Origin of the sequence: Capnocytophaga sp. oral taxon 338 str. F0234 (assembly GCF_000192225.1) — a bacterium.
Lineage (GTDB): Bacteria > Bacteroidota > Bacteroidia > Flavobacteriales > Flavobacteriaceae > Capnocytophaga.
Map to the genome: position 1 here is coordinate 57,672 of NZ_GL872418.1, position 57,477 is coordinate 115,148.

The 57,477-nt window shown below is 35.8% G+C and carries 61 protein-coding genes and 4 tRNA genes (1 of these 65 cut by a window edge); 12 read left to right on the forward strand and 53 right to left on the reverse strand.

Translation table 11 applies throughout. The features are described from left to right. The 15 genes from HMPREF9071_RS11135 to HMPREF9071_RS12180 all read right to left on the reverse strand — a co-directional run. A protein-coding gene (locus HMPREF9071_RS11135; protein WP_040358723.1) for a hypothetical protein crosses the window boundary here: on the reverse strand, positions 1 to 708 show its 5' portion. 570 nt of this gene lie to the left of the window's left edge; 708 of the gene's 1,278 nt are visible here — the first part of the coding sequence; it begins with the start codon at positions 706 to 708; its stop codon lies beyond the left edge, outside the window. Positions 709 to 958: 250 nt separating this feature from the next. Then, on the reverse strand, positions 959 to 1,363 hold the full coding sequence (locus HMPREF9071_RS11140; RefSeq protein ID WP_253908290.1) for a hypothetical protein: 405 nt from the start codon (positions 1,361 to 1,363) through the stop codon (positions 959 to 961). Then, on the reverse strand, positions 1,344 to 1,832 hold the full coding sequence (gene imm9, locus HMPREF9071_RS11145; protein WP_009401346.1) for an Imm9 family immunity protein: 489 nt from the start codon (positions 1,830 to 1,832) through the stop codon (positions 1,344 to 1,346). The genes HMPREF9071_RS11140 and imm9 overlap by 20 nt, the downstream gene beginning before the upstream one ends. A gap of 196 nt (positions 1,833 to 2,028) precedes the next feature. After that, entirely contained in the window at positions 2,029 to 2,274 is a 246-nt protein-coding gene (locus HMPREF9071_RS11150) for a hypothetical protein (protein WP_009401347.1), read from the reverse strand. 21 nt (positions 2,275 to 2,295) lie between these two features. Next, on the reverse strand, positions 2,296 to 2,436 hold the full coding sequence (locus HMPREF9071_RS12175; RefSeq protein ID WP_253908291.1) for a zeta toxin family protein: 141 nt from the start codon (positions 2,434 to 2,436) through the stop codon (positions 2,296 to 2,298). A gap of 43 nt (positions 2,437 to 2,479) precedes the next feature. Next, positions 2,480 to 2,674 (reverse strand): hypothetical protein, encoded by a 195-nt coding sequence (locus HMPREF9071_RS11155; protein ID WP_009401349.1) that lies wholly within the window; start codon positions 2,672 to 2,674, stop codon positions 2,480 to 2,482. 213 nt (positions 2,675 to 2,887) lie between these two features. Next, the gene (locus HMPREF9071_RS11160) at positions 2,888 to 3,367 is read right to left on the reverse strand and encodes a DUF6756 family protein (RefSeq protein ID WP_009401350.1); all 480 of its coding nucleotides are present in this window, start codon (positions 3,365 to 3,367) and stop codon (positions 2,888 to 2,890) included. Between the two features lie 75 nt (positions 3,368 to 3,442). Continuing rightward, positions 3,443 to 6,049, reverse strand: a complete 2,607-nt coding sequence (locus HMPREF9071_RS11165) for a DNA gyrase/topoisomerase IV subunit A (protein ID WP_009401351.1) — start codon at positions 6,047 to 6,049, stop codon at positions 3,443 to 3,445. A gap of 65 nt (positions 6,050 to 6,114) precedes the next feature. Beyond that, positions 6,115 to 8,709 (reverse strand): outer membrane protein assembly factor, encoded by a 2,595-nt coding sequence (locus HMPREF9071_RS11170; protein WP_009401352.1) that lies wholly within the window; start codon positions 8,707 to 8,709, stop codon positions 6,115 to 6,117. A 1-nt stretch (position 8,710) separates the two neighbouring features. Next, a complete protein-coding gene (locus HMPREF9071_RS11175; RefSeq protein WP_009401353.1) occupies positions 8,711 to 9,439 on the reverse strand; it encodes an isoprenyl transferase in 729 nt (242 codons plus the stop codon). 224 nt (positions 9,440 to 9,663) lie between these two features. Further along, positions 9,664 to 10,377, reverse strand: coding sequence for a DUF6089 family protein (locus HMPREF9071_RS11180; RefSeq protein ID WP_009401354.1), 714 nt, complete (start codon positions 10,375 to 10,377; stop codon positions 9,664 to 9,666). A 13-nt stretch (positions 10,378 to 10,390) separates the two neighbouring features. After that, the gene (locus tag HMPREF9071_RS11185) at positions 10,391 to 10,726 is read right to left on the reverse strand and encodes a phage holin family protein (RefSeq protein WP_009401355.1); all 336 of its coding nucleotides are present in this window, start codon (positions 10,724 to 10,726) and stop codon (positions 10,391 to 10,393) included. 9 nt (positions 10,727 to 10,735) lie between these two features. Beyond that, a complete protein-coding gene (locus HMPREF9071_RS11190) occupies positions 10,736 to 11,506 on the reverse strand; it encodes an alpha/beta fold hydrolase (RefSeq protein ID WP_009401356.1) in 771 nt (256 codons plus the stop codon). A 7-nt stretch (positions 11,507 to 11,513) separates the two neighbouring features. After that, positions 11,514 to 12,227 carry a pyridoxine 5'-phosphate synthase gene (locus HMPREF9071_RS11195; protein ID WP_009401357.1) on the reverse strand — a complete coding sequence of 238 codons (714 nt, stop codon included), beginning with the start codon at positions 12,225 to 12,227 and terminating at the stop codon, positions 11,514 to 11,516. Positions 12,228 to 12,297: 70 nt separating this feature from the next. Beyond that, entirely contained in the window at positions 12,298 to 12,420 is a 123-nt protein-coding gene (locus HMPREF9071_RS12180) for a hypothetical protein (protein ID WP_009401358.1), read from the reverse strand. Between the two features lie 257 nt (positions 12,421 to 12,677). Here HMPREF9071_RS12180 and epsC point away from each other — a divergent pair, with 257 nt between their 5' ends. The 3 genes from epsC to dtd all read left to right on the forward strand — a co-directional run bounded on the left by epsC (position 12,678) and on the right by dtd (position 15,000). Further along, positions 12,678 to 13,505: a serine O-acetyltransferase EpsC gene (gene epsC, locus HMPREF9071_RS11200; RefSeq protein ID WP_009401359.1), complete on the forward strand. Its 828-nt coding sequence runs from the start codon at positions 12,678 to 12,680 to the stop codon at positions 13,503 to 13,505. Positions 13,506 to 13,539: 34 nt separating this feature from the next. Then, positions 13,540 to 14,472 carry a cysteine synthase A gene (gene cysK, locus HMPREF9071_RS11205; RefSeq protein WP_009401360.1) on the forward strand — a complete coding sequence of 311 codons (933 nt, stop codon included), beginning with the start codon at positions 13,540 to 13,542 and terminating at the stop codon, positions 14,470 to 14,472. 72 nt (positions 14,473 to 14,544) lie between these two features. Then, positions 14,545 to 15,000 (forward strand): D-aminoacyl-tRNA deacylase, encoded by a 456-nt coding sequence (gene dtd / locus HMPREF9071_RS11210; protein ID WP_009401361.1) that lies wholly within the window; start codon positions 14,545 to 14,547, stop codon positions 14,998 to 15,000. 49 nt (positions 15,001 to 15,049) lie between these two features. Here the strand turns inward: dtd and accD are convergent, their stop codons facing one another. After that, positions 15,050 to 15,904 carry an acetyl-CoA carboxylase, carboxyltransferase subunit beta gene (gene accD, locus HMPREF9071_RS11215; RefSeq protein WP_009401362.1) on the reverse strand — a complete coding sequence of 285 codons (855 nt, stop codon included), beginning with the start codon at positions 15,902 to 15,904 and terminating at the stop codon, positions 15,050 to 15,052. A gap of 301 nt (positions 15,905 to 16,205) precedes the next feature. Between accD and HMPREF9071_RS11220 the strand changes: the two genes are divergently transcribed. The 4 genes from HMPREF9071_RS11220 to HMPREF9071_RS11235 all read left to right on the forward strand — a co-directional run bounded on the left by HMPREF9071_RS11220 (position 16,206) and on the right by HMPREF9071_RS11235 (position 17,323). Next, positions 16,206 to 16,532 carry a YtxH domain-containing protein gene (locus HMPREF9071_RS11220; RefSeq protein WP_040358728.1) on the forward strand — a complete coding sequence of 109 codons (327 nt, stop codon included), beginning with the start codon at positions 16,206 to 16,208 and terminating at the stop codon, positions 16,530 to 16,532. Between the two features lie 19 nt (positions 16,533 to 16,551). Further along, complete coding sequence (locus HMPREF9071_RS11225) at positions 16,552 to 16,902, forward strand: hypothetical protein (RefSeq protein WP_009401364.1); 351 nt, start codon at positions 16,552 to 16,554, stop codon at positions 16,900 to 16,902. A gap of 5 nt (positions 16,903 to 16,907) precedes the next feature. After that, positions 16,908 to 17,147: a DUF6327 family protein gene (locus tag HMPREF9071_RS11230; RefSeq protein WP_009401365.1), complete on the forward strand. Its 240-nt coding sequence runs from the start codon at positions 16,908 to 16,910 to the stop codon at positions 17,145 to 17,147. Positions 17,148 to 17,249: 102 nt separating this feature from the next. After that, positions 17,250 to 17,323, forward strand: a tRNA-Ile gene (locus tag HMPREF9071_RS11235). 106 nt (positions 17,324 to 17,429) lie between these two features. Here the strand turns inward: HMPREF9071_RS11235 and clpB are convergent. From clpB to HMPREF9071_RS11260, 5 genes are all read right to left on the reverse strand, one after another. Further along, on the reverse strand, positions 17,430 to 20,012 hold the full coding sequence (gene clpB / locus HMPREF9071_RS11240) for an ATP-dependent chaperone ClpB (RefSeq protein ID WP_009401366.1): 2,583 nt from the start codon (positions 20,010 to 20,012) through the stop codon (positions 17,430 to 17,432). Positions 20,013 to 20,528: 516 nt separating this feature from the next. Next, a complete protein-coding gene (locus tag HMPREF9071_RS11245) occupies positions 20,529 to 21,305 on the reverse strand; it encodes an ADP-ribosylglycohydrolase family protein (RefSeq protein WP_009401367.1) in 777 nt (258 codons plus the stop codon). Positions 21,306 to 21,382: 77 nt separating this feature from the next. Next, positions 21,383 to 21,456 (reverse strand) — tRNA-Ala (locus HMPREF9071_RS11250). A gap of 160 nt (positions 21,457 to 21,616) precedes the next feature. Further along, positions 21,617 to 22,294: an MIP/aquaporin family protein gene (locus HMPREF9071_RS11255; RefSeq protein WP_009401368.1), complete on the reverse strand. Its 678-nt coding sequence runs from the start codon at positions 22,292 to 22,294 to the stop codon at positions 21,617 to 21,619. Positions 22,295 to 22,350: 56 nt separating this feature from the next. After that, on the reverse strand, positions 22,351 to 23,070 hold the full coding sequence (locus HMPREF9071_RS11260) for a YebC/PmpR family DNA-binding transcriptional regulator (protein WP_009401369.1): 720 nt from the start codon (positions 23,068 to 23,070) through the stop codon (positions 22,351 to 22,353). Between the two features lie 220 nt (positions 23,071 to 23,290). On the opposite strand from HMPREF9071_RS11260, the gene HMPREF9071_RS11265 reads away from it, so the two are divergent. From HMPREF9071_RS11265 to HMPREF9071_RS11275, 3 genes are all read left to right on the forward strand, one after another. After that, a complete protein-coding gene (locus tag HMPREF9071_RS11265) occupies positions 23,291 to 23,542 on the forward strand; it encodes a carboxypeptidase regulatory-like domain-containing protein (protein ID WP_009401370.1) in 252 nt (83 codons plus the stop codon). A 100-nt stretch (positions 23,543 to 23,642) separates the two neighbouring features. After that, positions 23,643 to 25,001, forward strand: coding sequence for a regulatory iron-sulfur-containing complex subunit RicT (locus HMPREF9071_RS11270; RefSeq protein WP_009401371.1), 1,359 nt, complete (start codon positions 23,643 to 23,645; stop codon positions 24,999 to 25,001). Beyond that, positions 24,994 to 25,473, forward strand: coding sequence for a gliding motility lipoprotein GldH (locus tag HMPREF9071_RS11275; protein ID WP_009401372.1), 480 nt, complete (start codon positions 24,994 to 24,996; stop codon positions 25,471 to 25,473). The genes HMPREF9071_RS11270 and HMPREF9071_RS11275 overlap by 8 nt, the downstream gene beginning before the upstream one ends. Before the next feature lie 153 nt (positions 25,474 to 25,626). Here HMPREF9071_RS11275 and HMPREF9071_RS11280 read toward each other — a convergent pair whose 3' ends face one another. From HMPREF9071_RS11280 to HMPREF9071_RS11345, 13 genes are all read right to left on the reverse strand, one after another. After that, positions 25,627 to 26,658 (reverse strand): hypothetical protein, encoded by a 1,032-nt coding sequence (locus tag HMPREF9071_RS11280; protein ID WP_216698070.1) that lies wholly within the window; start codon positions 26,656 to 26,658, stop codon positions 25,627 to 25,629. A 15-nt stretch (positions 26,659 to 26,673) separates the two neighbouring features. Next, positions 26,674 to 27,606 carry a hypothetical protein gene (locus HMPREF9071_RS11285; RefSeq protein ID WP_009401374.1) on the reverse strand — a complete coding sequence of 311 codons (933 nt, stop codon included), beginning with the start codon at positions 27,604 to 27,606 and terminating at the stop codon, positions 26,674 to 26,676. Between the two features lie 251 nt (positions 27,607 to 27,857). Beyond that, a complete protein-coding gene (locus HMPREF9071_RS11290; RefSeq protein ID WP_009401376.1) occupies positions 27,858 to 28,859 on the reverse strand; it encodes a hypothetical protein in 1,002 nt (333 codons plus the stop codon). Between the two features lie 214 nt (positions 28,860 to 29,073). Beyond that, positions 29,074 to 29,643 carry a hypothetical protein gene (locus HMPREF9071_RS12575; protein WP_009401377.1) on the reverse strand — a complete coding sequence of 190 codons (570 nt, stop codon included), beginning with the start codon at positions 29,641 to 29,643 and terminating at the stop codon, positions 29,074 to 29,076. Between the two features lie 151 nt (positions 29,644 to 29,794). Continuing rightward, complete coding sequence (locus tag HMPREF9071_RS11305) at positions 29,795 to 29,959, reverse strand: hypothetical protein (protein ID WP_009401378.1); 165 nt, start codon at positions 29,957 to 29,959, stop codon at positions 29,795 to 29,797. Continuing rightward, positions 29,946 to 30,440 carry a hypothetical protein gene (locus HMPREF9071_RS11310; RefSeq protein WP_009401379.1) on the reverse strand — a complete coding sequence of 165 codons (495 nt, stop codon included), beginning with the start codon at positions 30,438 to 30,440 and terminating at the stop codon, positions 29,946 to 29,948. Before HMPREF9071_RS11310 ends, HMPREF9071_RS11305 begins: the two co-directional genes overlap by 14 nt. A gap of 19 nt (positions 30,441 to 30,459) precedes the next feature. Beyond that, positions 30,460 to 31,062, reverse strand: a complete 603-nt coding sequence (locus HMPREF9071_RS11315) for a hypothetical protein (RefSeq protein ID WP_009401380.1) — start codon at positions 31,060 to 31,062, stop codon at positions 30,460 to 30,462. Positions 31,063 to 31,149: 87 nt separating this feature from the next. Further along, positions 31,150 to 31,974, reverse strand: coding sequence for an alpha/beta hydrolase (locus tag HMPREF9071_RS11320; protein WP_009401381.1), 825 nt, complete (start codon positions 31,972 to 31,974; stop codon positions 31,150 to 31,152). A 65-nt stretch (positions 31,975 to 32,039) separates the two neighbouring features. Further along, on the reverse strand, positions 32,040 to 32,762 hold the full coding sequence (locus tag HMPREF9071_RS11325; RefSeq protein ID WP_040358768.1) for a nitroreductase family protein: 723 nt from the start codon (positions 32,760 to 32,762) through the stop codon (positions 32,040 to 32,042). A 31-nt stretch (positions 32,763 to 32,793) separates the two neighbouring features. Then, positions 32,794 to 33,153, reverse strand: coding sequence for a DUF1304 domain-containing protein (locus HMPREF9071_RS11330; RefSeq protein ID WP_040358771.1), 360 nt, complete (start codon positions 33,151 to 33,153; stop codon positions 32,794 to 32,796). Positions 33,154 to 33,167: 14 nt separating this feature from the next. Next, the gene (locus tag HMPREF9071_RS11335) at positions 33,168 to 34,145 is read right to left on the reverse strand and encodes a bile acid:sodium symporter family protein (protein ID WP_009401385.1); all 978 of its coding nucleotides are present in this window, start codon (positions 34,143 to 34,145) and stop codon (positions 33,168 to 33,170) included. Continuing rightward, on the reverse strand, positions 34,129 to 34,512 hold the full coding sequence (locus tag HMPREF9071_RS11340) for a hypothetical protein (protein WP_009401387.1): 384 nt from the start codon (positions 34,510 to 34,512) through the stop codon (positions 34,129 to 34,131). The genes HMPREF9071_RS11335 and HMPREF9071_RS11340 overlap by 17 nt, the downstream gene beginning before the upstream one ends. A 105-nt stretch (positions 34,513 to 34,617) precedes the next feature. Next, positions 34,618 to 35,697, reverse strand: a complete 1,080-nt coding sequence (locus tag HMPREF9071_RS11345; RefSeq protein ID WP_009401389.1) for an efflux RND transporter periplasmic adaptor subunit — start codon at positions 35,695 to 35,697, stop codon at positions 34,618 to 34,620. A 188-nt stretch (positions 35,698 to 35,885) separates the two neighbouring features. Between HMPREF9071_RS11345 and HMPREF9071_RS11350 the strand changes: the two genes are divergently transcribed. Beyond that, complete coding sequence (locus HMPREF9071_RS11350) at positions 35,886 to 36,308, forward strand: hypothetical protein (protein WP_009401391.1); 423 nt, start codon at positions 35,886 to 35,888, stop codon at positions 36,306 to 36,308. Between the two features lie 11 nt (positions 36,309 to 36,319). Here the strand turns inward: HMPREF9071_RS11350 and HMPREF9071_RS11355 are convergent, their stop codons facing one another. The 13 genes from HMPREF9071_RS11355 to HMPREF9071_RS11420 form a co-directional block, all read right to left on the reverse strand. Continuing rightward, positions 36,320 to 36,775, reverse strand: a complete 456-nt coding sequence (locus HMPREF9071_RS11355; RefSeq protein WP_009401393.1) for an energy transducer TonB — start codon at positions 36,773 to 36,775, stop codon at positions 36,320 to 36,322. A gap of 35 nt (positions 36,776 to 36,810) precedes the next feature. After that, a complete protein-coding gene (locus tag HMPREF9071_RS11360) occupies positions 36,811 to 37,263 on the reverse strand; it encodes a hypothetical protein (RefSeq protein ID WP_009401395.1) in 453 nt (150 codons plus the stop codon). Beyond that, positions 37,264 to 38,007 (reverse strand): class I SAM-dependent methyltransferase, encoded by a 744-nt coding sequence (locus HMPREF9071_RS11365; RefSeq protein WP_009401397.1) that lies wholly within the window; start codon positions 38,005 to 38,007, stop codon positions 37,264 to 37,266. It lies immediately after the preceding gene. Positions 38,008 to 38,430: 423 nt separating this feature from the next. Further along, positions 38,431 to 38,769: a hypothetical protein gene (locus tag HMPREF9071_RS11375; RefSeq protein WP_009401403.1), complete on the reverse strand. Its 339-nt coding sequence runs from the start codon at positions 38,767 to 38,769 to the stop codon at positions 38,431 to 38,433. Beyond that, complete coding sequence (locus tag HMPREF9071_RS11380) at positions 38,769 to 39,683, reverse strand: NTF2 fold immunity protein (protein WP_009401409.1); 915 nt, start codon at positions 39,681 to 39,683, stop codon at positions 38,769 to 38,771. Before HMPREF9071_RS11380 ends, HMPREF9071_RS11375 begins: the two co-directional genes overlap by 1 nt. A 101-nt stretch (positions 39,684 to 39,784) precedes the next feature. After that, the gene (locus HMPREF9071_RS11385) at positions 39,785 to 40,006 is read right to left on the reverse strand and encodes a hypothetical protein (RefSeq protein ID WP_216698072.1); all 222 of its coding nucleotides are present in this window, start codon (positions 40,004 to 40,006) and stop codon (positions 39,785 to 39,787) included. A gap of 281 nt (positions 40,007 to 40,287) precedes the next feature. Continuing rightward, positions 40,288 to 40,977, reverse strand: coding sequence for a DUF6348 family protein (locus tag HMPREF9071_RS11390; RefSeq protein WP_009401415.1), 690 nt, complete (start codon positions 40,975 to 40,977; stop codon positions 40,288 to 40,290). Between the two features lie 8 nt (positions 40,978 to 40,985). After that, positions 40,986 to 41,591, reverse strand: a complete 606-nt coding sequence (locus tag HMPREF9071_RS11395; protein ID WP_009401418.1) for a DUF4304 domain-containing protein — start codon at positions 41,589 to 41,591, stop codon at positions 40,986 to 40,988. 623 nt (positions 41,592 to 42,214) lie between these two features. Beyond that, positions 42,215 to 42,649, reverse strand: a complete 435-nt coding sequence (locus HMPREF9071_RS11405) for a hypothetical protein (protein WP_009401422.1) — start codon at positions 42,647 to 42,649, stop codon at positions 42,215 to 42,217. A 447-nt stretch (positions 42,650 to 43,096) separates the two neighbouring features. After that, positions 43,097 to 43,546, reverse strand: a complete 450-nt coding sequence (locus tag HMPREF9071_RS11410) for a DUF4240 domain-containing protein (RefSeq protein WP_009401423.1) — start codon at positions 43,544 to 43,546, stop codon at positions 43,097 to 43,099. Between the two features lie 131 nt (positions 43,547 to 43,677). Next, positions 43,678 to 44,043 (reverse strand): hypothetical protein, encoded by a 366-nt coding sequence (locus HMPREF9071_RS11415; RefSeq protein WP_009401425.1) that lies wholly within the window; start codon positions 44,041 to 44,043, stop codon positions 43,678 to 43,680. Between the two features lie 63 nt (positions 44,044 to 44,106). Beyond that, entirely contained in the window at positions 44,107 to 44,238 is a 132-nt protein-coding gene (locus HMPREF9071_RS12620; protein WP_009401427.1) for a hypothetical protein, read from the reverse strand. An 81-nt stretch (positions 44,239 to 44,319) separates the two neighbouring features. Further along, entirely contained in the window at positions 44,320 to 47,496 is a 3,177-nt protein-coding gene (locus HMPREF9071_RS11420; protein WP_009401430.1) for an efflux RND transporter permease subunit, read from the reverse strand. A 325-nt stretch (positions 47,497 to 47,821) separates the two neighbouring features. Here HMPREF9071_RS11420 and HMPREF9071_RS11425 point away from each other — a divergent pair, with 325 nt between their 5' ends. After that, positions 47,822 to 49,270, forward strand: coding sequence for a C69 family dipeptidase (locus HMPREF9071_RS11425; RefSeq protein WP_009401432.1), 1,449 nt, complete (start codon positions 47,822 to 47,824; stop codon positions 49,268 to 49,270). Positions 49,271 to 49,591: 321 nt separating this feature from the next. Here the strand turns inward: HMPREF9071_RS11425 and HMPREF9071_RS11430 are convergent, their stop codons facing one another. The 6 genes from HMPREF9071_RS11430 to HMPREF9071_RS11455 form a co-directional block, all read right to left on the reverse strand. Beyond that, entirely contained in the window at positions 49,592 to 50,899 is a 1,308-nt protein-coding gene (locus tag HMPREF9071_RS11430) for a DUF4302 domain-containing protein (protein WP_009401433.1), read from the reverse strand. Positions 50,900 to 50,905: 6 nt separating this feature from the next. Continuing rightward, positions 50,906 to 52,042, reverse strand: a complete 1,137-nt coding sequence (locus HMPREF9071_RS11435; protein ID WP_009401435.1) for a substrate import-associated zinc metallohydrolase lipoprotein — start codon at positions 52,040 to 52,042, stop codon at positions 50,906 to 50,908. A 15-nt stretch (positions 52,043 to 52,057) separates the two neighbouring features. Then, positions 52,058 to 53,680, reverse strand: coding sequence for a RagB/SusD family nutrient uptake outer membrane protein (locus tag HMPREF9071_RS11440; RefSeq protein ID WP_009401438.1), 1,623 nt, complete (start codon positions 53,678 to 53,680; stop codon positions 52,058 to 52,060). 11 nt (positions 53,681 to 53,691) lie between these two features. Then, the gene (locus tag HMPREF9071_RS11445; RefSeq protein ID WP_009401440.1) at positions 53,692 to 56,853 is read right to left on the reverse strand and encodes a SusC/RagA family TonB-linked outer membrane protein; all 3,162 of its coding nucleotides are present in this window, start codon (positions 56,851 to 56,853) and stop codon (positions 53,692 to 53,694) included. Positions 56,854 to 57,169: 316 nt separating this feature from the next. Further along, positions 57,170 to 57,244: transfer RNA gene (locus tag HMPREF9071_RS11450), tRNA-Val, on the reverse strand. Between the two features lie 40 nt (positions 57,245 to 57,284). After that, positions 57,285 to 57,362: transfer RNA gene (locus tag HMPREF9071_RS11455), tRNA-Val, on the reverse strand. Positions 57,363 to 57,477 lie beyond the last annotated feature (115 nt).

Below are 57,477 nucleotides of genomic sequence, written 5' to 3' on the forward strand. Positions count from 1 at the left end.
ATCATCATAGGTATAATAGGTAGTTGTATTCTCTTCTTTATTGGTCAGATTTTTGTATTCCTCTTTAGTCAGATTTCCTTTGGCATCATAAGTGAAAGCCATTTTAGCCTGTAGTTTGTTTCCAGCATACACTAAAATACTTTCTTTTTGTTCTTTGTGATTGAACTTAGTAATATCCTTGAATACATTCTTTTTTTTCTTATCAAAACTCGTATTTATCACGGTTTCCCTTGAGGCCACTTCTTTTCCTTTGTATGTATAAGTTTCCAAGGAATGTGCTACTTCTTTTTTGTCTTGATATTGGAAACTTTCTATATGTGAAGGGAGCCAAAGGTTGTTATAAGTAAAAATCTGCTTGTACTTTACATTGCCTAAGGTATCAAATGTTTGGAATTTGGTGATATTACCCTCTCTGTCAAAGCTATATTTGCAATGTTCGTTCGTGCTATTGGACTCTTCATCATTAGGGAACCTTTTCTTATCTACCCCTTCGGATACTTCTTCGCCTATATAATAGATTCTCTCCACGGATTTTACACGTCCCTGAAGTGTGCCTCCAAAAGCCTCTAATTGTTCCTCTGTATATTTGCCTTCATCCTTCTCTTGTGCAGAAAGAGAAAAGCAAGCACAAAAAAGTAATGTTATAAAATAGGGTTTCATGGTTAAAATAGGGTTTAAAGCGGTATCTAAACTAATGGATTCTTTCATCATTCAGGTTTTTAACAAATATGGTTTATTCTTCTTTGGCATCAAAAAGCTACACGCTATTTTTTATAATAGGTACAAGCAAAACGCTCACACCAGCGAGGGCTTTTATTTTTCTGCAAATATACAAAATTAATACCTAAATAGGCAGATTACTTCATCTACTCCTTGATCAGAGCATTTTGATATTTTGGGGTTATGTATTAAAGCCCTACCACAACGTTGATTCCTTACCAACTTGTAATAGGTCTTTTTATGTGAATCGTACTTTTGAATATTCTTTTATTGCAATAGTGAGCTCCTCTATGGTACTACAAATTTGTTTTTCACTAAATAGTTCCTCTACTTTTAGCAAATTTGCTGCTACCTCCTCTTGGTAAGAAAGTTCTTTTATTTCTTCAAATCTTTTCTCTGGATATAGAACTTTTAAAATATAGAAAAAGTCAAAGAAAATCTTTTTCTCTAATAGTTCTTTTGTTGTAACTGCTATTGATAAAACACCTTTCTCTATTGTAAAATTAAAGATAAGCCCTACTTCTGGATGAATACAGGTCAAAGATGAAAACAACAAACCTCCATCTTCGACAAGTTCATTTTTATACCCTTTATCATATAATAGGCTATATTCTTTACGTATTTTATCTCTTATATGTAACATCATTCAAAAATATAATCTTTTTTCCATTACACCTAATACCTTTTGTAAAAGCCAAATGAATGGCAAGCTTACTACTCTCCAATATATATTCGTACAGATTGCTATAATTCTCAAAATTAGTCTCTAATACATAAAAGTTCTTATCATTCAGTGGTACATAAAAAGCCTCTTCTACTTTTTCAGAAACTCCATACGAAGCCTCCTTTTCATTAGGTATGGCAACAGAAATAGAAAACTCAAATTCTTTATCCGAAGGGTAACGCATTGCCCCTTTAAAGACGCCTATTCCATTAGTGGAGCGTAAAGTTACCCTTATCATAAGCCTCCAATCCTCTAAATCTGCAACATTAATGCCCCAAATAATAGATTTCACATAGTCATTTAAGCCTTGTCGCACAGAGTCTATATCCACATCCTCACTCAAACGAGGAATTTCAACCTGTAAACAAACTTTAACTTCTTCATCCATAACTACTTTTATAACAGAGATTTATTAGGAATTATTGATTATTGTATATCTTTGTGCTGATATAAGCATTTCGCTCGTGCTTATCATTAAAGACATAAGAAATACATCACTGAAGGATTCTTCTATGGCATGTTGAAAGATCTTTATCCTCTGTTGTACCTGATATAGTATATTGGAATATCTTTTTCATCCTTTATCAAATACAATCATACGCTATAGCATCTAATAAATCTGCAATTTTATCAGCCTTATCACGCGATTCATCGTTATTATTCTCCCCTTCTTCATAATACTTGACAAATAAATTTAGTAATGTAGCCTTGATTTCTTCATTAGAAATATTATTTTTTCTTGTTAAAACAACTAAATCTATCATTAATAGAGATGATTTCGGCTCTTCTTTCAAGCTTAAGGCTTTTTCTATTTCCTCTTCTAACAACATAATCAGTCTTTAAAAAGTTCTCTATGGTATAGTGCTTGCTAAACCACTTTTCCCCGAAGCAGGTTGTCCTCCTAAGATAAAAGCAATAGGGCTTTCTTGTGAAAGTTTTTCTCTAAGTAATTTATCTCTTTTAAGAAGATAAATAGCTTCAATTTCCTCCATCTTCATTCATTTTCTTCATTAGGGGACTATAATAATGTACCATTTAATCCATTACAGAAAGACGTGCCATATCATTAACCCCATATAGCATTTTTTCTTTCTGTGAATACATATCTATTTTTTGACTAAGTAACTCTTTTTCATAAGGATCATCTACTTGATCTATTTCCTTAATAGCCCTTACTTTTAAGGAGCCTACAATCTGTAAGGCAGTATCTAAACTAATGGGATCTTTCATAATTCAGGTTTTTGACAAATATGGTTTATTCTTCTTTGTCATTAAAAAGCTACACGCTATTTTTTATAATAGGTACAAGCAAAACACTCGCACCAGCGAGGGGTTACAAAGGATATTACAAAGTGTCTCATTAATTATTATCTATTAGTGTTTTACAATTCATCACCAGCGTGGTGATGAATTGAGGTTTCTAATTGGGGATGGTTTATTTCTCTATGAGATAATACTTTTCAAGGCCTCTGTTTTACTGCCTGTAGCAATAAGGGCATCATGATGATTGATAGCTATAAGCCATTCGTATTTCTTAGAAACAAAATAAAACTCATCATAATGACGAAGTTCTCCTATAAGTGGGAGTACTGGGATTATCCTCCCTTCATAAAACCAAAACTTATCATTCTGAGATTCCGCAAAGATAAAGAATATCTCTTCCTGTGCATCAATAAGTTCAGTAAGATAATTTTCAGGATTATGAGGCGGAACAAAAGCAACCGCTTCTTGAGAGAAATCCTCCCAAAGCCAATAGTACCTACCTCTTTGATGCTTACAGAATGTCTTATAAATCTGAGTCTCTACAGCTTTCCATTCTTCTATTCCTAATGGGCGGAAATCCTCTGAAGAAATCTGCAATTGAACAACTAATTGTGCTATTTCTGTTCTAAGACTTGTCCAGGTTCGTTTTTTCTTTGCCATTAGTTATTTCTTTTGTTTGTCTCTGAATAAGTTGAATTATATAATAGCCACTGACTTCTGACTACTGACTACTGACTACTGATCTAATCCGCTAAAAAGGTCTGGTTGTGTCGCCTCTGGTGCTGCGGTTTCCTCTTCTTTGTTGGCTTCTTCTTCAGCTTGAGGTTCTTCGTAAGGAAGTGGCTCCAAAGGAATAATCTCCTTGATACGCTCGGTGGTGAGTTGGTTACCGATGGCTTTGATACCCTTGATAGCGATAAACTCTTCTATATTGACCGTTTGGTTCTCAGCACGTTCCCTACCGGTCTTGGTAAATACGACCTCAGCCATAGGACGCCACTGAGTGGAGACAAAGAGCAGCTGAGATTTAGGGTGGTCGGAGATGACGAGTTCCTCTCGATTAGGGTTTTCCACTAAGAAGCGTTTGACAAAGTAGCGTTCTTTCTCTCCCTCATAGTGAATCACCGAAATAGGCTTTTCAGGGTTCCACTTCTCTATGATAAGCAGGTTAGGGTCAAAGTGTAGAGAGAGATCAGGAATTACTGTCTTCACTACAGCATCCTTGCCAATAAGCAGCAACCTATCTTCCCCCTTGAAGGAGCCGAGTAGCTCGCCACGGCCCTCGGTATTGAGGCGGTGTACGATAGGGTCGTACCATATCTTGCGTGGCTTGAGGGTGGAAATACCTTTTTCCTTGAGTTCTATACGCTTAATGGCGTACTTTGTCACGATATTTCCGCGAGAGGCTCTTCCTTTGATAAGAATATCAGCAAAATTGATATCCCATTTGAGTTTCTTTACGCTACCTGCCTGACGGAGTATGATGGTTATCACCTCCGCCTCTCCGTTGGGATTGGCTGAAAAGTATAGGATTTGAGAATCCTTATGTGGTTCTATCACATCATATTCCTTATCACGAATAATTCCCGTCACGGTAAAGCGTTTGATATAGGAGATTTTGTCATTCCCGTTGCGATACACTAGGTTGTACACCGTACGGGTGTCATTCTTCTTAAACACTCCTACATGAACAATATTCTTGCCTACATAGCTCTTTTCGGTTACCTTGGTGATAATCATTTTCCCATCGGCGGTAAAGACAATAATATCATCTATATCGCTACAATCGGCCACATATTCGTCTTTCTTGAGAGAAGTACCCACAAATCCCTCTTCGCGATTGACATAAAGTTTAAGGTTACGTACCACTACCTTGGTAGCCTCAATGGTATCGAAAGGACGTATCTGCGTTTTGCGCTCCTTGCCTTTGCCATATTTCTTTTGCAGATTCCTGAAATAGTCAATGGTGAAAGAAATCAAATTGGCCAAGTGATTTTTAACCACTTCTATATCTGCTTCTATCTTTAGGAGATTTTCCTCGGCCTTGTAGGTATCATAGCGAGTGATACGAATCATGGGGATTTGGGTAAGGCGGTCTATATCCTCATCGGTGATAGGGCGTAAGAGTTGTTCCTTGAAGGGTTCAAAGCGCTCGTATAGGTAGGCAAAAAGGCTTTCCTTATCATTATATTTCTTAAAGTCAATATACATCTCCTCACGGATAAATATTTTCTCCAAGGAGGCGTTGTGCCATTTTTGTTCTAGATCATCGAGCTTTACCTCCAATTCCTTTTTGAGAATCTCCACGGTGCGGTCGGTGCTCTTGCGCAGTATATCGCTCACCCCTATAAAGTGGGGCTTGTTATCCTCAATCACACAACAGAGCGGGGAAATAGAGAGTTCACAATCGGTAAAGGCATAGAGGGCATCTATGGTCTTATCGGGGGAAATTCCTTTGGGTAGGTGTACCAATATCTCCACATCCTTGGCTGTATTGTCATCTACCTTTAGGATTTTTATCTTTCCTTTTTCATTGGCTTTAAGGATAGAATCAATCAGCGAAGAAGTGGTTGTCCCAAAGGGTATCTCGGTGATGACCAAGGTAGCTTTGTCCCTTTGGGCGATACGGGCACGCACCCTGATACGGCCTCCTCGCATACCATCGTTATAGGTGGCGGCATCCATGATACCTGCTGTAGGAAAATCGGGGTATAGCTCAAAGGGCTTGCCTTCTAAGTACAGCACAGAGGCATCAATGAGTTCGTTAAAATTATGGGGCAATATTTTGGTAGAAAGCCCCACAGCAATTCCTTCCGCTCCTTGGGCTAGAAGTAGGGGAAACTTTACCGGCAGGTGTACAGGCTCATCGTTACGGCCGTCGTAGCTCTTTTGCCACTCGGTTACCTTGGGACTAAAGAGCACATCAAGGGCAAACTTAGAGAGACGTGCCTCTATATATCGGGGAGCCGCAGCATCATCGCCTGTGAGGATATTCCCCCAGCTTCCTTGGGTGTCAATGAGCAGCTGTTTTTGTCCCAACTGGATGATAGCATCGCCAATAGAAGCATCTCCATGGGGGTGATATTTCATGGTATTACCCACGATATTGGCAACCTTATTATAGCGGCCGTCCTCTAGCTCGTCCATGGAGTGCATGATACGGCGCTGCACAGGCTTAAAACCGTCCTCCAAAGCGGGAACAGCTCGTTCTAAGATAACATAAGAGGCGTAGTCCAAGAACCAAGTCTCATACATTCCACTGATACGAGTAATAGTCTCTTGGGAATCTCCTTGTGGAGTTTCAGAAGATAGATTTTGTTCTATAGGAGTATTTTCTTCCATAAAAGTAAAAAGCAAAAGATAAAAAGTAAAAGGAAAACCTATTACCTTTTACTTTTTACCTGATATTAAAACTGTTGTCCAAAAATAAAGTGTGTTTCCCATCCGTGAGGAGTAGTTCGCCCATTGATTCCATCATATCCATATCCAAAATCAAAACCTAACAATCCGAGCATAGGCATGAAGATACGTACTCCAAATCCTGCAGATCGCTTGATATCAAAAGGATTATACTGAGAAAAACTCTGGAAAGAATTAGCTCCTTCAGCAAACACCAATCCATAGATAGAAGCAGTGGGTTTCAGAGTAATAGGATAGCGCATTTCTAAGGAGAATTTGTTATAAATCACATCTCCATCCCGTGAAGAAAGGGATTGATTAGGATAACCTCGCATTTGTATGTATTCACGTCCTTCCAAAGTATTATAAGCCATACCATCTCCTCCCACTAAGAAACGCTCAAATGGTACAGTTCCTCGGTGTCGGTTATAATAGCCTAAATAACCAAAATCCACGCTTGGCTTCAATACTAACTTATCCACAAGATTTAAGTACCATATCCCTTGTAAGCGAAGTTTATAATATTCAAGCCATTTGAAACGCTCTTGATCAATTTCTGAAATACGATTGGTATTCTTTTGAGATGCTGCCTGGGCACGTTGCTCCATAAGGGACTTATAATCCACATTACTGAATAATGAATAAGGTGGAGTAAGCTTAGCTGTGATGGTAAAATCACTTCCCCCCAATGGAAAAATAGGATTAGGTCCACTAGAACGTCTGCTCAAAGATATAGTATAGGCAAGGGCATTAGAATGTCCATTTCCAAAGGTAAAAAGCGTAGTATTATAATTTCTTAAATCATAATAATTATAGCTAATATACTGGGCCAATTGGAAATAATCATCAGGTACTCTTAAGCGCTTAGCCAAACCTAAAGTAACCCCTGTAATATAGAATCGTTTACTTTTATCTACATCATAAGTATAGTAGTTATAGTTATAGCTTACAGAATAATTAAATGATACGGAGAACTGTACAGGACGTTCTCCACCCATCCATGGTTCCATAAAAGAAAAACTTGCGACTCGATAAGAACGACTAGCACTCACATTCAAGGAAAGCCTTTGAGCATCTCCCATTGGAAGTGGGCGATAAGATTTCTTATCAAATATATTCTGTATAGAGAAGTTATTAAAATTAAGCCCTAAGGTACCTATAAAACCTCCTCCTCCATAACCTCCTTGTAGTTGAATTTGGCTAGAAGAGCTAGTATCATCCAATCCGTATTCCAAATCTACAGTTCCTGAATTAGGGTCAGGATTCTTTATTTGAGGGTTAATTTTTTGAGCATCAAACATACCTAATTGAGAAAGTTCACGTACGGTACGGATTACATCCTCTTTGGAATACAAATATCCTGGTCGGGTACGGAGTTCCCTATAAATAACCCTATCATTGGTAATAGTATTTCCTGCAATAGAAATATTATTAAAATGGGCAGGTTTTCCTTCATGAATACGAATTTCAAAATTAATAGTATCATTTACCACTGAGGTTTCTACTGGATTAATTTGTGAAAAAAGATACCCTGTATTCTGATAAAGGTTAGAGATACTATTAGCATCTGGATCTTTGGGATCATTGATACGATTACGAAGCTGTACTCCATTATATACTTCTCCCTTCTTGAGCCCTAGTATATGACTGAGCGCTTGATTGCTATAAACGGTATTCCCTAAGAATTTAATATCTCCAAAATAGTATTTTTTACCCTCTTCTAAGGAAATCTTAATATCAATATTTTCTTTTCCATCATAAATAGTATCATGAGTTACACGTGCATCACGATATCCATTTTCTTTGTAGAAGTCAATCAGGGAAGAGATATCTTCCTTGTATTTATCTTGTACATATTTAGAACGTTTCCAAAACCGTCCAAAGAAGCGCTGCTTAGTCTTTTTCAATTGGCGACGAAGTTTAACATCGGTAAATTTTTCATTTCCTTCAAAAGTAATATGATTAATCTTTACCTTATTACCTCTATCTATATGAATAAGCATTTTCTCCTTTGTTCCCAAAGAATCAGCCTCTTGGGTAGAGATATTCACCTTTGTATTAAGATAACCCTCCTTCTTATATTTATTAGTGATATAGGATTTTGTTTTAGCAATAAGGCTCTCATTAAGTTTCTTGCCCTTATCAAGCTGTTCCTTAGTAAGCTCTAACTTCTTTATAAGTTCTTCTCCCTTTCTCTTACGGAGACCTACAACCTGCACCTCTACAAGTTCAGGCATTTCTTGAATAGCGAACTCCAAGAATACTTTATCACCTTCTGTTTTAGTAATATAGATATCAATATCGTTAAATACTTGATAATCCCATAATTTATGAATAATACGGGTAAATTTTTCACTAGGAATTGTAATTTTGTCCCCAACTTTAAGTCCAGAGGCGACAATAATCGTTTGTGCATTGTAGTGCTTTGCACCTTTTACCTCTATTCCTCCTATGATAAACTCCCTTCCCTTTTCAAGGGAAGTAAGCTCTGTCTCTTGAGTGATAAGAGTATCTTTCACGGCAAAGTCCTTGCTGGTTTCATCCTGTTGTGCATAAGCCATATTGAGAAAAAGTATCCCAAAAATGTATACAAATGTTCTCATACTAAGTAAGTTGTTCACTGGTTTTTCCAAATCTGCGTTCTCTATTTTGATAATCTAAAAGGGCTTTATGTAGTTCTTCAGGAGTAAAATCAGGCCAAAGAACATTAGTAAAATATAATTCTGCATAAGCTATCTGCCAAAGAAGAAAATTACTGATACGATACTCTCCACTGGTACGAATAAGCAAATCCACTGGAGGAATTCCCTTAGTATAAAGTGATTCCTCCACAATATTAGGAGTAATATCACAAGGAGAGAGTTCTCCTTTTTCCACCTTCTGAGCTACTCGCTGAACCATCTGCAAGATTTCTTGTTGTCCTCCATATCCTAAAGCAAGACTCACAGTTGTTTTTGTATTATTTTGAGTAAGCTCCATAGCCTTTTGAAGTTCTCTCTGAATACTTTTAGGTAGGCTCTGCAGATCTCCTATGGCATTAAGTCGGACATTATTCTTCTGCATAACAGCCATCTCTTTTTTTAAATATCTTGACAGCAAATGCATCAGTGCATCTACCTCTAACTTAGGTCGCTTCCAATTTTCAGAGGAAAAAGTATATAGTGTAAGATAAGGAATTCCAATCTGAGAGACTTCCTCTATAATTTTACGTACAGTCCTCGCTCCTTTTTCATGCCCGAAAATACGTTTCTTGCCTTGTTGTTTTGCCCAACGTCCATTTCCGTCCATTATGATTGCTAAATGTTTGGGTAACCTTTCCTTATCTATATTCATCTATATCTATTTGCCAATTGCTATCAAGTGGCAAAGATATGATTTTTTCTTTAATTTAAGGAGATATTTTTTAACAAATAACATCTTATTTTTATTTTTTTAGCAATCATAAAAAAGAAGATTACTTTTTTAAGTTTTTTTATAAAAATATCCCTTATTACAATATAGTAATAGGGATATCCTATATAACAATCTATAATTATTTCAAAAAAAACAAAAGTGTTCTATTTAGCAAATTCAAAACAGTTGCATTTTTTTGCCCCAAAAGTATAAGTAAGATAAAAACCTGAGACCATATACCAATCAGGGGTATTAAGGTTTCCAAACTTCACTCCTTTGGAGGAATAGCTACCATCTAGATTATTAGTAAAAGTATAACGTAAACTCACTTCTGCTCCTACCAGAAAGCGTGATCCCCACAAGCGTGTTTTAACCCCTAAAGTAAAAGGAATCGCCCATGATTCATCTCTTTCAGGATATTTTTGATGCTTAGCTTCCTGTCCTGTAAGAGCAAGATTATCAAAATATAGCCTATCCATCTTAAAATAATAAAATCCTGTATGTATATAAGGAGTGAAAAGTAGCTTAAAGGGCTCATGAGTATCAAAATGTAAGAAATCATATTCTACTCCCACTCCCATTTCCACCATTCTATTTTTAAAAGAAAAGTCTCTATTTTTGCGTGCTTCTGTTGTTGCTCTAGCATCACTATCCCAAAGGTCAAACCATTTAATATCAGCCCGTGCAGAAAGTTGTTTATATAAGTTACGCTTATATAAAAATCCCACAGCTGGCTTGGTAGGAAACACATAATAAGTAGCTCCTATATCGGAGATAGGATTCACTCCTCCAAAGAATACACCTATCTCATTATATTGTGCACTCACTTTAGAGAAGAAAGATATTCCTATAAAAAAAAGAAAAATATATTTTCGCATTGTATCTTTTTAATTAATTAGACCTGCCTTGCAACAGTGACTGAACAGCTGAAAGGCAAAGACTAAAGAGAACAGCATACCAAAAACCTACTATTTCTATCCCTTCAATAAGCTTATCAGCTAAGATAATGATAATTGTATTGATAATGATTAGAAATAATCCGAAGGTAACAACTGTAATAGGAAAAGAAAGCACTACCAAAATAGGCTTTAGAAATACATTTAAAATACTTACCACTAAGGCAAAAAGTAAAGCATCTGAGAAATCTCTCACATAAATATGAGGCAATACCCTACTTAGACCCAAAATAAGTATACTGGTAATAATAATATTAAGTATATACTTCATTTTAATAAATTATTTTTGTAAAAATTGATAGGTTGTCTCAAAAAATTCCTTAGGTTTTTCTACCTGTATCCAGTGCCCTGCATCCTGTATAACTACTCGTTCAGCCTTTGGAAAATGTTGTTTGATAAGAGTCATATCCTCTGGCAATACATAAGAGGATTTTCCTCCCACCACAAAAAGTGTTTCCCCATTATAAACAGTTCCTACAGGAAGTGCTGTACCAATCTCAGCGACACGTTCTCTAAGAACCGGCAAATTAATACGCAAACCTAATTCTTCAGAAGTCTTTCTATACACATTCTTAAGCAAGAACTGACGCACAGAAGGTTCTATGATGAATTTTCCTAATTGTTTATCGGCTTCTTCACGAGTTTTAATTTGAGAAAAATCTAAAGTTGAAAGTGCATCCAATATTACCTTATGATGTACAGGATAATATTTAGGAGCCATATCCACCACCACAATGCGTTCAGCACGCTTAGGATAGGTTACTGCCAGAAGCATAGTTGTTTTTCCTCCCATAGAATGCCCTATAATAGGAGCCGAATCAATATGATAGAAATCCATATAACGAATAAGATCCTCTACCATCAAAGCATACGAGAATTCAGAAGAATGAAAACTATGTCCATGGTTACGGGCATCTATCACGTGTACTTGATAGCCCACCTCTGCAAAACGAAGTGATAGGGTTCGCCAATTGTCTGCCATACCTAAAAAGCCATGTAATATAACTAAAGGTTTTCCCTCTCCTACTATTTGTGAATTAACAAGTTCCATAATATTATTATTTAAGACGATATAAATACATACTTACTACATTTTGTAAACCTAAATACAGAGCTTCACTTATAAGAGCATGTCCTATAGAAACTTCTAAAAGAGAAGGAATATTTTCTTTGAAATAGTGTAAGTTATCTAAATTAAGGTCATGTCCCGCATTAAGCCCTAATCCTATACTATCGGCTACCTTCCCCGCAAGTATATAAGGTGTTATGGCTTCTTTATTACCAAAGGCATACCCTTTAGCATAAGCCTCTGTATAGAGTTCCACTCTATCAGTACCTGTTTTAGCAGCGGCTTCTATCATTTTAGGAATGGGATCCACAAATAGAGAAGTACGAATGCCATTACGCTTGAATTCAGCTACTATCTCAGTAAGATAAGCCTGATGAATAAGAGTGTCCCAACCTGCATTGGAAGTAATAGCATCCTCAGCATCTGGAACAAGGGTAACTTGCGTAGGTTTTATCTGTAGAACCAAATCCATAAACTTTGGAATAGGATTTCCTTCTATGTTATATTCAGTATGTACTATTTGCTTCAAATCCAAAGCATCTTGATAACGGATATGACGTTCATCTGGGCGTGGGTGAATCGTAATTCCTTCTACTCCAAATTCTTGAAGATCAGTAGCTACTTGCAATAAATTAGGTACATTACCTCCTCGTGAGTTACGCAATGTAGCTATTTTATTAATATTTACACTAAGCTTTGTCATTTATTTATTTCTTTAAGTGGGTGCAAAGGTACAAATTATTTTCTTTACTACATTCCTAATATTATGAAACTTATCCTCCACATTTACAATCAGGACCTCCTCCACATCTTTTCTTTTTAGTAAAAAAGAATTTTTTCACTAAGAAAACAACAGCAAATGCCACCAAAGTATATGTAATTATATCTTGTATCATCTGTATTCTATTTTTTCTGACAAAGATATTGCTTTTTCTCAATAAATAAATTTATTTTAACTAAATCAAAACATGAATATATATCCATGAAAATCAGTATATTGTACAATATACTGATTAGACTTTATTTGTTTTAAAATATTTTTCTAAAAAACACGTTTTTTAAATTTTTTGTTTCCAAAATAATATGTATTTTTGCAAAAAATATTTACAATATCTCCATTGTAAAAAATTCTAAAATAGAATATATAATAATCATGGATAACTCACTTATCAATCTCATAATAGAACAGCGAAGGGATATCAAAAATATACTTCCTAAGAGGAAAGCAGAGGATTTTATAGATAGCCTATACCACTTACTTTTTAACCTGGATATGGTCCCCTGTGAATGTCATTATGAGATAGAGCAACAGTTGAAGATAAAGCAATTAGAGTTTTCTCAAATCATCTATGATTATTGTAAATCTGATCAAACAGTTCAAAGAGAAACTCTATTCCTTTTTAACAATATGGAGGAGATATATCTTACACTATTATCCGATGCACAAACCATCTTAGAGAATGATCCTGCTGCACAGAACTTAGAGGAAGTATATATCGCTTATCCTGGTTTCTATGCTATTGTTATTCATAGGTTTGCCCATCAATTATGGTTACGAGATTTGAAGCTATTGGCACGTATTTGGTCGGAATTCGCTCACAGTAGAACAGGGATAGATATCCATCCTGCTGCACAAATTGGTAAGAACTTCTGTATAGATCATGGCACAGGCATAGTCATTGGAGAAACTTGCGTGATTGGAAACCATGTAAAGATATATCAGGGAGTTACTTTAGGAGCTCTTTCTGTTTCCAAAGATAAAATGAATACCATACGACACCCAAAAATAGGTGATAATGTTATTATTTACTCAGGGGCTACTATTCTGGGAGGAAACACAAATATTGGTCATGATAGTATCATTGGAGGAAATGTCTGGCTTACTGAGAGTATTGAACCATATACAGTTATATACCATAAAAATGAGATGATTACCAAGCAAAGGACTCCTACTACTGAGCCTATCTTTTTTCATATATAGAAACAATTTTTATTAAATATTATATTTACATTTTATGAAGTACAGTAACATTTTGGGAGCTATAGGAAACACTCCCGTAATTCGTCTATCTAGGCTTTTCCCTACACATCAGGTTTGGATTAAACTTGAAAAAAGCAACCCTGGTGGAAGTATCAAGGATCGCATTGCCCTTGCAATGATTGAAAAGGCGGAAAAAGAAGGGCTTATTAATAAAGATACCCTTATTATTGAGCCTACCTCTGGAAATACTGGTGTAGGATTGGCTTTGGTAGCTGCAGTAAAGGGATATAAGTTAGTTCTTGTTATGCCAGAATCCATGAGTGTAGAGCGTCGCAAACTTGTTTCTGCTTATGGAGCTTCTTTCGTACTCACTCCTAAAGAAAAGGGAACGGGAGGAGCCGTAGAGAAAGCCAAAGAACTTGCTGCTTCTATTGCCAATTCTTGGATTCCACAGCAGTTTGAAAACCCTGCTAATCCTGAAATCCATCGCCTTACTACCGCCCAAGAGATTGTAGATGACTTTCCACAAGGAGTGGATTATTTCATCTCTGGCATTGGAACGGGAGGGCATCTCTCTGGCATCGGAGAAATTCTAAAACAGAAGTTTCCAAGAACAAAAGTATTAGGAATAGAGCCTGCTACTTCTGCTGTGCTTAGTGGGGGTAAACCGGGACCTCATCCTTTACAAGGTATTGGGACAGGATTTATCCCTAAAACACTTAATACTTCTATTTATGATGGTATTATCACTATTGATAAAGATGAAGCTTATGATTATACTCGTCGCTTAGTGAAAACTGAGGGTATCTTAGCGGGTATTTCCACAGGAACTTCTCTTGCTGCTATTGCTAAAAAACTTCCTGAAATCAAAGAGAATGAAACTATTCTCACCATTAATTATGACTCAGGAGACCGTTATTGGTCTGTAGCAGACTTGTTTGAGGAAAATCCCTTCAATCTATCATAAATTAATCTTAGAAAATTCCCTTTGCTTTCTATAACAAAGGGTTATTTTTTTGTATCTTTGCTAAAAAATAATATGCGTATACTTATACAGCGTGTAAAGAAAGCTAGTGTTTCCATCAAAGGAACTATCCATTCAGAAATTTTACAAGGTCTACTTATCTTTTTAGGAATAGAAGAAGCCGATAACCAAGATGATATTGATTATTTATGTAAGAAAATTGCACAGATTCGCCTGTTTAATGATAGCAATGGAGTAATGAATCTCTCTTTGCAAGAGGCAGATGCTTCCTTATTGGTAGTTAGCCAATTCACCCTACATGCAAATACTAAAAAAGGAAATCGCCCTTCCTACATTCGGGCAGCAAAACCAGAGATAGCAATCCCCTTATATGAACAATTTATTAAAACTCTTAATAAAATAGCACAAACAACGGTTGCTACAGGAGTTTTTGGCGCCAATATGCAGGTGGAACTCTGTAACGATGGTCCTGTTACTATTTTTATAGATAGCAAAATGCGTGATTTCTGACTATAGAATCACGCATTTATTATAATTAGGTTTCTGACTTTCACTAAAACTATGCTCTTACGGGCAAGTTCATGATAAGGTCAATATACAGATTTACCTTATCCTTAAGTTCCTTACGGTTCACAATAAAATCCAAAAAGCCATGTTCTTGTACAAACTCTGCTGTTTGGAATCCTTCAGGGAGATCTTTCCCTGTAGTATCTTTAACTACGCGAGGTCCTGCAAAACCAATTAATGCACCCGGTTCAGCTATATTAATATCTCCCAACATAGCAAAGGAGGCAGTTACTCCTCCTGTAGTAGGGTCAGTACAAAGAGAAATATAAGGTAATCCTGCATCATCCAACTGTGCAAGCTTAGCAGATGTTTTCGCCATCTGCATAAGAGAAAAAGCTGCCTCCATCATACGAGCTCCTCCAGACTTGGATATCATCATAAAAGGCAAGCGATTATTAATAGCATAATCAATTCCGCGAGCAATCTTCTCTCCTACAACACTTCCCATAGACCCACCAATAAATTCAAAGTCCATGCAGGCAATCACAAGTTCCCTTCCTTTAGATTCTCCTACAGCACAACGAACAGCATCATATAAGTTTGTCTTCTTCTGGGCTTCCTTGAGGCGATCTTTGTATTTCTTTGTATCCTCAAAATCCAAAGGATCTTTGGATTTCATAGTTTTATCCAATTCACTGAATTTCCCATCAAAGAGAATTTCAAAATATTCCTTACTCCCTATACGTACATGATAACCATCTTCTGGGCTAATATAGAAATTCTGAGCAAGTTCTTCTGTCTCAATAATCTTACCCGTAGGAGATTTATACCATAAGCCCTGTGGAATATCCTTTTTCTCCTCAGTGGCTGTCTGTATTCCTTTTGTTTTTCGCTTAAACCAAGACATATGCGTTTTTTAATTTCTAAATTAAGAATACTGATTAACATCTTTTATCACTAAACATATTCAGTATCTCATCATTGAACTGGGCAAAATTACTATTTTTTTCCTAAACTAATTATACTCTTTGTGTTAATGTTCATAAGTTTTTTCTTTTACAAATCATAAAAATCTGACTTTTAACTTCTTAATATCCTTTTTCTTTTTACAAGAATAAAGTCATTCTTTTTACAAAAAATAACATCCTAAAATGATTATTTTTAGAAATAAAAGTGTATCTTTGCCCAACATTAAAAACTATTTAATCATGTCTAAAATAGGAAATACATTAGCAGGCTTAGTTGTAGGTGCTGCTATCGGACTAAGTGTAGGTATTCTCTTCGCTCCTGATGAAGGAAAGAAAACACGCAAACGCATTAGAAAATCATTAGAAGATGTTTCTGATGGTCTAAGAGATAGACTCACTCATTTGAATGAGAATTTAAAAGAAAAGAAATTAAAACTCAAGGGCACTTTAGAAGAAAATGTAGAAAGACTGCTATCCAAGTCTAGTTATAAGACAGAAGAGATTATTAACGCTCTAGAGAGAAAGTTAGAGGATCTCAAGAAAGCAAATGCTAAATTACAAAAATAACCCAAACTAAGTAATTATTATGGCACTGAGTGAACTAAAGGAAACAGCAAAAAACTTACCTAACGAAGTAGAGTCCACCATTGATTCCTATACGGAATATTATAAGCTATATATTTTCCGTATTATAGCCAAGTCAGCTGCAGGATTGGTGAGCCTATTTGTAGTAGGGCTTTTTGCCTTGGTTATTGCTTTTTTCCTAGCATGTGCCTCTGCTTTTGCCATAGGACAATGGCTCGGTAGTGATGCTTTAGGATTTTTAATCATGGGAGTTATATTCCTTATAGGCTTACTTATTATCTATAGGTTCCGTAGGTTTCTTATCCACAAACCTATATTAGGAAAATTATCTGAAATATATTTTAAAGAATAACCAACATGGAAAGGAAATATACCTCTTTTAATGAAATAGAGAAAGATCTGCGTGCCCTTAAACTAAAAAAGGACATAGATCTTGTATGCCTAAAAAGTGACTATCAATCACTCTTACGTAATCTTTCTATCAGTAAGTTGTTTTCAGATTCTATAGCACAACTAAAAGAGTCTATCATAAACAAGCAAAGGAGCCTACTCGCCTTGATAGGAGGTTTTTTGCTTAGAAGATTTTTTAACAGATAACCTTATTAAAATCAGCATTCTATATACTTCATTTAAAAAAGTAAAGTGTAAAATTTTGATATATGAGAAAAAGGTTGTAATTTTGCACCCTGAAAAAAGAGAGGTCTTGTAGCTCAGCTGGTTAGAGCACCTGACTCATAATCAGGGGGTCCTTGGTTCGAGCCCAAGCTGGACCACCTCAAATAAAAACACTTACATTTTTGTAAGTGTTTTTTCATTTTGAAAAAAAGAGATGCCCTAAGCTAAAGGACATCTCTTTCTCTAAGACTTATAAATATTTATTTAATCCTTATTTCTGAACACAAGCCCATTATCAAAGGAGTCTATAAGTACTATGCTTCCGGCTTTGATACTTCCCTTAAGAATTTCCTTAGAAAGAGCATTCATGACTTCCTTCTGTAGGACACGCTTTACAGGACGAGCTCCAAACTGTGGATCATATCCTTTCTTTGCTAAATAATCTATCGCTTCATCTGTAGCTTCTAAAAGGATATTCTCACGAGCTACCAACTTAATGATAGCATTGAGTTGTAAGCGAACAATTTGCTTAATATTTGCCTCAGTAAGAGGAGTGAACATTACTATATCATCTATACGGTTAATGAACTCAGGACGTACTGTCTGCTTAAGAAGCTGTAATACTTCATCTTTTGCCTTTTCGGTAGCTTGCTCTATATCCTTATTGTTCTCAAAACTTTCTTGAATAAGATGACTACCCATATTGGAGGTCATAATGATAATAGTATTCTTAAAATCAGCCGTACGACCTTTATTATCAGTAAGCCTTCCTTCGTCCAACACCTGCAAAAGGATATTAAAAGTATCAGGGTGTGCTTTTTCTATCTCATCAAGTAAAACTACGGAGTAAGGACGGCGACGTACAGCCTCGGTAAGTTGTCCTCCCTCATCATAGCCTACATATCCAGGAGGTGCTCCTACCAAACGACTCACAGCATGCTTTTCTTGATATTCACTCATATCAATACGTGTCATTGCATTCTCATCGTCAAAGAGATATTCAGCAAGTGCCTTGGCAAGCTCTGTTTTTCCGACTCCAGTGGTTCCCAAGAAAAGGAAGGAACCAATTGGTTTTTTAGGATCCTGTAAGCCTGCACGACTGCGGCGAATCGCATCGGAAACAGCTGCAATAGCTTCCTCTTGTCCTACAACCCTTTTATGCAACTCTTCCTCCAAATGAAGAAGTTTTTCTCTCTCACCTTGCATCATCTTAGTTACAGGTATTCCTGTCCATTTGGCAATCACCTCAGCTATATCCTCACGTGTTACCTCTTCCTTAATCATGGACATTTCATGTCCTTCTACTTCCTTCTGAAGGTCTTCAAGTTTTGCCTCTTCTTGCTTAATTTTCCCATAACGAAGCTCTGCTACTTTTCCATAGTTTCCCTCACGTTCAGCACGCTCGGCTTCTAACTTATAGTTTTCTATATTATTCTTAGCAGCCTGTATTTCATCTACCAAAGTTTTTTCTCCTTGCCATTTAGAAAATAAAGCATTACGTTCTTCTTTAAGGTTAGCAAGTTCTGCATTAAGCAATCGAAGCTTTTCCTCATCATTTTCTCGCTTAATCGCCTCTATTTCAATCTCTAATTGCATTATCTTACGGTCAAGTACATCCAACTCCTCTGGTTTGGAATTAATTTCCATACGGAGCTTAGCAGCCGCTTCATCCATCAGGTCAATAGCCTTATCAGGTAAGTAACGGTTAGGGATGTATCGCTCAGAGAGTTCCACAGCGGCAATAATAGCATCATCCTTAATACGTACCTTATGATGTGCTTCATATTTTTCTTTAATTCCTCGGAGAATAGAAATAGCACTCTCGGTATCTGGTTCTTCCACCATCACTTTTTGGAAACGACGCTCAAGAGCTTTATCTTTTTCAAAATACTTTTGGTATTCATCCAAAGTAGTAGCTCCGATTGCACGAAGTTCACCACGTGCCAAAGCAGGTTTTAGAATATTGGCAGCATCCATAGCTCCTTCTCCTCCACCCGCTCCTACAAGAGTATGTATTTCATCAATAAAAAGAATGATGTTTCCATCGGAAGAGGTAACCTCTTTCACTACCGATTTAAGTCGTTCCTCAAATTCTCCTTTATACTTTGCCCCTGCAATAAGGGCGCCCATATCCAAGGAGTAGATAGTCTTATCCTTAAGGTTTTCAGGTACATCTCCGTTAACAATACGATGTGCCAAACCTTCTGCGATAGCCGTTTTTCCTACCCCAGGTTCTCCTACGAGCATAGGATTATTCTTAGTACGGCGAGAAAGAATCTGAAGTACTCTACGGATTTCTTCATCACGACCAATAACGGGATCAAGCTTACCACTATGAGCAAGTTGGTTAAGGTTTTTAGCATATTTGTTAAGCGAGTTGTAAGTTTCCTCCGCGGAGGCAGAAGTTACACGCTCTCCCTTACGAAGTTCTGCAATCACTTTTTCAAACTCTTTCTCAGTTACACCCTGTTCCTTAAGAGCCTGTCCTACTTGGTTCTTAATTTTAAAGATAGCTAAAAGCAAATGTTCTATAGAGACATATTCATCATTCATCTTTTTAGCTATATTACTTGCCTCCGTAAGCACCTCCCCTGCAGTACGTGAAAGGGACATTTCCCCGCCCTGTACTTTAGGGTAGGAGTTAAGAACTTTCTCTACAGATTGATTAAGAGCTGTAACATTCACTTGCAACTTTTTGAGAATGAAAGGTAGCACATTGTTATCTACCTCTTGGATTCCCTTGAAGATATGCTCCACTTGGATATCTTGCTGCCCAAGACTTTGAGCGAGTTGCTGCGCTCTTTGAATAGCCTCTTGGGACTTAATAGTATAGTTATTAAAATTCATAGATTTCCCTTTAATTGTGATTTGTACTACAATTAACAAGAAATATTCCAAAAACAAAAATATGTCAATTTGTCATATTTTAGAAGGAGTGTTGGAAAGATACCAGAAATAAGCGTTGATTCCTAAAGGTTTGAGATACAAAAAAAATGACAGAGAGAAGAGGAGGAAATGTCAGGAAGGAGAATAAAAAATAATTAATTATCTTTGCAACATACTTGAGTTACAGAATATGAACCCTACACAAGAAAAAACATTCAAGAACAATTATGAGATATTATTGTAGAAATATTTTTCCAAAAAAACACTTGAAAAGAACCGTTTTTAGCCCTCTAAAAAGATGTTTTTGAAGAATAGCGCAAACTCTATGAGCGTATTATCCCTGTTATCTTTTACTTTAACACCAATCAATAGTAAAAAATATTTGTATAGTATAATCAATTAATGACCAACAATTTGTATCCTATAAATTAGTAAATAGTATTTTAATTACTGATCCGCATAATTACCTTTTACTTGTTATCCTTTACCTATTATCTTCTCTCTAAACTCCCTCACCACTTTATTAAACTCTTCCGTTAAGTAGCTCATGGCTTGGGTTTCTATGGCTGTAGGAATGCCATAATAGGCTTCGGCGATACTACCTGTAATAGCTGCAAGAGTATCACTGTCGCCTCCTATGGAGACAGCCAAGCGTAAGGCGCTCTCAAAGTCATGACTTTCTAAAAAACAGGTGATAGCCTGTGGAACAGTTCCTTGACAGGTTTCATTGAAGGAATAGTTTTTGCGTAGGACATCACAACTGGCAGAGAGGTCGTAACCATAGGTTTGTGTAACGGTTTGCTTGATTTTACCCTTTCCACGGCCCCTAAGTGCTAAGGCTATGACATGCGCTACACACTGGGCACCCTTGATCCCTTCGGGATGGTTATGGGTACATTCGGCACTCAGACGAGCGGCTTTTAGTACCTCTTCCAAAGAACTTAACCAACCACAAGGGGCTACTCGCATAGCGGAACCATTGCCAAAACTGTTATACGGTTGTGGGTTAGCACTATGCACCCACCGACCAAAGCGCACCCCATAAGCACCCATAGGTGAAGGATATTTTCTACACCAATAGAGCAGGCTGTCCTTAAAAGGTTTTCCTTGAAGAAGCGCATCGGCTACCGCAATGGTACATATAGTATCATCGGTAAAGCCGTTGTAAGGAGTAAATAGCTCAAAATCTGTCGTATGGATATTAGCAAATTCATAACGGGAGCCAACTATATCACCTATAATAGCACCTAACATAACGAATAATGATTAATGACCAATGACCAATGACTAATACCTAGAGGATTTGTCATTGGTCATTTGTAGTATTGAAGTGGAGAATACGGGATTCGAACCCGTGACCTTTTGCATGCCATGCAAACGCGCTAGCCAGCTGCGCCAATCCCCCAGAGTCAGTGGCAAAGATACAACTTTTCTCTTTAACCACCTAAATATTTTCTGTTTTTTTTCGTCGCCAATTCTCCTAGCATACAAGGCTCTTATTATAACCAATCTTTAGAGAACAATTACAAAGAATTAGCGCCTTTCCTATAAAGTCCAATCACTTCTTAATTCTTGATTTCAATCACTTTCCAAATACCTGCTGCACAACAAGCACCAATGAATGGTCCTACAATAAAAATCCAAAGATGTTGCAAAGCAGTACCTCCCGCATAAAGAGCTGGAGCAATACTACGCGCGGGATTCACTGAGGTACCTGTATAACGAATACAAGCTAAATGAATGAGTACCAAGCCTAAACCAATTGCCAAACCAGCGAATTTGTTCGTGGTACCATTATCCTTTGCTGTTGTTCCCAAAACGATAAGCACAAACACACAAGTAAAAATAATTTCAGCTAATAAACCACCTAATATTGTTACATTAGCATCCTGTAGGTCATTGGCTCCCGTACCTGTTAAACCTGCATTTGAGGTCAAAACATACAAAAGAGTTGAACCAATCAGTGCTCCAATCACTTGTGAGACCATATAGCCTACTGCATCTTTGCCACTCATACGCCCTGAAAGAAATACACCTAACGTAATGGCTGGATTGATATGACAACCTGAAATACCGCCAATGGTATAAGCCATGGCTACAACTGACAAACCAAAAGCCAGTGCTGTGCCAATCACTGTTGAAGGAATATCATTGGTACATCCTAAACTTACAGCAACACCACAACCCATTAAAACAAGTACCATCGTGCCAAACATTTCTGCTAAATACTTTTTCATATTCATTATATTACTAATTTTATTATTTCTAAGAAAAATATTTTTTATCAGAACTTACACCTTTATTCCTCGCTCTCTTTCATGGTATGATACACATTCTGAACGTCATCATCCTCTTCTATTTTTTCAAGGAGTTTTTCCACATCGGCTTGCTCTTCAGGAGTAAGCTCCTTAGTTACCTGTGGAATACGCTCAAAACCAGAAGAAAGAATCTCTATATTGCGACTTTCTAATTCCTTCTGGATAGCTCCAAAGCTCTCAAAAGGAGCATAAATTAAAATACCGTCCTCATCTACAAATACCTCTTCTGCACCAAAATCTATCATCTCCAACTCCAACTCCTCAGGATCTATCCCTTCTCCATTAATACGAAAATTACAAGTATGGTCAAACATAAATTCCACAGAACCTGAAGTACCTAAAGTGCCATTATATTTATTAAAATAGCTACGAATATTCGCCACAGTACGGTTGTTATTATCAGTAGCTGTTTCTATTAAAACAGCAATTCCATGAGGAGCATACCCCTCAAAAAGAATCTCTTTATAATTAGCTGTATCCTTTTCAGTAGCACGCTTAATGGCACGTTCTACATTTTCCTTAGGCATATTGGCTGCTTTCGCATTTTGCATAACGGCACGCAAGCGAGCATTAGTTTCAGGATGAGGACCTCCCTCTTTTACAGCCATTACAATATCTTTCCCTAACCGTGTAAATGTTTTCGCCATTGCAGCCCAACGCTTGAATTTGCGGGCTTTTCTAAATTCAAATGCTCTTCCCATTTTCTCTTCAATTATCTTGTTAAAATGCGTGCAAATATACGGCTTTTCTTGAAAAATTTCACCTAATATAGCTAAAAAATATTATCACTACTATATTTGTTTATATCTAATATAAAATAACAAAAAAGAATGTTAAATTCCTGTCGTAAAACAAAAAAATACTAACTTTGTACTGAGCTTTTTCATCATGGATAATTGATTCTCTTATTGTGATATTTTTATGAAATCTTTCTTCTTTTTATGCCTACTTATTCCTCTTTGTTGCTGGGGTCAGTTTAAAGTCACTGGTACCTTAACAGACAAAGAGGGGAAGATGGTTAGAGCAGTGTTCTCTCAAGGAGACGGGAGTTTTATCATGGAGAAATTATCAGTAGGGGAATATACCCTTACCGTTCATTCTGTTTTTTATGAGTTGTTCTCTTATAAGTTTTTTCTGCAAACGGATCTTTCTTTGGGAAAATACTCTCCTTGACAGAGAAAGTACAAGAACTTTCAGAAACTGTATATTTAACTTTTTATTCTTGACTTTTTTGCGTATTTTTGCCCTCTTAGAAAAGTATTATTTTCAATCAATGATTTACAACAACGAACCTTCACATAATAAAATAGCGTATAACTACGGAAGTGTCAAACTCTCCGTTTATGACTGGCTTTCCGATATCCCGCTGCCTGCTGGGCAAGAGGCTTTTGACTGCGTAGAAGTACGCTTTAAGAACAGCCGCAAGGAGTTTTTCCGAAATGTACATAAGCTCCCCTTACAAATAGGGGATATGGTGGCTACCGAAACCATTTCAGGCCATGACATAGGTACCGTTTCCCTCACTGGAGAGTTAGTGCGCATTCAGATGAAAAAGAAAAAAGCAGATGCACAATCACCTACTCTACCAAAAATATACCGTAAAGCAACAGAACGTGATATAGAAGTTTGGAAAGAACATCGTGCCAAAGAGGAGTTTTTACAGAAACGCTCCCGAGAGCTCGCTATCGCCTTAGGTCTAGAGATGAAAATTTCTGATGTGGAATATCAAGGAGATGGTTCAAAAGCGACTTTCTATTATACTGCTGAAGGTCGTGTAGATTTTCGTCAGCTTATCAAAGATATGGCTAAAGAATTCTCCACTCGTATAGAAATGCGACAAATAGGTTACCGCCAAGAAGCAGCACGTCTCGGTGGAATTGGCTCCAGTGGGAGAGAAATCAGTTGTTCCACTTGGCTCACCGAGTTCCGTAGCGTAACGACTGCCGCAGCGCGCTACCAGCAGCTCTCACTCAACCCCCAGAAATTGGCGGGACAATGTGGCAAACTCAAATGTGATCTCAATTTTGAGCTAGACTGTTATTTAGAAGCGCTTAAGGATTTCCCTCGTACCGATACTAAACTCTTGACTGATAAAGGGATTGCCTCTTGTCAGAAGGTAGATATCTTCAAGCGCTTAATGTGGTTCACCTATGAGGGTGATTTCATTAATTGGCATAAACTCACTGTAGATCAAGTAAAAGAAATTCTGGAATTAAACAAACAAAAACAACCTGTGGCAAGCCTTGAAGAGTATATGCAGGAGGAAGATAGCCCTGCTAAAACAACTCCTCTTGATAATTCTCAAGAAGGAAGCCTCACCCGTTTTGATGAAAAACCCAGAAAGTATAAATCCAAGAAAAGACAAAGTATCAAAAACACTCCTACTGATATAGAAAATACGGTTACAGAGACCATTCCTAATAAGGAAAAAGTACTACCTTCTATAAAAGAAATACCTGAAGAAGGAAAGCCATATCCTATTAATAAAAAACCCTTTTACAATCCTCCTCAAAAGCATATAAGTGCCCAACAAAGACAAGAGAAGGCATCCTCTCAAGGACAAAATCTTAAAAAAAACAGCAGGAAACCTTTCAAAAAACCCAGTAAAACTACTCCAAAATCCGATGAATAAGTCTTTTCTTTTCCTAATAACAATTCTCCTTTTGGTAAGTTGTGGAGAGAACATACAATATAGCGAATACGAAACCCTCCCTAAAGGGTGGAAAGCTCACAAACCTATTGCCTTTCGCTATGAGGCTACTGATACAGTACAGAAGCACAACCTCTTCATTATGCTAAGAAATAATAATGATTATCCTTATAGTAATATCTTTCTTATTACCAAAATGGAGTTCCCTAATAACCAGATCATAGTGGATACTTTGGAGTATGAGATGGCTACTGCTGAGGGTAAATGGTTGGGAGAAGGGGCTACTATCAAGAACAGTAAGTTATGGTATAAGGAGGGGGTTATCTTCCCCACCAAGGGAACCTATACATTTTCCATAGAACAGGCCGACCGCAGTTTAGGAAAGGAAAAAGGCGTGGAGAACCTACAAGGCATCACCGAAGTAGGATTCCAAATAGAGGGCAGTGGTCGGTAATAAGTCTCCAATAGTTAGTAGAGGCTGTGATGTTCCCTAAAAAATTAGCTCTTGCAGAAGAACTCCTTAAGCATGCTATATTTCCAAAGGAATTGCAGGAAAAAATGAAAACAACAGAAATGAGTATAATATGAGAAAGGTTGCTTTCATTTTTTAAATCTTTCTTGATTCATATATTATTTCGTTTATTTTTTCAGGATCATAATCTTCAAAAAGGATTTCTCCAAAGTCTTTTTGCGTTAGTTGAGCATTGAAAGGCTTTCTCTCATCCCACCAATAGGTGATATCTCCAAATCGGTGTAGAACAATCTTATTTTTACTATATTTAAAAGTGATATACTTTTCAGCGGTATATTCATCAGGTACTTCAGTATCTAATTCAATAGTGAAAAAATTGTCTTTAAAAGCAATTCTTTTGAAGAAAAAACCTTCCATACTTGGATAGATTTTTTCATTGTGAAAGAATTTGTACTTATCACCTCCTTGATGAATTAACAAGATAACAGGGGCAACCAAAGTCTTATGGTCATCAGACTTTAAATCGTTGTTATTTTTAAAAACAAGAAAGATATCTTTATAACCATCTTGATTGAGGTCGTGTTGATACATTTTTTTTAGCGTAAAGAGCTTAGATTTTTGTATGCGATTGATGACCTTAGTAATATTTTTAAATTGAATGATCTCCCCACTATCATTTTGAATGATCCCCCCTTCTGTTATGACGATGTCCTTAGGAGTGGTAATATTGGGAGTCTTATTAAGATTCCATTCTTTTATTTTTTTATCATCTAAAAATAAAGACGCTCCCAACTCATTATGGATGAAATTAATATGAGCAATGTTTTTAAGATGCAGTGTATCTAATATACGGAATTTTTCTACATCTTCATTTGAAAGAAACTTTTCTAAACTAAAAACAAAATAATGATAGTTCAATGGTTTGTAAACACTATAACAAAGACTATCAGATTTAAAATGATTACTATTTTTTATACATTCATAATCCGAAAGCTCATCACCGGCATAAAATTCTTTTCCTATAAAAATCTCATTTTTTGATGAATTTTCGTTCCCGACAGTTTCAGTAACTGTAGTGGTGGCTACACTATTGTCATACTGAACTTGCTGTTGCTGACAAGTACTTAACAATAGGAATGAGTATAATATGAGAAAGGTTGTTTTCACTTCAAAAGTTAAAAATTAAAATAATTTTAGTGTTTCAGGGTCATAATTTTCAAAAGAGACTTTTCCAAAGTCTTTTTGAGTTCGAATTATATCAAAATCATCAGATGCATTGTTGAAAATATTTGAAACCTCTACTTTGTAAAGAAAAATTTCATTTGTTTTATAATCTATTGAAAAAGTAGTGTATTTTATTTGTATTGGATCTGTAGAGGTATTTTCTTCAATAGTGAAAAAACGATTTTCAAAAGAAATATTTCTAAAACCTTCTCCACTTGTAATGGTTTTATTAATTATCTTACTATTAAAAAATAGTTTTTCTCTATTTTTATTACTTAAAACTATCTTTATGGTCGCAAAAAGATCATCATCTCCTGAATCATAAACAATAAACCTATCCTCAATGCCATCTTTGTTTATATCCATTTTTTTCCTAAAAAGAATCTTTCCTAAATCACTATCGTCATCACTAGGCATTACATCTCTTTTCCCTGCTAAAATATCATCATTTAATATTTTAGAAATTATAAAATGCCCGTCCTTATCTTTTTCTAATAAATAGTCTACACAAGTTTCTTTTTCATAAGTGTTTCCAAATAGTAAAAAACAACATCGGTATTCATTTTTGTTTTCTAAAGGTGTTATTTTTAATGTACTATTGAGAACATCAGCAAAAAAATCTTGTCCATTTATAAAAGGGTCGTAATCTAATGTCATATCAGCAGATAGTTCGTCAATCTTTTCCAACAATTGCTTGGAAACATATTGCTTGAAAAGTACTTTACGGCTATGTACCGAATCATTATACGCTGAGGAATAAAATGCTTTTAAAGTTGCTATAGCAACTTCTGTATCTGTAGGTGTAGGTTCGGTGGCTATATTATTAGCGTTCTTCTTATCTCTACAACTAATAAAAGTTATTAAAATAAATATGATAATAATTCTTTTCATAAAACGTGTTTAAACTTTTTTGAGGAACTTGGAGATAAACTCAAATAAGGAGCATTCCGATCCGAGTTATATCAAGAGATTCTATTTCATATAAATCATTGTAATTTCCTGCTTTAGAGCCCCCATTGCTATCATTTGTCCTTATATTATTATCACTCAAAAAAATGCTATTTGTAGTTACGGCTTTTTTTCTTGCTTGATAACCTGCTGATTTTCCTTTTTGGCGACAACGTGTATGACTACTATCCAGATTATTTTACAAATTCTCCTACCATTATTCTTCCTCCTCCTTTTTCTTTCTCGGAATTTCGGTATACGCCTCCTTTTAATACGATATATCTGTCCTTATAATAAGCGATAGGACGGGAAGCAGCAAAAAAGTTATCCGCTTCATAAGAATACCAATGATTCCCTTTATCAAAAGAGTAATTTAGTACTATATGAGGAGTGGAAGATTTATAATGGCATATAAAATCTTTATATTTATAATGTTCTATATCTTCTTCAGATTCAGTATATATTTCTCTTTCTTCTAAATTATACAAAGTGGCTTTATCTTTTAAAAAATTAAATTTCACCAAGAAAATATCATCGTTTTTAACTGACAAAACATCGTAATTCTGAGACAATACTTTTACTTCTTCCTTTTGGGTGAGAAGATTGTAAGTGTACAAGTTCTTGTTTTCTACATAATATAATGTATTATCTGAGTGTAATCGGTATTTTTTATGTTGCCAATTTTCAGGTATATTATATATTTTATGTGTCTCTATATCTGTAAACTTGGAAATATCATAAGATATACATTCTAAGATTTTCCCATTAAAAGCTCCATAAGAGAAAATAGCTCCATCATATTCTCCTATTTTTTCATAGTTTAAATTTGAATTATTTAACAAATAGGCATTTCTTTGATTGTCTGTTTTTTCAGTTTCAATTAAGCAATAGTCTTTAGTTACCGAAATGAAATAAATATTTTCATTAACAAATTCTATTTTGTGATATGTTTTTCCTAAGTCTTTTGATATAAAAATAATACCTGTCCGAGAAGGGGTACCTATCCCTTTAAAACCTGATAAAATTAATGTGTTTTCATCTACAAAATAGAACTCCTCGAATTCTATATCATAAGAATTTATACCAAATTCTTCATAAATGTCTGTAATTGCAATCCATTTTATATCTTTCCTTATGGTGCTTGTACATTGACAAAATAGTATAAAAAGTAGTATATAAATAATATTTCTTTGCATCTTTCTTTAAAGTTAATAAGTGGGAATTTTTGGAAACTTAGAGATTGATAGGATTCTTCTGTTTTTATAAAATTACCTTTATTAATTGAATCTGCTACTATAACTTGCTTATATCGAACTCATGTTGATTATCTTTTCTTAATATAATTGAATACATTATAGAAACAAACTAATATGATATAGCCATTACGCTTTATATTTCTACTAAGTAGATTCATATTATCTTTACTTCATTCTTAAAATCAATATTTTTTCCTACATACCAGCCTGTTATCATATCCATTACATCCTCTAAGTTATCCTTATGTGTTTGTTCCATAGTTGAAGAGGTACAGTTGAGGAATATCTCATATATTTCCTCTTTAGAAAAGCCTTTTGTATACAATTGCAAGGCATATTGTTTCAACTTTTCTGTAGGATTAGGTTCACATAATAGGTCTTCTATATTTCTTCTTTGAATATCTTGAAAAAAGAGATAATTCAGCCAAAAATCGCTGTCAAAAGTAATTTTTCCTGCCAATAAAAGTGCTGCTTTTTCTTTCCACTGCACCACAGAAGGCAAAAGAGCTTTCTTGCTAAATAAATTATCTATACGCTCCCGATACTTCTCCATATCATTTGAGATACACACTTCACCAATAAAGTAATACAAACAATGCAGGAAGAACTCTTGTTCAGGGCACACCTCGTCATTGACTAACAGGAAAACTAAATCGTCGTTCTCTCCATTCATCACATAAGAATCCCAATCAGAGGCAGACCTTTTTTCATTATGGGCTAACACAAAAAGTACATCTTCATTGTCGGGTTCATAAAGGTTTTTTTATCATAGTTCAGCAAAATCTAAAAATTTAGATAGTTCAGCTAGTTGTAAAAAGAGCTTCTTTGAGTTTCTCATTCACCTTAAATGAGGAAATATCTTTCACCACATCCTCTTAATGATTAAGCGCTTGTATCTTCAACACATCCGAAAATTGAAGAGTGTAGTTTTCAGGAAATTTCACATCTTCATTATTCCCTATCACAAAACGATAAGCAAAAGTAAAATACTTCCGCCACAACTTATCATCCTCTTTAAAGATAATTCTAAAATAAGCCATAATCTATTTGTATATAAATATTCACAATACTCAATTTCTGAAAAGCGTTCTCAAACTTATATTTATCGCAAAAAAAAGCTCTTTCTTGTAAAAAAGATTTTGCCTGCTCAGCAGAGGAAAAAAGAGAATATTCATTAAGTTGTTTTCTATATTCTACACAAAAAGAATTGTTCATTCTTAGAATCTCATTGTATATGATTGAAAAGTCTATATAGAAATCATCATTTGGTTCATATAAATAGCCACAATCTACACCTATCTGTTTAAAATCGAGGTATTTACAATTATCTTCACTGAAGTATAACAAATGAAGATTATTTTTCATAAAACTTTTCTTTTCTTTTAAAAGACACTCAAGATATTTTGCTTCCACAAAATAATCATCAACTATAGGATATTGAAAGGAATATTGCCCCCATAGAGAAATATTTCTATCAAAACCTAAGTAATTAGTATTATCTGTTAAAATGACTCCTTTCATTGCCACTTGTATTTTGCCATTACACCACCTCTCCCATTTCTAAAAACACTACATTCTCATAGCCTTGTACCTCACAAAAAGTCTTTACCTTTTCCGTACAGAGCTCCAATCCAGACCCTTTAAGCGTAAAGAAATCATAATTCCTTACTACTTCTTTACTAAAGAAAATTCCTTTTCCTTCTTTTCGGGGAATGAGAATATCTCCTCGTAAATCGGCAACACCTATGAGTTCTTCAATACCTCTCTCACTCCTTACAATAGTACTCTGTGGTAGGCAGTCAAAGTATTCAGGAGCATAGAAAGCTACTAAAGAAACTTTTTCTTGAGGCAACCAACGCAGGCGCTTAGGGTCCTTAGCAGTAAGTTCTTTTTGAGTTTTATTAATGCGCAAAGGCACTGCTTTAAGAGTGCTAAAATGCTTATGTAAAGCTTCAAATACACTTGCTTTACAGATGTCTGCTCCAATACAATTTACAAAATCGCCTATTTTTTTACCTCCACTACACCAGTCGTCCCACCATACATCAAGGACTTCTACTTCTCTAACATATTGTTTGTTACTCTGTCTCATACAAGCAAAACCTTCATTTCCTACAATATTGGTAATTTTATATATTTTCATTTGATAAATTAGTTATTAATGTTTAGTCATTAGTAAATTGGGGTACATCGGCACATCGACAAATTGACAAATCGGCAAATCAACTCATTATCTCAAGTTTTTCAGCATAAATTGTGTCATCATCTCTGCTGCTTGCGCTTCTTTCGACGTAAACAAATGGTCTCCCTTTTCAATGAGACTTACTTTACAATGTTTATAGAAATAAGGCAGATTTTCACTGTAAGTATAAGAGAGCATTCTATCGCCCGTACCGTGAATTACCAATACATTGCCTTTATATGCTCTCGCTTTCTGAATGAGTTTGCACCGTTGTGCTGAGAGGATATAGTCCTTCCCTACAGTTACCTTCCCTCCAAAAAAGGAAAGCTCCTCAGGTACGTTCAATGGGTCGAAAGTGGCATCGAACAGTACCCCTTGTGATAGTATGTCGTGAATTGTAGAAGCAGGTGCTAATAAGCCTAATGCTTTAACGTTTTTCTTTCCTAATTCTGCACTCAAAAGCATCGCTATAGCCCCTCCTTGCGAGTGTCCTATCAAGCCTATCTTACCTACGAAAGGGAGTCTTTTAGTAAATGCCATTATGCGCCGTGCATCTTCTAACTCATTATCTAACGACATTTTCTTAAAATCTCCTTCACTTTCGCCGTGTGCGTTAAAGTCAAAGCGTACTGAGGCAATACCGTGTGCCGCTAAGCTATCTGCCAAAGTAGCATATAGCTTTTTGTCTTTATTGCTAGTCAGTGCGTGAAAGATAATCACAGTAGGGATTTTCTGAGACTTTTTCACAGTATCAGGGGTGATTACCACTCCATGAAGTGTTCCCACTGCTCCCTGAATAGTTACAGGTTCTGTTTTAGCATTTGCCAAGTTAATAGCAACTAAAAAAGTAAAAATTATATTCCTAAGTTTCATATATTTGAATTATTAAACAGTTATTAGTATCTAACCATTATTCATTAACCATTATTCATTAACCATTAATCATTATGTCTGTACACTTCCTCAAACGGCAATCTAAACCTTTCGCCCCAGATACCGCGCTGTTCACGAAGTCCACAAGTAATCACCATATTCACTTCCGCTCCGCAAGGCAAGTGTAACAACTTCTTAATGCGTCTGCTATCGTAACCCTCTAACGGACACGTATCGTAACCCTCCTCTGCCATGGCTAGCATAAAGGTCTGTGCTACGAGTCCACAGCTTTTGTGTACACTTACGCGAATATCGCCTTCCGAGAGCTGTTGCATCATAGGTCGAAACCAACTGGTAACCACCCCAAATGCTTTGCGGAAGAGTCCTAGTAGCCCAAAAAATCTACTATACACAAAAGGCATCAGTTTACTGTAATATGCCTCTTTATCTTTAATACGCTTGGCTTGCCTTTCGGGCGGACTGTTACGCTGTACGTTACCTCGTTCAAATTCTAAAATCATCTCGGCATGCTGGCGGTGCTTGTCTTGACGGGTAACAAATATGACCATTTGCTGGGCTGTAATGGCCGTACGCTGGTCAAGGCAGGCATGGGCGAGCTTCTTGAGCAGTTCTTTGTCGGTGATGTGGTACAACTCATAGAGTTGCATATTGGAGCTGGTAGGCGCCAGTGTGGCGAGTTTAAGACATTCGCGCACCTTCTCCTCACTTATGGGTGTAGGCGCATAATAACGCACCGCTCTCCTAAAGTTCAATATATCTTTTAACATAATATCAGTAATTAATAATGTTTTACTAATTTTACACATTCCAATACACACATACTATTACCAACAACGCTAGCAATGCTTGCGCAAAAAATATCTTTTTAGATGCGGTAGGTCCGCCATAAATCCACGCTACCGCTACACAGCCTAAGAAAAAGAGGCGCATATTGAGGTTCCACTGGGAATCGGAGATATAGGAACTCCACACAAGCCCCACTACTAAAAAGCCGTTATACAAACCTTGATTAGTGGTAAGTCCTTTGGTTTCAGGAAATAGGTGTTCTGGCAGAGACTTGAAAAACAATTTACCACGGGTCTCCCAAGCAAACATCTCCATATACAAGATGTACAAATGCTCTACAGCTACTAAAATTGTTAAAATTCTTCCTATCATATATCTGTTATGCATTATGTTTCTTTCATTTGCCCTAAACGATTTGCTAGCCAGCTTACGTAAAAGAGTTGAAAACTGTGATACAGCATGATAGGGAGCAGATAGAGTACTTTTTGGGTTTCAGGAATCCCTAAGACCATTACAAAGAGGCTCCCATGTACCAGTGACTTCTTAGACCCACAGAAGGTCGCTGTAATAGTATCCTCTCTATTAAAACCTAAAGCCTGTGCAATACGTTTGAGTATAGCATACACTACAAAGAATAACCCTACCGAAGCGAGGGCAATAATCACAAAAGTTATAGGAGAAACAGAAAGGAATATCCGCTTAACAAAAGCATCAGAAAAGCTCTCATATACAATGAGCAAAATGATAAATCGGTCAAACTGCCCTATCCATTTGTTATATTTATCCACCCATTTCTTCAAAAGTGGATTCAAAAGGAGTCCTAATATGATAGGTAATAATACTTTTAATAATAATTGTTGGATAATTTCTCCTTGATTGACCTCTGCAGAGGCATTCCCTAAGAAAAATCCCATAAGCAAAGGTGTGGCTACAATCCCAATAAGCCCCGATATGGAAGCATTAAATATAGCTGAGGTAATATTGCCTTTAGCAATAGAGACCATCACCACTGAGGACGACACAGTGGAAGGTAGACTTGCTAAAAAGAAAATGGAAAGCCATACCAATTGGTACTCTGTTCCCTTGGCAAGGGGATAAAACAAAACTACCAAGAGCGGAAAGAGGACAAAAGTACCCAGTTGTACCAATAAATGTAGTTTCCAGTTTTTTATATCCCGAAAGACTTCTTTAATATTGAGTTTCAGTCCGTAGAGCAAGAAGATGATACAAATTCCCCAGTCAATAAAGCGATTCAAGTTAAAAACCGTATTGTATTCATCTCTATAAGGGACAATTCTCGCCAAGACGATCATACCGACTAAGGCAAAGAGGAAGTTGTTTTGTTTGTTAAAGATTTTTTTCATTTTGAGTATTTTGTTTTTTTAATCGGCTTAATAAGATGAATAATAGGACATAGCCTATACTTATACTACCCCATATAAGCAAAGTTCTCAAAGGACGATAGGGCAAATGCTGTAATATCTCTAAGGAAAGTAACCCATAAGGCAGCAAAAAGAGTCCTTTCTTCCATTGGAATAGTAAAAAGGCGAGCAGTAACCCTATAGGGTTGAAATAATAATACACAAAATAAACAAATGAACTCCATGAGACACCATGTATAGTGGTATAAGAGAAGTATTTTTCATAGAAAGCACTTATTAAGGTCTGTACTCCTATAGGTAAGAGCCAACATCCTACTAAAGCTAAAGTATAGAATAGACATTTTTCCATAAGAATGTTTTCTTTCTCTTTCTATTAAGAGTAAAGCATAGAATTTAAATAAATTTTTATCAAATAGAAAAGCGATACTTTTGTATCGCCTTCGAAGTTCCTTTATTATTCCACTACCCTCACAGGAGTACCATTATCTATATTGATTTGTCCACTGGTGATCACTTCTTCACCTTGAGTGAGTCCACTTAAAATTTCCACCTTATCACCAAAATTACGTCCACTTTTTACAATCACCATTTCAGCCTTAAGTACATTCTCTCCTTTGCTATTTTTTCCAGTTACAATTTTAAATATTTTGTTTTGGCTTACACTTCCCACAAAAGCAGCATGAGGCACTACAAGGGCAGTAGTATTCTCTGTCTGTCCATCAAACTGAGCCGTAGCATACATTCCTGCTTTAAGTTCTCTATTCTTATTGGCAACCAAGATTTCTACAGGGAACTTAAGAGCGCCGTTGGATTTAGGTGCTATAAAAATAATCTTTCCTTCCACTGCTTGGGAAGAAGTGCTGAGTTTTATCTTAATCATTTCTCCTACTTTTAGCCTACCTACTTGATCCTCATCAACAGTAATCTTAAGCTTTAGATTGTCAATATTAACCACATTAAAAAGAGGTTGACCTGCACTGACAAGAGTGCCTTCTTCCACTTCCTTACTACTTACAATTCCACTAATCTTGCTTCTTACAGAAGTATCTCCAGAGACAATGGCAGCTGAGTTATAATTGGCTTGAGCATTTTTGAGTTGTAAGCGAGCTTGCTCCAATTGTTGAGCAGTAACCCCTCCTGTTTGATAAGCACTTTCAAAACGCTTAAGGTCAGCTTTAGCATTCTCAAGAACAGCCTTAGCATTTTCTAACTGTACATTAGTACGGTCAGCTTTGGTAGTGGCAAGTACTTGTCCTGCCTTTACATAATCTCCTTCTTTTACATAGATCTTGATAATCTGTCCACCTACCTCAGAAGAGACATTAAGGTCTTGTTCAGCAACAAAAGTTCCATTGGCAGTAAATAAGTCGGATACATTTTCTCGAGTCACTTTAACAGCTCGTACTGCTACTTGCGCTTCTTTTTGAGCAACAATAGCTACTTCCTGGGCATTTTTTTCTTTGTTAGAATACAATCGGTATGCTATAAGACTCATTATAGCAATTACGATTAATACAGTAAGTATCTTTTTCATTTGTTCTAAATTTTATATTTCAAGTGAAGGTTTTATCTCTGTCATCCACTTTATTCTTTTTTCAAGGCGCAAAGGTAATATAAAAAACTTAATAAACAAAAAAAGTTTCCAACTTTTTATTAAATGAAAAGTGAAAAATAATTTGTATCTTTGCAGTACGCATTTCAAATAAAGAAATCACATTTCAGATGAGAGTATTTTTAAGTTTTTTCGCTATCATCATAGCTTTTATAAGTTGCCAAAAGGATAACACTCCTAAAGTAGCACCACCTCCCAAAAACCTCAGTACTCTAATAGGATATTGGCAGAAGGAACATCCCTCTTCCTGCGGAGAAGAGGAAATCCTTCTTTTTACAGAGACGAGAATAGGATTTGTTCACTTAGAGGAAAATACCTGTAAACTTGCCTATCCAAAAATCATAGAGCATACTTATACCTTGACTGAGATAGGAAAAATCTCTATAGAGGGAGAGAATAACTCTTGGGAGTATGCCTTTAAAGAAGAACAGCTCTTATTGAAAAAAACTTCTACAGGTACCCCCCATACCTACAAACGAATTTCAGCCGATGATTATGGAAGGTTCATAAAAGAACATCAAAAACAGCCATAATCACCTTATACTTAATTAAAAGTAATTTTACAACAATAAAAGTAACGCACAGGCTTTCCTCTCTGTTGCGCTGGAATCAGTTTAGGAAAACGATCCATAGAGTGCTGTACCTCTTTCCTGATATAAGAGGAGGATGTGAGACACTTAATAAGTCTTACACTTCCATCCTTCTCCACACTAAAAAGAATTGTTGCCTGTCCATCAAGTTCTTTGTAACACTTCGTTTGAGTTCTCTGTTGAAAATATTGAGAGAAAAAATAATAGAAACAAGCATCTCTTTTACTCGTACTCACCTCCTTACATTGTACAAACATAGGTTTTCGTTCCCCTGAGGGGAAGCAACATACTACTACATCATCAACCTCCTCTTCCTCAATACTCATCTGAGGAATTGTGTCCTTCACTTGTGCTTTCCCTAAATAAGAGAATAACACCAATAAGGAGGTCAATAAGGATATCTTTTTCATATTATAAGTTTGCTTTTAAAGGTAATATAACTCATTTAGTCGCTTTTTAATGCTTCTTCAAAACTAAGTATCTCGTATTCTTCATTTAAGTGATATTTCTCTTTAGTCTTCTCGTACCAAGCGTCGTGTTCTTCCTGAAAACCATTGGTATCAGAGGGTGTTCCGTCTTGCCAATACCTATTTTCCTTGGTTATCTCCATTGCGTTATGATAAGTAAGTTCGTGCGTAATACAAAATAAATCCTCAAGATCTTTAGGCGGGGTTGCAAATAGGGCTTTCAGGCGACCTTGAGCTAATTTTTCAGCAGCTCCTTCCCAGCTAAGCCCTGCATAATGTACCATATAGTGCTTAAGCCATTCACAATAGGAATAGTGGTTGTAAATCCAATAATATTGGCTTTCTATGTCTTCATATACAATTCCATCGCGCAAGCCATTTTCGTGAGGCTCGGTTCCTATCTGTACTAATCGTTTTTGTAAGACATTCATTTATTTACTTTTTCTAAAAGTAATACCATAAAATTTATTATCCCAAAACAATTCTGTTTTCTTTTCAGCTACAGAAAGAGGAATACATTGTTCTATGGTGTTCAAATCGACTGTTTTGCCTTCAAAATAAGATTTGGAGAAGACACTTTTCTTGTATTGGGTCTCCACAAAGTCGGCTGTTTCATCAGCAATAAGCAATTTGCTTCCCACTTTAGCCACTCTAAGCATTTCACTCATTGCACGAATTTTGTCGTTAAAAAAGTTAATGCCCCCAATGTGAAAAACAATATCAAAGATATTATCAGCAAAAGGAAGATCTTCAGCGGGGCATTGTACAAGCGTTAAATTAGTTTTCTTTTGCATTTTTTTCTTGCACTTTTTGAGCATTCCCATCGAAATATCAACTCCTACAAGGTCTATCGTTTTCAAATCAATCCTTTGTGGCAAATAACGTAAGTCAGCTCCTGTACCTATGGAAACATAAAGTACCAAAATATTGTTTTTCCATTCCAAACGGCTCATCAACTCGGTACGTAGATGATCAATAGCGTGTCCATACTTGAGTCTTCCTATCCATTTCTCTCCAAAATCATAGAAAAAAGACATCCAATCGTACATTTTCATATACCTTTGGTTATCTCCACTAATGAAATAGTCATTCATACAGCATAAAATACCATTTTCTTGTTTCAAATCTTCTACTTTTATATCAGATTTTAGCTTTTGAGATATATCTGTCATCATATTTATTTATTCAAATGAGTTTTTCTTAATTAAGTTATATTTCAATTTCCATAGGGCTTTTTCCCTTTTTATATCTTTTCGTTCTACCCACCTATTTTTGTTACTTTTTCTATTATTCTTGATAAAAAATCCAAGAAATCCGAAAAATATCTCCTCACTTTTTACCAAAAACAAACAATATTCAGTATATTTCTTATCTATTCTGTCAGTTTTCTACTTCATATTGCATTGCCTGTACTTAATATTGTATTGTTTGGAATTAATATTGTATTGTTTGTAGTTAATATTGCATTGTTCGGACTTAATATTGTATTGTTTGTAGTTAATATTGCTTTCTACGGACTTAATATTGTATTGTTTGTAGTTAATATTGCTTTCTACGGACTCAATTTTGTATTCTACAAACTTAATTTTTTACCTTTATTATCTTTTCTTAATTAATATATCTCCCTGATTCAAAAAAAGTTTTTCACCCTCTATTTGTAACTCTTGCCAATATTTCCTCTCTTCAATTTCTGTATCATCTACAATACGAAAATTAGCAAAATCGGTAGAAGGAGCAGGCAAAACAATGAGCTTTTCTATATTTTTTCGTTCCAAATGATAGGTGTCTGAAAGGTTTTTAAGGAATAATAGCTGTTCTAACTCCTTTTTATAATCTACAAGTTCTTGTTTCTCTTTCTCTGAGAGAAAATGTTCTTTAATCTGCTGAACTGTTTTTTGAAGTTCATTTTCTATAAGTTGTTGAGCAGTTGTCTTCATTATAATCCGTATTTTTTCCAGCCTCCGTCACGCCATTGGCACTCGTCAATCTTCCAAATACCGTTTTTTCGGATAATTAGGAAGCGATACTGAAAGTTTAACTCGTCTTGGGTGTAAATATATATCTTATTCTTGGTAAGGGTTTCACTATCTATAATTTGATGATTGCCATAGGTCCCACCTTTTGTCATAGAAAAGCTAATCCACTCAGGACGATAGCCTATGCGGCGTTTGTCGGTGCAATATTTTTTAAAAATCGTTTTACATTTTTCTTCTATCAAAAGGTCATCCTCTTCTGTTTCATCATTTTTTGTAGCGAATTCTTCCCACTGGGTCATCGCCGAGAAAAAGTTTAAGAGCAATTGTTTAACTACTTGCAAATCATCAGCTTTGGTAGCAGTAGATTTCTTCTTTCCTGCCGTGCGCTGGGCTTGTTCAAAGGTTTTAATTTGTTCCTCGGTGAAAAACTTATCGAGATAGAACTTTATTCTGCTATAATGCGCCACAGCCATTAGCCCCTCGAAAGTGATGTGGGTACGGCGCAATGAAATAGACTTCAGGCGAGGCACTTGCAAGACGATTTTCAAGGTTTCATCGGTTATGGGGCAACCGTCCAACGAAATGTGGTCAACAGGTTTCGAGGTAAAGTATTTGAAGCCTTCGCCTGTGAGTTGCTTATTGTCTTCTAAGAAAAGGAGTTTTAGTTTGGGCAAAGTAGCCAAGTATTTGAGGGCTTCATCGGTAATATCAGTATTGATAAAACCTATATTTACTAAGGATTTTACTTGTACTATCTGCTCTACCATCGCATCGGTGAGGGCAACGTCTTTATAATGATGCCCTTTGCAGAAGCGCTCTTCGGTTACTTCTTTTAAAGCGGCTTCTAAGGTAATAGCGTGTTTGTAAGCTGCCATATCTTTGAATTTTGAGTTCAGCTATTGTCTGGTTATACTTTTTTTATCATTCGTTTGTAAAATCAGGATCATCATCTTCTTGTTTCTCTGTACGAGATAGTTTAAAATATGGTGTTATTTGCTCCCTTATTCTGTCCATCATTTCTGCCATTTACATTAAAACGAAAAATCTTTAGATTTAGTGCATCTGCCTCCTCTGTTTTTCCTGCTTTTCTTAGGTTTTCTACAAGCCCTTCTTTTGTTTCTCCCACATTATTCATCACGTCATTAAGGGTTTTTCCTGTAGCATAAACACCACCATTATCTATATAAGCTACATACAAGTTGTTATTCTTTTTCTGATTAAATATCAATCATAGCAATTTGGTTACATTATCGTAAATACATTTTTCAATTATAAATACAATATATTCCAACGAGACATTAGTTACTGGTCATTTGTTCCACTTTCGGGTTAGTGGGATATCATTTCCCAAAAGACACCTACAATAACTCTTGAGTATCACAGCCAACATATCAATTGGAGTGGCAGACGCTTTTTTGAGAGTATAGTCCAACATTTGAATACATTCTGTTAGATTTTTAGTTTTTTTATATTTCATTTCTAATTATTATGTACTCCATCACATAAGCGGAACACCAATAATTGTTTCACAACCAAAAAAGAACTCTTCTCTTGAAGTGTTTGGGCATATTGTCTTAAACGCTGAGCACCTTCGTCCCAAAGTTCATTGTTCAGCAAACACTCTACCATACAGTCCTCCCAAACACGTGCTACATAGCATTTGAGCGATTGAATACGAAAGTCTGTAGTAAAGTTTTTAGGGAATATATCCATTAGTAGATGGTAAAAATCTGTCTCCTTAGGAGGTGTTTGCCATTTTCCTAAAAGATACAGACTACCAAGAGAGGTATGCCAATGGTAATCTCCGATATTGATATCGCACCCCTTATCAAAATAACAGTTTAAACTATTGATAATAGTTTGAAAAGTAGTGGAAAGGTAGTTTATTGCAAGAAAACGTACTTTTTCCTCGTCTGTCTCTCCGAATCCTGCTATGTTATCCTTGATTCCTTGAGGAAAATAGCCTTCTTCCAAGTAAGTGCCTATATGTAGTTCTATAAGGTTTTCATCCATTTCAGGAGTAGGGATTACCTCTATCTCAATACGCATTTTATCCCCCATCCAGATAGTACGGGTAGGAATATCAGGATTTGCTTTAAATCCTTGTTTTATAATTCTTTGAGAGAGCTCCTTAAGGATCTTCTCTTCTATGTGAGTGGTAAGGCGCATATTTGTTATTAAATATTTAGTTCATATTTCTTAGCATAACCTTCTAAGGTTGGCTTAGCCAAAGGATTTACTTTTTGTAAAAGTTGGTTATATACTGCTTGGGCTTTCTCCTTCTGTTTATACTCGCCATAGAAAATGAGAAGGTCAAAAGAAATACCCAACAGTTTTGAATCTTTTTCTAATGTTGAAAATATTTTTTGCACTGAATTGAGTTGGTCAAAGAAAGGTAGAATATAGTTTTGTACATCTTCCTGTACTTCTTTGATGAGTTTTTGTTCATCAGTAGTATCATTTACCTCGTACCACAAATCCTTTCTACCTCGTAAATCGTTAATAGTTTTACGAATAATACAAATGGGTTCTGTGGGGTAGTCAGGCACTTTTCCCGTATGGCTAACTGACCAAAATCTGGGTTCGAAGATTCCTATATTGATTCGAAACCTAATATGATCTCTATTACCATAACTGCTTTTTTGAATATTGATGATATGCCCTACCTCAGAGAGTTGGCGATAATAGTTCAAGGCTTTCTTTTTAAAAGAAAGGGGCTTTAACAAAGGAGTAAATCCCTCTTTTACAATCGTATCAAATTTAGTTTGTGTATCTGTTTTCATCTACTGGGTATTTTATTGATTTTTTGCTTTTATTTGATCATCATTGATTTGTCTTCTGTTGTTCAAATCAGTATAGAAATAGGAATCGTGAGGAGAAAAATAGCCTTCAGCTTATATATTAGCTTCTTCTATGGCATCTTTCTACCTTTGTTGAAACTATTTAGAGAAAATGATATTCTTTTCCTTTCCATATTTTTATAAATAGTTATCTATCTCGTCTTCTTTCAAGCCATCATCGTACAAATTATCTTCCAGATAGATATCTTTAGCAATAAAATCATACGAAGGAAAGTATTTTCCCATTTTCTGCGAAAGGATATCAATATGTTCACCTTTTGCATTTATTGTTCAAGCAGAAATTATAAGCTATTTGTAATCGTATTCTAATAGATAATATGTTCTTTTATTTTGTAGGAGTCCTATAATGTCTTTTTCTACAAGTTGATTGTACATTTCCAAGTCAGAAGCAAATAATTTCAATAATTTTATTATTCTTTTCATCGTTTATGTTTATTTATGATGCAGAATTACTCACTTCTGTACAAAAATAGATTCATATTCCATTATTTTGTGTTCATATCCTATTTTTTAGAGTTAATATTGTCTTAGCTGAAAATATTTTTCTATCCTCTTAGCAAAGGTCTGATAAAATCAAAATATTTTTCATCTTCTTCTTGGAAAATATCTTCTCCCTCCATCATATAGGCGCATAGGAGGTATTCTTTTGCTTTCTCCTTATCACCGAGTTCATATTGAGCTTGCCCTAAACGGATATTTACAAAGGGATTTTCGTAGCCATCGGCGCAATTTATTGCGTTATACATCTGCTTACTGCACCCCGCATAATCGCCCATCATAAAACACATATCTCCGATGCTCGCATAGAGCCAAAGAGATGCTTCCCAAACGGTTTTGGGTTCGGGGACTAAGGCAAGTGCTTCTTCAAACTTCGCTTTTGCAGCGGCAAAACAGTCATTGTCGGCAAGATCGTTGCCTTCTTCAGATAAAACGGTGATGCTATCGTAGAGTGCATCATCTAATTCTTTTGGCGCATTCATCTCTTTAATAATTTAATTTTTAATATTTAATTTACAGAGAAAAATAGGATGAAATTTTTCACTTTTTAGTCTGCTGTCGAGACAACAATTCCTATATAAGGGTTTGCTGAGCTACTGCCAAATGTTTGTGATAAGGGTTGTTATTTTGCTCAGTATCCAGTTGAAAAAGGTGAAAATCTATTACACCGCCTTCACGTTCATAGATTTTGTATTTCTCTATAAATTAGGGAATCTCAATAATTGCCATTTGCTTATGATTAATTGCTATCAGCAAAAGGTGCTAACAGTTGTGTTAATGCTTCTTTTATGACTGTGCTATCAACATTGGTAACTTGCTTTTCTATAGGCTCAAAAATGGTAAAAGTCGTTTAAAATACTGTATATAGCTATAGTGTGTAGTGTATTGGGTTACATTTTATAGGGGTTCCTTCTAATGAGTGGGTATCTCTATCGTTTTTTACATTGCTCAGAAAGTACCTTAGCAAGCTGGGGAAATATTTCCTTGAGCTGCTCCTGTGTCCAATCTCGGTTTCTGATTTCTGAATTAATAGCTAGAGATTGGTCTATTTCATCTTGCATTTCTTTGTTCCACACTCCAAGATAAATCTTTTCAAAAGCACGAATTTTTATCTTAGTACGCTCCATATAGATTTTCTGCGCTAATCTTCTTACTTCTTCATAGTTACATTTATCCTTTTTAGGGTTCAGTATAGCCAAAAAATCTGGATCAGCAAGCGTTTTCTCATAGACCTCTCGTCCATGAGTAATAAGGTAGCCTGCAAAACCATAAGTATCAGTACAATAACCTCCATTAATCAGTACCAACGCTGACCACATTAAGTGTCCAGGTTGTTTAATCACTGTAATCTCATACCATTCATAAATAAATTGAAACAAGAGTAAATCTTCGCCCTATAAAGTCTCTAGTTTGGTTTGTAATATTAAGGAAATTTATCATTGTTTCCAACAGATTTTCTCGCCTGTTCAATGATTTTCCAAAAAATTTCTACTGTCATTATTTTCAAATATTAAGTACTAAAATAGTGAAAGACAAACTTAGGAAAATGGTTATTTAGGTAATATTCTCCCTTGATAACAGCAAAATATTCTTTTCCCTCATACAAAGAGGCTTCAATTCCCACCACTTCGTCAGTGTTGTTCATCACAAAAATTTCCAAATTACTCTTTCCTCCCTCTCCCTTATCCATTTCCTCAATTGGAAAAAGGGTCAAATTACTTTTATCTTCTATAAAGTCTAACATTTCATATATTTCCTCCAAAAAACCATCTGAGATATCATATCTTCCAGCTAAAGTTTGTGTATCTTTAGCTTTATAAGATTCTAAGAAATTAGAAAGTGTATTGTAAATATCCGTCCTAAGCTTTTTATCCATATTATTTTAGCATAAAAATCTATCATCCAAGTCCAAAAATAGTTAAGTATCTATATCAAAAGCTTAATTTAAAGCTTTACCAACTTTACCTAAGTTAATCTGTGCCTCAACTTTAGCAATAGCTCCTAAGCATTTTGCTATTAGAGTCTCTTTTTCTTTAATTTCTTTTAAATAATATTGTGCAAATATAATCATTTTAGTTAGAATAACAAGTTCTTTAATAGAAAAGAGACTAACCTTTCGGATAGCCTCTTTTATCTAAATATCATGAAAATTTTATACCTCATGTTCGCCTTTGATGTCTCTGTGCTCATAATCAGCAATCATCAGTTTTTCGTAATCAGTTTTAGTACCTTTACCGAAACGTCTGCCAATATTGTCAAAAATAAGATATACCAAAGGCACTACAATAAGTGTTAAGAACAATGAGGAAATAAGTCCACCTATAATTACAATCGCCAAACCATTGTTCACTTCGGCACCTGCTCCATTGGCAATAGCAAGCGGAATCATACCTGCTACCATTGCGATAGTCGTCATCAAGATAGGGCGTAAACGCGCGTGGTTTGCTTGTATTAATGCGGTTACTGTATCTTCCCCTTCTTGCTTGCGGTGGTTGGCAAAGTCTACTAACATAATTGCATTCTTAGCAACCAACCCGATAAGCATAATGATACCTAAAAGAGTAAAGATATTGAGTGACATATTAGCTAATGCCAAAGCTACTAAAGCTCCAATGAACGAAAGCGGTATAGAGAACAATACCACAAAAGGTCGTGAAAAACTGTCATATAACACTACCATTACCATATAAACTAAGAGAATAGCTGCAAAGAGCGATATGAACAAGGTACCAAATCCTTCGTCTTGCATCTCTTGGTCACCTGTAAACACGAAGTGTACGTTAGCAGGTTTTTCTAATTGATCTATTTTAGTTTTCCATTCTGAAACTATAGTACCTGTAGGACGACCTACCGATTGGGCTTTTACAGTTACCGAAGGAGATTTGTCATAACGTTCCAGCTGTGTAGGTCCTGAAGCGTAGGCTATAGTTGCAAATTGTGATAGTTTTACCTGTTGTCCCACTGAACTAATAAACATCATATTTTCTATATCGTCTATAGACTGACGGCTACCTTCTTCAAACACTATATTAATATTGTATTCTGAATCTCCTGTACGGAACTTACTGTTGTCATTACCATTAAAAGCGGTTCGCATCGTTCCTCCTACAGTAGCAATATTAAGTCCTAACATTGCCATCTTATCGCGGTCTATTTGCACATTTATCTCAGGATTACCAGATTCTGAGGAGAGCTTAATTTCAGTAGCACCTTCAACAGTTTTAAGAAGCTCAGCTGTTTTTTCAGCGTACTGTTGGGCTACTTCCACATTGTCAGAAGTAACTATCAAAGCAATTGGCGATTGCTCAGCTCCCATCAATCCTACAGGCACCGTCTTTACTTTAGCATCTACCAGATACTGACTCAGTTCACGTTTCAGCTTTGCCGCAATCACTTTAGTCGATTCACTACGCTCTTTCTTATCGATAATAGTAAGTTGTATTTCCGATTTGTAAGGGGTCGCTTGTGAAGCTCCCATACCACTGGTAGACTGTCCTACAGTAGTAATCATACTCTCTACCAAAGGTTTATTGGTACCCTCTACTTTTAAGCTACGAAGGTAGTTCTCAGCCTTTTGGGTGATAAAGTTAGTCTGCTCTAAGGAAGCATCTTTATTCAATTCAAACTGCACTAAAAACTTTCCTCTATCCATATTAGGCATAAATTCAGATCCGATAAATCCAGTAGGAATCAATGAACAAGAACCTGCAAAAAGAAAAAATACCAAAATGATAGTTTTCCATTTATTGGCAAATACCCATACCAATAAGTCAGAGAAGAACTGTGTAAAGCGTTTGAGATATCCTTCAAAGCCTATGGTCATCTTTCCTAAAAATGAATTGGGATTTGCGTGCTCTAATTTTCCAAACCTAGAGTACAACCAAGGGACAACTGTAAAAGACATCAATAATGAAAGCATTGTAGCAATAGCTACAGTCAAACAGAATTCACGCAATACTTTTACTACAATAGCATTCCCTATTGAAATAGGGACGAATACTACCACAATTACTAAGGTAATTGCCATTACAGTAAGCACAATTTCCTTAGAGCCATCAAAAGCAGCACGCACTTTGTTCTTACCCATCTCCATATGACGGTGAATGTTTTCCAACACTACAATAGCATCGTCCACCAAGATACCTACCACCATCGAAAGGGCAACAAGGCTCATCATATTCAGCGTAAAGCCAAAGAAATACATACCTATAAAAGTAGCAATGAGTGAAGTAGGTATAGATACCATTACAATAATAGCATTACGCAAGCTGTGGAGGAAGAAGAACATTACTACCGCTACTAATACAATTGCCAATATCAAATCGGACATTACAGAATTGGCTGCTTCCAAGGTGAACTTACTGGTATCCTCAGCTAATAGCATCTTTACACCTTCATTCTTATACGTTTGTTCTATTTGTGCCATTTTTTCACGCACCATTTCACTCACCGATACAGCATTAGCATCGGTTTGTTTCAATACTTGTAGCAAGAGAGTATTTTCTTGATCTATCCGTGCTATTTTTGTGGCTTCTTCTTCGGTATCTTGCACATCAGCAACATCAGACAAATGAATTTCTATACCATTCTGTGAAGCCAACGTAAGGTTACGCAACTGTTCCACATCTTGTATTTTTCCCAACAGACGTATAGAGGTACTATTCTCGCGAGTTTTTATTTTTCCTGCAGGAATTTCCATGTTGGAGGCTGCAATGAGTTGTTGTACCTGTGCAATAGAAAGTCCGTAACCTTCTAACTTCTTAGCATCAATGCTTACGCGTATTTCGCGCTTGCGACCACCTATTATATTTACTTGTGCTACTCCTGGAACACGTGATAACTCTGGCTGTATTTTTTTATCTACCAAGTCGTACAGTTCTTGTGCCGATAACTTAGAAGTTACCCCTATAGACACAATAGGCAAATCGGAAAGAGAGAATTTACTCAATGATGGCTCTTTAGCATCATCGGGTAAATCAGCTCTTATTGCATTAATTTTGCGCTGTGCCTCATTAAGGGTGTTATCTACATTCGCATCGTTAGTAAGTTGTACTACTACCACCGAAAGACTTTCGTACGAGTATGAATATATCTTTTTGATATTCTCCAAAGCCGAAACGGCATCCTCAATTTTCTTTGTCACGGTGCTCTCAATCTCCGAAGGAGAGGCTCCCGCATACACAGTAGAGATAGTAACTACATTTACCTCAAACTTAGGAATGAGTTCGTAGTTCAATAACTTATATGAATAGAAACCACCAAGTAGTAACAACAAGAGCATCACAATAAGTACACTGGGACGCTTAATAGAAAGTTTAATTATATCCATTTGTTATATCTTCTAAATCGGGGACAAAGGTAAAACAAAAAACTTAATAAACAAAAAAAGTTTCCACATTTTAAAAACTTTTATTAGTAACTCATGATCTCCATTGAATCATGATCTCCGATAAATAACAAATAAATGAGCCATCTAATATATAAATTATTGATATAAAACAGCATATAAAGAATAACCCATATCTTTTCTAAATACTAAACAAAGTTAAGTATATTACAAAATAAAAATATATAGGGTTTTATTTTGATTTATCAATAGACATTCGTAACTTTACTCCCTATTAGCAAACAGATGAATCTAAAATAAATAAGATATGAAAAAAGAAGAATTTCAAACTCCAATGGAGGACTCTCTTTATCCCTCCGAATGTACTACCATTATCGTAGGCAAAAAGATGACTCAAGATGGTTCCATGATTATAGCTCGTTCTGATGACTGGAATGCCGTAAATGCTAAAAAATTCAAAGTACATGCTCCTCAGAAAAAAGGACCTGAGGAATTTGTTTCTTTCAACAATCCTTTTCGTTGCAAACTTCCTGAAGAAGCATTAGGATATATGGGAATGCCTCCCTATCAATATCCTGATCAATGGGAAAGTGCAGGATTTAACACTGCAGGAGTAGGATTAAGTGCTACCGAAAGTATCTTTAGTAGTGACAAAGCCCTTGAAGCTGACCCCTTAGTCCCTTCAGGCCTAGGAGAAATTTCTATCACTAGTATTGTACTTCCTTATATTCATTCAGCTAAGGAAGGTGTGTTACTATTAGGTAAGCTTATAAAAGAGCACGGTGTTGCTGAGGGTTTTGGTGTAAGTTTCGTGGATAACAAAGAAATATGGTACTTAGAAACTGCCTGTGGACACCGTTGGCTCGCTTGTCGTATCCCTGATGATGTATATTTTATATCTGCCAATCAAAGTCGTTTCCGAGATTATGATCCTAAAGATAAGGAAAATTTCCTTGCCAGTGAGGATTTGATAGACTTCGCTATACAACATAAATTACACAATCCTAAAGAAAAATTTGACTTTCACAAAACCTATATTCGTGATGTAAAACTTGATATCACTTATAACTATCCTCGTGTATGGGCGTTGCAAGCATTCTTCAGCCCTAAACTTAAGAATGATGTAACTAAGAATACATTCCCTGTATATGCAAAAGGAGAAAAACCAATTTCTCTCTCCGATGTACGTCGTGCTTATTACCACCACTATCAAGGTACTGAACATGACCCTTATTTTCATGAAAACCCTAAAGAAGTATACCGCCCTGTGGCTATCTTCCGTGCTACCAATACACACATCTTACAAGTAAGACCAGAATTACCTGAAGCTATTGGAGAGATTAACTATGTGGCCTTAGGTATGGCTGCACTAGGAATCTTCATCCCTTTGTATCAAGGGGTAACTTCCTATCCAGAAGCTTATAGTAAGGGGGATAATCATTGTAGTTCTGATTCCGCATATTGGATTCTGAGAAAAGTACAGACTTTAGGTATGGTTAATTACAAAAAATATGCTCCTGTTATCCGAGATGTATATGACCGATTTGAAAAAGAAATGGAACAACGCCAACGAGAAATGGAAGCTAATTACTTAGCTATATACAAAGCACAACCTATCGCTGCTCAAGAATTATTGCAAAAATTCTCTGATAAATTATTAGAGGATATCTTGCAAGTAAGCCGAGATTTATTAGATGATTTATTCACTCGCCTTACCCTTGACGTACAAGCAGAATACCGATTCGCTGGTGCTTAAAAATATATAAGAAGAGAAAAAAGAGGCTGTCTGGAATTTCAGATAGCCTCTTTCTTGTTGCCGTATAAGTGCTATCACGATAGATAAAACGGTGGAAAGCCTGAAGAGATCAAAAGTTTTAGTATTCCAAATACAGATACAAAGCTTGAAACTCCCTATATTTAGATAAAGATGTTATATCATCCTCCTAAAATTTGCTAATAATTTATTATTTTTTGCCTTTCAAGGTGATTAAAATTCTTATTTTTTACAAAAAGCCCTCTTCACAACGTAGTAAAGAAGGCTTTAATATTTGAATTCTAAAATCTTTGAATAATCTCATTAGTTTTTATAAAGATAGAACCAGTTCTCACTATTGGCAACACTGGTCAATTTATAACGAATCCCTTCATCCTCCACTGTATAAGGTCCACTATTAGCGATTCTTCTATAGAGGATAGTTACCAATTGAGAAAAGAACTGTATTTGATTTCTATATTCACCAGTTCTAAGAGATTCATTATCAGAAGGATCTTTAAGAATAATCCGAACTTGGTCAGGATGGTCACCCACCCCTACAAAGTCTGCTTCATAATAAGTCCAAGAACCTCCTTCATAAGCTGAAGAATAAGAAACAAACTTAGTAAATCCTACTACTGATTGATCATCATTACCCTTGATTGTTGAAACAAGAAGTTCTGTATTTCTAGCCAAATCATACCAAGAATATCCCCACTGTATCCATGCGTTTGTTGTATTGAAGCTTGTCAAAAATACATTAGAAACGTAGCCTTGGTTAAACCAAATTGACTTAGCAGTTCCATTAATTTCAATAGGACAAGAAACAAAGGTTATAGAAATAGCATTATCTGGTGTAATAAGACCCGTTTTTGCTTCATTAATATAGAGTTCCTCAATTTTAGTTCCATTTACATTCACAGGTTCGTAGAACTTAATTCCCTTATCTGTTACTATAAAGGCTTGTTGTATATTCTGGTCATCATAGCTAAATACTAACTGGCGATAGCTAGGAAAAAGAAGGAGAGAGATTGTTTTCCCATTAACTTGAATAGAATTAAGTCCTTTTCCTTTGAGGGTATTCGCATTCTCACGTACTTTATTAAGATATTCCGTACGATCTCCTGTGAATTTGGTAAGGGTAAAGGTCGTATTAGATGTCCTTCCTAATAGGGTAAAGACCTCTTTTTCTTCCTTTGTAATCCCAAACTCAATATCTCCACCTCGTGCATTAGGGAATTGCCCTGAGGTACGGCGAAAATGGTGTATCACATCATTATAAGTATCAAAGCTAAGAGTAGGTCCTTCTGTAATCTGATAGGTGAAATAGGTAGTATATTCACTATTATCCTTCATCATTTCCGAAGAAGCACTCACTTTACCATCTTTTAACTTAAGGAAAATATTATATCCACCTATACTGTGATGTGCTCTTGGAAGTTTTCCAAGGCTTCTATATACTTCTGGATAATAAGTAAGTAACCAATAACTGCCATCCTCTAAGGTTTTCTTATAATGCTCTAAAGTCTCTGTAGTACGCTCTGCAGGTTTTTTATCAAAGGCATCATCCTCCTTATAGCTACAAGAGACTATAAGAGAAACTATTAAAAGTAATGTTATATATCTTTTCATAAAATCTTAATTATTAGGTAAAACTGAAAAATCCTTTCTCTGAACAGGATTCCCTTCAAAATCTTTACCCACTACATAAGGGTAACGGCTACGTATCTCCGCACGAAGTTCATCCAAGTTAATATTCCATTCTTCCAAAAGATACTTTTTCATGATAGCCATCTTTTGTTCTATTTTTTGCTTTCCAGTATAAGTTTCAGTCTCACGTATTTTAGTATCAGCAGCCTTTAATCGCTCTTCCCATACATAAGAGGATTCATATTGAACACTTTGGTCATTATAGAGGTTGCCATAGTTCCAAAATTTATTCTTCCATTCAGTATAAAGCTCATAATCAAAACCATCAGGTATGGAGTGATACTGAGTATTTGTTTGATTTTTGCCCCAACGAGTCTCATCGGAAGTTGCACAACCGCAATCCAAAGTAGCATTATAATATACTATATAACGAGCTAACATTTCCACAAAATCCTCATCACTATTAAAGCTAGAGTAGGCAGTCATAAAGCCCGCAGGTAAGAAGTTACTTGTATTAAGGTTCCATGCATTCACCCAGCTATCCCTTTTATAATCTGTAGCGGATATCCTCTCATAATCTGTAGGATATAGCTTAGCTTGGTGCCAAGTATGGGCATTTTCATGATAGAGAGTAACTAAGATATTATCATTAAGCCAATAGATATTATTAGGCTGAGTATGATTAATTTCCAACAAATGAATTTTGATTCCTGCAGAAGCAAATCCCACAAGCTTAGCTCCTGTTGGGTTGAAAGCAGGTTCTCCTATCAAAATAATGGTATTGAAAGAGTGTTCCTTTAGGAATTGCTTAGAGGTTATCTTAATGTAAGGCTCCACAAATAAATAATTGAATACATTTACAAACTCTACCGCCTTTTCATATCGAGTAGGTGCAAAGGTATAAGCACGATAGATTTCTCTCTCCAAAAAGCGATAAATAATATCAATACTATAGGGTTTGGTAAAATTCTGTTCTATGTACTTATCCAAATCATTCTGAGGGTTGAGGCTTCGTTCATCCCCTCCCCCATCAGGGATAATACCACTCTCCCCTGAGAGTTTATCATCATTAGAGCAACCTAATAGAAAGGTTCCTGCCAAAAGTATGTATAATATTTTTTTCATAAGTTAAGGTATTTGTTATCTTGGATTAGGAGTCATTCCTGCTTTTATCACCATTGCTGGCAATTGAAGTGTCCTTCTTAAATCATCTTGAGGAAGGATTTCTTTGACTGTAAATAAATTACGGTTACTATTATCTGTTTCATAACGCACCACTTCTATATTATAACGGCGCACATCTTGCCAACGCAATCCTTCTCCCAAAGTAAGGATTCTACGACATTGAAGCACATACTGTAGAAGAGGCTCCTGTACACCATCACTGGCTATGGTGAAGGAAGGATTCAAGCGTTTTCTTTGAGTGGCTCCATCATTGGTACTTGTAGAATAAGCAAGATTACCATCACTATAGAAATCTATGATTTGTTGTTTGGTTACCACATTACGATTGGTATAACCATTAATAGTTTTCACAAAGATAAATTTGGAAGTCCACAGATTCAAATCATTCACGGCACTATCATATTGTCCCAAATGTATTTTAGCTTCAGCACGTACCAAAAGTGTTTCATCAGTAGTGAAGGGAATCATGATACTTCTGGAATAATCTCCTGAGAAAATAGGCCACTTGTCAAAGAAGATAGTATCATTTTCATTACTTGAGTTCTTAATAGGCATAAACCAGAAATATCCCCCCCCGAAATTATTGGCTCCAGCTTTCCCTTGAGGATCCCAAAGGTTTTTAGCATAAAGTGTTTCTTCATTGGAAATACGACTATTGTGAGTATAGCGTCTGGAATAATCCTCAGAATAATAGTTAGTAATCTGAGAATATACGGGGAGTACTAATAGGTTTGCTGTAATATCATCACGTGTGTAATATAGAGCTCTACTTCCTTGCTTAGCACTTCCTGCTTTGGTTACATCTCTAAAATCTTCCCAATTTCTTAGCAGATTCTTGGTAGTAGCATCATTAGTGGTAAGTACCTCATTAGCCGCGTCCAAAGCCTTTTGCCATTGTTGATAATAAAGATAAAAACGAGCCGCAAAGGCATAAGCTGCCTTTCTATTAAAATGATACTTAGGCATATCATAATAACTATCTCTGATTAAGGGAAGTCCTGCAGTAAGATCTTTATCTATTTGCTGATATACTTGTGCTACAGAAACTCGATTATACTTCTTATTAAGTTCTGTTTCAGGAGCAAGCATATAAGGGATCCCCATATCTGAAGAACTTGTATTAGGATTAAATGGTTTACCGAAGAGGTTCACCAATTCAAAATGCCCATAAGCACGAGCTACCAGAGCCTCTCCTTTAGCTGGTTGGAGTTCTGTAGTATTTCCCAATTTCTCAATTGCCTCCAAAGCAGTATTGGCATGATTAATAGCATCATAATGGTATTGCCATACATACTTAAGCCCTTCATAGTTAGAATATTCATTTACAGTCTTCCAATTTGCCAACTCCTCACTTAAGTAGTTAGAGTAAGTTATGATACTTCCTCCATCTCCTATATTATCTGAGGAGAATTCATTCAGGATACTGGCACTCACTTGTGGATAAGCATTTACAAGAAGTTTCTTTACTTTTTCAGGAGAATCTATCCGTACTTGATTATCTGGCAATTCATCTAACTGTTTGTTACAACCTGTAAACATCAAAGTTGCAACGGCAAATATAGTATATAATTTTTTCATACGTTCATCTTTTAAAGTCCAATTCGTAAGGTAAAAATAAGTCTTTTAGGAGAGATCGGAGTATAGCCATTGACTAAGTAATCAGGGTCATCTCCGTTAAGTTTCTTATCTGCATAAAGAAGAGCTAAGTTAGTGGCTTGCAACTTCACACTCAATTGACGAATGCGACTCTCACGAAGAAAATCCTTATCAAAAGTATATCCTACGGAAATTTCCTTCAACCGAATGTTATCTCCCTTAGCAATACGTACATCAGAATAGTCATAAGTAAGATAAGCTTGGTTCATATTTTTCCAACCTCCATATATTTTTTCATACATGTAAGTGGTGTAAAGCCTTGGAATATTCGTCTTATTTTCATCTCCAGCATATTGCCAACGGTTATTTAGTTCACGTGGTGCATTGGAATAGTCATTATAAACACTACTCAACCTTCTAAGGCGTACTACATTTCCATAAGAATAGGTGAAGACCACTCCAAAGGAGATTCCCTTATAATTAATTGTATTGCTAAAGCTACCTTTATCTGTAGGAATGAGTGTTCCTGAATATTTTAAGAAGTCTACATTTTGGCTATCAAAACGTATACCACTTATAGTAGTATTACCATTTTGGTCACGGAAGGTAGGAACTCCCTCTTTATTAAGTCCATTAAAAGGAATAGAAAAAAGAGATTTCAAAGGATATCCTTCCTTAGCAAAACCTCCTGCAGATGTAGCATCAGAGGAGTTATATCCTACCATATCAGATATATTAGGACTAGTAAGCAATTTTGTTACTTCATTCTTAGCTCTTGAGTAGACAAAAGAAGTCCTCCAAGAGAAATCATCAGTTTTAATATTAGTAGTTTCCAATCCTATTTCCAAACCATGAATACGCATTTCTGCCATATTTCCTTTCTTTACTATAGTACCTCCCACTCCTTGAGTAATAATATCTCCAATAAGGTCATAGCTTCTACGGTTAAACCATTCTACAGAGAGATTAATACGATCGTTGAATAAACCAAATGCTGTACCAAGGTTAAGTTCTTGATTCTTTTCGTAAGTAAGATCGTGATTAGCTACATAAGAGATATTAAGTCCTATCTCTTGCTTGCTAGAATTCTTCCAAGGAAGGTTAGGATATATTTGAGAAAGTGAGTTGCTTACCGATGGAGCCACCGCTGTAATACCAAAGGATCCATAAAGGCTTAAGTGAGAAAATGGCTTTAAGTACTTAAAGAAACTCTCTTGAGACACATCCCAAGTGAGACCTGTATTCCAAGTAGGCATCCAACGGATATAGCGAGATTCTCCAAACTGATTGGAAGCATCATAACGTAAAGTACCATTAAAAGTATAACGATTATTATAAGTATAGGTTGCATTCCCAAAGAAAGCTTGATAGTTTCCCACAGTATTATTGATTTTATAATACTTGGTAGCATCCTCTTCTTGGAATTTCTTGAAAAGCATATAATTATAAGAGCTATAGTAACCTAAATTGTAAAGAACTCCATAATTCCTATTGACATCATTGGTATACTTGGCATTATCCATATCAAATCCTCCATAAAGTCCCAAGGTATGTAATCCATTCTTGAAAGAGTCATTATAGTTTATTGTTGCACGGAAACTATTAGCATTGGTAGTATTCTCTGTTTTCCTACGAATTCCTCCTTCTGTAAGTACAGGAATAGGAAGTGCAAATGGATCATTAGGATCTTTGTAGAGATAACCATTCTGATTTCTTATAATAGAGTTGGGCATATAACGATATGAAATAGCCTCATTAGAGTACTCTGTCTTTTCCTGATTATAAATAGCTGATTGATAACGAATAGCTCCCATTACAGTAGCCACTACCTTAGGAGTGATTTTCCAAGAAAGTTGCGCTTGAAGTCGTAAAGTAGCTATATCTGTATCCATATAGGCATTATTTATCTCATTAAAGATATTATAAGGACTATATCGGTTAGTATAATATGCCTTAGGATCTAAAGTACGTGATCGATTAAGAGCAAACTTATAAAGAGAGCCTGTAGTAGAAATATAAGGGGAAGTTTCATCACGATAGGAAAGGTCAGTAATGACATTCAAACGAAACTGAGAAGAAAGATTGTAATTAGCATTTAGGTTTCCTGAATATTGAGAAAGTTTACTTCCTTTTGTCCATCCTGGATCTGTAAGCAAGCTCAAAGAAGCATAGTAAGTAGATTTTTCACTACCAGAGGAGAAGGACAAAGTATGGTTCTGCATGATGCTGGTTTGGAAAAGTTCCTTGAACCAGTTGGTGTTTCTTCTTTCTGCTTCTTGCATATAGGCTAACCGTCCTTCAGCAGTATTGGGGACTACAGAATTCCCATTGGCATCCAAAGTATTGTGTAATTCATACATTTTCCCTATAACCCCTTTAGAAGAAAGAATAGACATATAGTCCGCCTTAAAATGTCCACCCTTAAGCAACTCCTGATAAACAGACATTTGATCTTTGGAATTCATGATATTATACTCCCCATAAGTAGGAATAAGGCGGAAGGTTGATTCGTTTGTATAAGTAATACTACTACTACCAGAGGTTCCTTTTTTAGTAGTTACCACCACTACTCCAGCAATCGCGCGAGGACCATAAACAGCAGTAGCAGAAGCATCCTTAAGCACCTTGAAACTCTCAATACTCTCAGCCGTAAGTCCTGGAATAGCAGAAGCAATAAGCATTTTTGCATCATCAGAAACCAAATCTTCAGGCTTAAGGTCAATATCATCTTGCAATATCACTCCATTGAGCACCCATAAAGGTTTTGCCTCTTTAGCAATAGAAGTCTGTCCTCGTGTATTGGTATTCATAGGAGTTCCTCCTTCCTTTTTCCCAGGTGCAGCTGCCACTTCATTCACTCCTTCCATTTTGATATCCACTATCAGGGAAGTTGGAGTAATTTCCTGAGGTTTCATTCCCTGCAGAGCAAATATCAAAGTCTGCCCTTTAGTAATCTCAATAGAATAACGACCTTCAAAATCCGTATAGGTACTCTTCTCCGTACCTTTTACACTCACCTGTACTCCTGGCTGTGGTAACGATTTAGTATTGGTCACCACCCCAGAAATTTTCATCTCTTCTTGTGCAAAAGAAGTTTGCCATACCCCCACAAGGAGTATAAGCATTAGCAAAGTTCTGATCTTTAATGTATTCATTTTTTGTATTCTTAGCTTTTCCTAAATATTATAGAAAATTTCTACTTCCTTATTAAAACAATTTTCTATAATTTCCCATAAAGAGACGGGCAAAGTTACAAAAAATTTTTAAAACATACTAATATTTTACCATTCAAAAATCAAAAAATAATATAAAATAGATTAATTATGAAGACATTTCTTAAAATTAATCTTGTAACTCGTTATAGAATAAGAGGTTATATAAAATATAAAATCATAGAAAAATTTTTCAACTTTAACTAATTTGAAGTGATTCTATATAAAAAAGTCACCCAATTAATGGATGACTTTTCTGTGGGTCCTACTGGATTCGAACCAGTGACCCTCTGCTTGTAAGGCAGATGCTCTGAACCAGCTGAGCTAAGAACCCTACATTAATAACAAATAAAAATTTTTGACTTGAACAAAAGTGGTGGGTCCTACTGGATTCGAACCAGTGACCCTCTGCTTGTAAGGCAGATGCTCTGAACCAGCTGAGCTAAGAACCCTTTTGTAATCGGGTGCAAAGATACTACCTTTTTCCAAACTGACAAATATTTTTTACTGTTTTTTTAGATAAAATACTCATTCTATTTATTCTCAATTATTTACAAATTAACTCTT

Coding starts and splice junctions, on each gene's coding strand:
- HMPREF9071_RS11140 (WP_253908290.1), bottom strand. CDS start 1,363: ATGTTACATATAAGAGATAAAATACGTAAAGAATATAGCCTATTATAT.
- imm9 (WP_009401346.1), bottom strand. CDS start 1,832: ATGGATGAAGAAGTTAAAGTTTGTTTACAGGTTGAAATTCCTCGTTTG.
- HMPREF9071_RS11150 (WP_009401347.1), bottom strand. CDS start 2,274: ATGTTGTTAGAAGAGGAAATAGAAAAAGCCTTAAGCTTGAAAGAAGAG.
- HMPREF9071_RS12175 (WP_253908291.1), bottom strand. CDS start 2,436: ATGGAGGAAATTGAAGCTATTTATCTTCTTAAAAGAGATAAATTACTT.
- HMPREF9071_RS11155 (WP_009401349.1), bottom strand. CDS start 2,674: ATGAAAGATCCCATTAGTTTAGATACTGCCTTACAGATTGTAGGCTCC.
- HMPREF9071_RS11160 (WP_009401350.1), bottom strand. CDS start 3,367: ATGGCAAAGAAAAAACGAACCTGGACAAGTCTTAGAACAGAAATAGCA.
- HMPREF9071_RS11165 (WP_009401351.1), bottom strand. CDS start 6,049: ATGGAAGAAAATACTCCTATAGAACAAAATCTATCTTCTGAAACTCCA.
- HMPREF9071_RS11170 (WP_009401352.1), bottom strand. CDS start 8,709: ATGAGAACATTTGTATACATTTTTGGGATACTTTTTCTCAATATGGCT.
- HMPREF9071_RS11175 (WP_009401353.1), bottom strand. CDS start 9,439: ATGAATATAGATAAGGAAAGGTTACCCAAACATTTAGCAATCATAATG.
- HMPREF9071_RS11180 (WP_009401354.1), bottom strand. CDS start 10,377: ATGCGAAAATATATTTTTCTTTTTTTTATAGGAATATCTTTCTTCTCT.
- HMPREF9071_RS11185 (WP_009401355.1), bottom strand. CDS start 10,726: ATGAAGTATATACTTAATATTATTATTACCAGTATACTTATTTTGGGT.
- HMPREF9071_RS11190 (WP_009401356.1), bottom strand. CDS start 11,506: ATGGAACTTGTTAATTCACAAATAGTAGGAGAGGGAAAACCTTTAGTT.
- HMPREF9071_RS11195 (WP_009401357.1), bottom strand. CDS start 12,227: ATGACAAAGCTTAGTGTAAATATTAATAAAATAGCTACATTGCGTAAC.
- HMPREF9071_RS12180 (WP_009401358.1), bottom strand. CDS start 12,420: ATGATACAAGATATAATTACATATACTTTGGTGGCATTTGCTGTTGTT.
- epsC (WP_009401359.1), top strand. CDS start 12,678: ATGGATAACTCACTTATCAATCTCATAATAGAACAGCGAAGGGATATC.
- cysK (WP_009401360.1), top strand. CDS start 13,540: ATGAAGTACAGTAACATTTTGGGAGCTATAGGAAACACTCCCGTAATT.
- dtd (WP_009401361.1), top strand. CDS start 14,545: ATGCGTATACTTATACAGCGTGTAAAGAAAGCTAGTGTTTCCATCAAA.
- accD (WP_009401362.1), bottom strand. CDS start 15,904: ATGTCTTGGTTTAAGCGAAAAACAAAAGGAATACAGACAGCCACTGAG.
- HMPREF9071_RS11220 (WP_040358728.1), top strand. CDS start 16,206: ATGTCTAAAATAGGAAATACATTAGCAGGCTTAGTTGTAGGTGCTGCT.
- HMPREF9071_RS11225 (WP_009401364.1), top strand. CDS start 16,552: ATGGCACTGAGTGAACTAAAGGAAACAGCAAAAAACTTACCTAACGAA.
- HMPREF9071_RS11230 (WP_009401365.1), top strand. CDS start 16,908: ATGGAAAGGAAATATACCTCTTTTAATGAAATAGAGAAAGATCTGCGT.
- clpB (WP_009401366.1), bottom strand. CDS start 20,012: ATGAATTTTAATAACTATACTATTAAGTCCCAAGAGGCTATTCAAAGA.
- HMPREF9071_RS11245 (WP_009401367.1), bottom strand. CDS start 21,305: ATGTTAGGTGCTATTATAGGTGATATAGTTGGCTCCCGTTATGAATTT.
- HMPREF9071_RS11255 (WP_009401368.1), bottom strand. CDS start 22,294: ATGAATATGAAAAAGTATTTAGCAGAAATGTTTGGCACGATGGTACTT.
- HMPREF9071_RS11260 (WP_009401369.1), bottom strand. CDS start 23,070: ATGGGAAGAGCATTTGAATTTAGAAAAGCCCGCAAATTCAAGCGTTGG.
- HMPREF9071_RS11265 (WP_009401370.1), top strand. CDS start 23,291: ATGAAATCTTTCTTCTTTTTATGCCTACTTATTCCTCTTTGTTGCTGG.
- HMPREF9071_RS11270 (WP_009401371.1), top strand. CDS start 23,643: ATGATTTACAACAACGAACCTTCACATAATAAAATAGCGTATAACTAC.
- HMPREF9071_RS11275 (WP_009401372.1), top strand. CDS start 24,994: ATGAATAAGTCTTTTCTTTTCCTAATAACAATTCTCCTTTTGGTAAGT.
- HMPREF9071_RS11285 (WP_009401374.1), bottom strand. CDS start 27,606: ATGAAAAGAATTATTATCATATTTATTTTAATAACTTTTATTAGTTGT.
- HMPREF9071_RS11290 (WP_009401376.1), bottom strand. CDS start 28,859: ATGCAAAGAAATATTATTTATATACTACTTTTTATACTATTTTGTCAA.
- HMPREF9071_RS11305 (WP_009401378.1), bottom strand. CDS start 29,959: ATGGCTTATTTTAGAATTATCTTTAAAGAGGATGATAAGTTGTGGCGG.
- HMPREF9071_RS11310 (WP_009401379.1), bottom strand. CDS start 30,440: ATGAAAGGAGTCATTTTAACAGATAATACTAATTACTTAGGTTTTGAT.
- HMPREF9071_RS11315 (WP_009401380.1), bottom strand. CDS start 31,062: ATGAAAATATATAAAATTACCAATATTGTAGGAAATGAAGGTTTTGCT.
- HMPREF9071_RS11320 (WP_009401381.1), bottom strand. CDS start 31,974: ATGAAACTTAGGAATATAATTTTTACTTTTTTAGTTGCTATTAACTTG.
- HMPREF9071_RS11325 (WP_040358768.1), bottom strand. CDS start 32,762: ATGTTAAAAGATATATTGAACTTTAGGAGAGCGGTGCGTTATTATGCG.
- HMPREF9071_RS11330 (WP_040358771.1), bottom strand. CDS start 33,153: ATGATAGGAAGAATTTTAACAATTTTAGTAGCTGTAGAGCATTTGTAC.
- HMPREF9071_RS11335 (WP_009401385.1), bottom strand. CDS start 34,145: ATGAAAAAAATCTTTAACAAACAAAACAACTTCCTCTTTGCCTTAGTC.
- HMPREF9071_RS11340 (WP_009401387.1), bottom strand. CDS start 34,512: ATGGAAAAATGTCTATTCTATACTTTAGCTTTAGTAGGATGTTGGCTC.
- HMPREF9071_RS11345 (WP_009401389.1), bottom strand. CDS start 35,697: ATGAAAAAGATACTTACTGTATTAATCGTAATTGCTATAATGAGTCTT.
- HMPREF9071_RS11350 (WP_009401391.1), top strand. CDS start 35,886: ATGAGAGTATTTTTAAGTTTTTTCGCTATCATCATAGCTTTTATAAGT.
- HMPREF9071_RS11355 (WP_009401393.1), bottom strand. CDS start 36,775: ATGAAAAAGATATCCTTATTGACCTCCTTATTGGTGTTATTCTCTTAT.
- HMPREF9071_RS11360 (WP_009401395.1), bottom strand. CDS start 37,263: ATGAATGTCTTACAAAAACGATTAGTACAGATAGGAACCGAGCCTCAC.
- HMPREF9071_RS11365 (WP_009401397.1), bottom strand. CDS start 38,007: ATGATGACAGATATATCTCAAAAGCTAAAATCTGATATAAAAGTAGAA.
- HMPREF9071_RS11375 (WP_009401403.1), bottom strand. CDS start 38,769: ATGAAGACAACTGCTCAACAACTTATAGAAAATGAACTTCAAAAAACA.
- HMPREF9071_RS11380 (WP_009401409.1), bottom strand. CDS start 39,683: ATGGCAGCTTACAAACACGCTATTACCTTAGAAGCCGCTTTAAAAGAA.
- HMPREF9071_RS11390 (WP_009401415.1), bottom strand. CDS start 40,977: ATGCGCCTTACCACTCACATAGAAGAGAAGATCCTTAAGGAGCTCTCT.
- HMPREF9071_RS11395 (WP_009401418.1), bottom strand. CDS start 41,591: ATGAAAACAGATACACAAACTAAATTTGATACGATTGTAAAAGAGGGA.
- HMPREF9071_RS11405 (WP_009401422.1), bottom strand. CDS start 42,649: ATGAATGCGCCAAAAGAATTAGATGATGCACTCTACGATAGCATCACC.
- HMPREF9071_RS11415 (WP_009401425.1), bottom strand. CDS start 44,043: ATGGATAAAAAGCTTAGGACGGATATTTACAATACACTTTCTAATTTC.
- HMPREF9071_RS12620 (WP_009401427.1), bottom strand. CDS start 44,238: ATGATTATATTTGCACAATATTATTTAAAAGAAATTAAAGAAAAAGAG.
- HMPREF9071_RS11420 (WP_009401430.1), bottom strand. CDS start 47,496: ATGGATATAATTAAACTTTCTATTAAGCGTCCCAGTGTACTTATTGTG.
- HMPREF9071_RS11425 (WP_009401432.1), top strand. CDS start 47,822: ATGAAAAAAGAAGAATTTCAAACTCCAATGGAGGACTCTCTTTATCCC.
- HMPREF9071_RS11430 (WP_009401433.1), bottom strand. CDS start 50,899: ATGAAAAGATATATAACATTACTTTTAATAGTTTCTCTTATAGTCTCT.
- HMPREF9071_RS11435 (WP_009401435.1), bottom strand. CDS start 52,042: ATGAAAAAAATATTATACATACTTTTGGCAGGAACCTTTCTATTAGGT.
- HMPREF9071_RS11440 (WP_009401438.1), bottom strand. CDS start 53,680: ATGAAAAAATTATATACTATATTTGCCGTTGCAACTTTGATGTTTACA.
- HMPREF9071_RS11445 (WP_009401440.1), bottom strand. CDS start 56,853: ATGAATACATTAAAGATCAGAACTTTGCTAATGCTTATACTCCTTGTG.